This is a genomic window from Streptomyces sp. NPDC007901 (assembly GCF_042959465.1).
Lineage (GTDB): Bacteria > Actinomycetota > Actinomycetes > Streptomycetales > Streptomycetaceae > Streptomyces.
The window spans coordinates 1-54,976 of the sequence record NZ_JBIBKW010000031.1; the positions used below are offsets into that span (position 1 = coordinate 1).

At 68.7% G+C, this 54,976-nt stretch carries 59 protein-coding genes and 5 pseudogenes (1 of these 64 cut by a window edge); 25 read left to right on the forward strand and 39 right to left on the reverse strand.

Annotation, left to right across the window (positions count from 1 at the left end):
- Window positions 1-501: ferredoxin (locus tag ACFZDK_RS50045; protein WP_390984495.1), on the forward strand; the 501-nt coding region annotated here is incomplete at its 5' end.
- A 112-nt stretch (window positions 502-613) separates the two neighbouring features.
- Here ACFZDK_RS50045 and ACFZDK_RS50050 read toward each other — a convergent pair.
- Window positions 614-1,492, reverse strand: a complete 879-nt coding sequence (locus ACFZDK_RS50050) for a MazG nucleotide pyrophosphohydrolase domain-containing protein (RefSeq protein ID WP_390984497.1) — start codon at window positions 1,490-1,492, stop codon at window positions 614-616.
- Between the two features lie 123 nt (window positions 1,493-1,615).
- On the opposite strand from ACFZDK_RS50050, the gene ACFZDK_RS50055 reads away from it, so the two are divergent.
- From ACFZDK_RS50055 to ACFZDK_RS50070, 4 genes are read left to right on the forward strand one after another with little or no spacing between them, the layout of a single operon-like run.
- Complete coding sequence (locus ACFZDK_RS50055; protein ID WP_390984500.1) at window positions 1,616-1,876, forward strand: phosphopantetheine-binding protein; 261 nt, start codon at window positions 1,616-1,618, stop codon at window positions 1,874-1,876.
- Complete coding sequence (locus ACFZDK_RS50060) at window positions 1,873-2,280, forward strand: helix-turn-helix domain-containing protein (protein ID WP_390984502.1); 408 nt, start codon at window positions 1,873-1,875, stop codon at window positions 2,278-2,280. Before ACFZDK_RS50055 ends, ACFZDK_RS50060 begins: the two co-directional genes overlap by 4 nt.
- Window positions 2,277-3,173, forward strand: a complete 897-nt coding sequence (locus tag ACFZDK_RS50065; protein WP_390984505.1) for an ImmA/IrrE family metallo-endopeptidase — start codon at window positions 2,277-2,279, stop codon at window positions 3,171-3,173. Before ACFZDK_RS50060 ends, ACFZDK_RS50065 begins: the two co-directional genes overlap by 4 nt.
- A 42-nt stretch (window positions 3,174-3,215) precedes the next feature.
- The gene (locus ACFZDK_RS50070; protein ID WP_390984508.1) at window positions 3,216-4,016 is read left to right on the forward strand and encodes a hypothetical protein; all 801 of its coding nucleotides are present in this window, start codon (window positions 3,216-3,218) and stop codon (window positions 4,014-4,016) included.
- A gap of 36 nt (window positions 4,017-4,052) precedes the next feature.
- Here the strand turns inward: ACFZDK_RS50070 and ACFZDK_RS50075 are convergent, their stop codons facing one another.
- Window positions 4,053-5,084 (reverse strand): nucleotide kinase domain-containing protein, encoded by a 1,032-nt coding sequence (locus ACFZDK_RS50075; protein WP_390984510.1) that lies wholly within the window; start codon window positions 5,082-5,084, stop codon window positions 4,053-4,055.
- Between the two features lie 47 nt (window positions 5,085-5,131).
- On the opposite strand from ACFZDK_RS50075, the gene ACFZDK_RS50080 reads away from it, so the two are divergent.
- From ACFZDK_RS50080 to ACFZDK_RS50090, 3 genes and pseudogenes are all read left to right on the forward strand, one after another.
- Window positions 5,132-5,419, forward strand: a complete 288-nt coding sequence (locus ACFZDK_RS50080) for a hypothetical protein (protein WP_390984513.1) — start codon at window positions 5,132-5,134, stop codon at window positions 5,417-5,419.
- 182 nt (window positions 5,420-5,601) lie between these two features.
- Window positions 5,602-6,880: pseudogene (locus ACFZDK_RS50085) on the forward strand (IS701 family transposase).
- A gap of 148 nt (window positions 6,881-7,028) precedes the next feature.
- Window positions 7,029-7,904 (forward strand): IS5 family transposase, encoded by an 876-nt coding sequence (locus ACFZDK_RS50090; RefSeq protein WP_390984515.1) that lies wholly within the window; start codon window positions 7,029-7,031, stop codon window positions 7,902-7,904.
- A gap of 49 nt (window positions 7,905-7,953) precedes the next feature.
- Here ACFZDK_RS50090 and ACFZDK_RS50095 read toward each other — a convergent pair whose 3' ends face one another.
- Entirely contained in the window at window positions 7,954-8,718 is a 765-nt protein-coding gene (locus ACFZDK_RS50095) for a GNAT family N-acetyltransferase (protein ID WP_390984681.1), read from the reverse strand.
- Window positions 8,719-9,207: 489 nt separating this feature from the next.
- On the opposite strand from ACFZDK_RS50095, the gene ACFZDK_RS50100 reads away from it, so the two are divergent.
- The 5 genes from ACFZDK_RS50100 (at window position 9,208) to ACFZDK_RS50120 (ending at window position 12,265) form a co-directional block, all read left to right on the forward strand.
- Window positions 9,208-9,807, forward strand: coding sequence for a TetR family transcriptional regulator C-terminal domain-containing protein (locus ACFZDK_RS50100; RefSeq protein WP_390984518.1), 600 nt, complete (start codon window positions 9,208-9,210; stop codon window positions 9,805-9,807).
- The gene (locus tag ACFZDK_RS50105; RefSeq protein WP_390984520.1) at window positions 9,804-10,307 is read left to right on the forward strand and encodes a GNAT family N-acetyltransferase; all 504 of its coding nucleotides are present in this window, start codon (window positions 9,804-9,806) and stop codon (window positions 10,305-10,307) included. Before ACFZDK_RS50100 ends, ACFZDK_RS50105 begins: the two co-directional genes overlap by 4 nt.
- A 262-nt stretch (window positions 10,308-10,569) precedes the next feature.
- On the forward strand, window positions 10,570-11,493 hold the full coding sequence (locus tag ACFZDK_RS50110; protein ID WP_390984523.1) for a nitrilase-related carbon-nitrogen hydrolase: 924 nt from the start codon (window positions 10,570-10,572) through the stop codon (window positions 11,491-11,493).
- Window positions 11,490-12,065, forward strand: a complete 576-nt coding sequence (locus ACFZDK_RS50115; protein WP_390984525.1) for a TIGR00730 family Rossman fold protein — start codon at window positions 11,490-11,492, stop codon at window positions 12,063-12,065. Before ACFZDK_RS50110 ends, ACFZDK_RS50115 begins: the two co-directional genes overlap by 4 nt.
- A gap of 44 nt (window positions 12,066-12,109) precedes the next feature.
- The gene (locus ACFZDK_RS50120; RefSeq protein ID WP_390984527.1) at window positions 12,110-12,265 is read left to right on the forward strand and encodes a Chromate resistance protein ChrB; all 156 of its coding nucleotides are present in this window, start codon (window positions 12,110-12,112) and stop codon (window positions 12,263-12,265) included.
- Between the two features lie 159 nt (window positions 12,266-12,424).
- On the opposite strand, the gene ACFZDK_RS50125 is transcribed toward ACFZDK_RS50120, so the two are convergent.
- Window positions 12,425-12,604 carry a hypothetical protein gene (locus ACFZDK_RS50125; RefSeq protein WP_390984529.1) on the reverse strand — a complete coding sequence of 60 codons (180 nt, stop codon included), beginning with the start codon at window positions 12,602-12,604 and terminating at the stop codon, window positions 12,425-12,427.
- On the opposite strand from ACFZDK_RS50125, the gene ACFZDK_RS50130 reads away from it, so the two are divergent.
- Window positions 12,592-12,990: a hypothetical protein gene (locus ACFZDK_RS50130; protein ID WP_390984531.1), complete on the forward strand. Its 399-nt coding sequence runs from the start codon at window positions 12,592-12,594 to the stop codon at window positions 12,988-12,990. The two genes, ACFZDK_RS50125 and ACFZDK_RS50130, sit on opposite strands and share 13 nt — an antisense overlap.
- A gap of 125 nt (window positions 12,991-13,115) precedes the next feature.
- Here the strand turns inward: ACFZDK_RS50130 and ACFZDK_RS50135 are convergent, their stop codons facing one another.
- The 7 genes and pseudogenes from ACFZDK_RS50135 to ACFZDK_RS50165 form a co-directional block, all read right to left on the reverse strand.
- A complete protein-coding gene (locus ACFZDK_RS50135) occupies window positions 13,116-14,561 on the reverse strand; it encodes an ATP-binding protein (RefSeq protein WP_390984533.1) in 1,446 nt (481 codons plus the stop codon).
- Window positions 14,558-15,292 carry a response regulator gene (locus ACFZDK_RS50140; protein ID WP_390984684.1) on the reverse strand — a complete coding sequence of 245 codons (735 nt, stop codon included), beginning with the start codon at window positions 15,290-15,292 and terminating at the stop codon, window positions 14,558-14,560. Before ACFZDK_RS50140 ends, ACFZDK_RS50135 begins: the two co-directional genes overlap by 4 nt.
- 206 nt (window positions 15,293-15,498) lie before the next feature.
- Window positions 15,499-16,101, reverse strand: coding sequence for a hypothetical protein (locus ACFZDK_RS50145; RefSeq protein WP_390984535.1), 603 nt, complete (start codon window positions 16,099-16,101; stop codon window positions 15,499-15,501).
- A gap of 35 nt (window positions 16,102-16,136) precedes the next feature.
- Window positions 16,137-16,547 carry a peptidase gene (locus ACFZDK_RS50150; RefSeq protein ID WP_390984537.1) on the reverse strand — a complete coding sequence of 137 codons (411 nt, stop codon included), beginning with the start codon at window positions 16,545-16,547 and terminating at the stop codon, window positions 16,137-16,139.
- 313 nt (window positions 16,548-16,860) lie between these two features.
- Window positions 16,861-17,007 carry a Rho termination factor N-terminal domain-containing protein gene (locus ACFZDK_RS50155; RefSeq protein ID WP_390984540.1) on the reverse strand — a complete coding sequence of 49 codons (147 nt, stop codon included), beginning with the start codon at window positions 17,005-17,007 and terminating at the stop codon, window positions 16,861-16,863.
- Entirely contained in the window at window positions 16,986-17,726 is a 741-nt protein-coding gene (locus ACFZDK_RS50160) for a Ku protein (RefSeq protein ID WP_390984687.1), read from the reverse strand. The genes ACFZDK_RS50155 and ACFZDK_RS50160 overlap by 22 nt, the downstream gene beginning before the upstream one ends.
- A gap of 67 nt (window positions 17,727-17,793) precedes the next feature.
- A pseudogene (locus ACFZDK_RS50165) lies at window positions 17,794-17,895 on the reverse strand (Ku protein); the annotation flags it as partial.
- A gap of 202 nt (window positions 17,896-18,097) precedes the next feature.
- Between ACFZDK_RS50165 and ACFZDK_RS50170 the strand changes: the two are divergent.
- Window positions 18,098-19,048 (forward strand): hypothetical protein, encoded by a 951-nt coding sequence (locus ACFZDK_RS50170; RefSeq protein ID WP_390984543.1) that lies wholly within the window; start codon window positions 18,098-18,100, stop codon window positions 19,046-19,048.
- A 101-nt stretch (window positions 19,049-19,149) separates the two neighbouring features.
- On the opposite strand, the gene ACFZDK_RS50175 is transcribed toward ACFZDK_RS50170, so the two are convergent.
- Complete coding sequence (locus tag ACFZDK_RS50175) at window positions 19,150-19,701, reverse strand: DUF6262 family protein (protein ID WP_390984545.1); 552 nt, start codon at window positions 19,699-19,701, stop codon at window positions 19,150-19,152.
- Window positions 19,698-20,357 (reverse strand): hypothetical protein, encoded by a 660-nt coding sequence (locus ACFZDK_RS50180; RefSeq protein WP_390984548.1) that lies wholly within the window; start codon window positions 20,355-20,357, stop codon window positions 19,698-19,700. The genes ACFZDK_RS50175 and ACFZDK_RS50180 overlap by 4 nt, the downstream gene beginning before the upstream one ends.
- A 577-nt stretch (window positions 20,358-20,934) precedes the next feature.
- On the opposite strand from ACFZDK_RS50180, the pseudogene ACFZDK_RS50185 reads away from it, so the two are divergent.
- A pseudogene (locus tag ACFZDK_RS50185) lies at window positions 20,935-21,057 on the forward strand (IS481 family transposase); the annotation flags it as partial.
- A gap of 96 nt (window positions 21,058-21,153) precedes the next feature.
- Here the strand turns inward: ACFZDK_RS50185 and ACFZDK_RS50190 are convergent.
- The 8 genes and pseudogenes from ACFZDK_RS50190 to ACFZDK_RS50225 all read right to left on the reverse strand — a co-directional run bounded on the left by ACFZDK_RS50190 (window position 21,154) and on the right by ACFZDK_RS50225 (window position 29,582).
- Window positions 21,154-21,426 (reverse strand): hypothetical protein, encoded by a 273-nt coding sequence (locus ACFZDK_RS50190; protein WP_390984697.1) that lies wholly within the window; start codon window positions 21,424-21,426, stop codon window positions 21,154-21,156.
- A gap of 369 nt (window positions 21,427-21,795) precedes the next feature.
- A complete protein-coding gene (locus ACFZDK_RS50195) occupies window positions 21,796-23,331 on the reverse strand; it encodes a family 43 glycosylhydrolase (RefSeq protein ID WP_390984551.1) in 1,536 nt (511 codons plus the stop codon).
- Window positions 23,332-23,464: 133 nt separating this feature from the next.
- Entirely contained in the window at window positions 23,465-23,767 is a 303-nt protein-coding gene (locus ACFZDK_RS50200; RefSeq protein ID WP_390984554.1) for an acetylxylan esterase, read from the reverse strand.
- 124 nt (window positions 23,768-23,891) lie between these two features.
- A pseudogene (locus tag ACFZDK_RS50205) lies at window positions 23,892-24,035 on the reverse strand (acetylxylan esterase); the annotation flags it as partial.
- Window positions 24,036-24,133: 98 nt separating this feature from the next.
- On the reverse strand, window positions 24,134-26,494 hold the full coding sequence (locus ACFZDK_RS50210; protein WP_390984557.1) for a glycoside hydrolase family 3 N-terminal domain-containing protein: 2,361 nt from the start codon (window positions 26,492-26,494) through the stop codon (window positions 24,134-24,136).
- A gap of 8 nt (window positions 26,495-26,502) precedes the next feature.
- Entirely contained in the window at window positions 26,503-27,321 is an 819-nt protein-coding gene (locus ACFZDK_RS50215) for an ABC transporter permease subunit (protein ID WP_390984560.1), read from the reverse strand.
- Window positions 27,321-28,253, reverse strand: a complete 933-nt coding sequence (locus ACFZDK_RS50220) for an ABC transporter permease subunit (protein WP_390984563.1) — start codon at window positions 28,251-28,253, stop codon at window positions 27,321-27,323. Before ACFZDK_RS50220 ends, ACFZDK_RS50215 begins: the two co-directional genes overlap by 1 nt.
- Window positions 28,254-28,262: 9 nt before the next feature.
- Window positions 28,263-29,582 (reverse strand): extracellular solute-binding protein, encoded by a 1,320-nt coding sequence (locus ACFZDK_RS50225; RefSeq protein WP_390984566.1) that lies wholly within the window; start codon window positions 29,580-29,582, stop codon window positions 28,263-28,265.
- Window positions 29,583-29,778: 196 nt separating this feature from the next.
- Here ACFZDK_RS50225 and ACFZDK_RS50230 point away from each other — a divergent pair, with 196 nt between their 5' ends.
- Window positions 29,779-30,798 (forward strand): substrate-binding domain-containing protein, encoded by a 1,020-nt coding sequence (locus ACFZDK_RS50230; RefSeq protein ID WP_390984569.1) that lies wholly within the window; start codon window positions 29,779-29,781, stop codon window positions 30,796-30,798.
- A gap of 486 nt (window positions 30,799-31,284) precedes the next feature.
- Here ACFZDK_RS50230 and ACFZDK_RS50235 read toward each other — a convergent pair whose 3' ends face one another.
- The gene (locus tag ACFZDK_RS50235; protein WP_294002283.1) at window positions 31,285-31,716 is read right to left on the reverse strand and encodes a MarR family winged helix-turn-helix transcriptional regulator; all 432 of its coding nucleotides are present in this window, start codon (window positions 31,714-31,716) and stop codon (window positions 31,285-31,287) included.
- A gap of 190 nt (window positions 31,717-31,906) precedes the next feature.
- Here ACFZDK_RS50235 and ACFZDK_RS50240 point away from each other — a divergent pair, with 190 nt between their 5' ends.
- From ACFZDK_RS50240 to ACFZDK_RS50255, 4 genes are all read left to right on the forward strand, one after another.
- Window positions 31,907-33,301: a DHA2 family efflux MFS transporter permease subunit gene (locus ACFZDK_RS50240; RefSeq protein WP_390984690.1), complete on the forward strand. Its 1,395-nt coding sequence runs from the start codon at window positions 31,907-31,909 to the stop codon at window positions 33,299-33,301.
- 268 nt (window positions 33,302-33,569) lie between these two features.
- Window positions 33,570-34,199 (forward strand): NAD(P)H-binding protein, encoded by a 630-nt coding sequence (locus ACFZDK_RS50245; RefSeq protein ID WP_390984573.1) that lies wholly within the window; start codon window positions 33,570-33,572, stop codon window positions 34,197-34,199.
- A gap of 31 nt (window positions 34,200-34,230) precedes the next feature.
- Window positions 34,231-34,911 carry a GNAT family N-acetyltransferase gene (locus tag ACFZDK_RS50250; RefSeq protein WP_390984576.1) on the forward strand — a complete coding sequence of 227 codons (681 nt, stop codon included), beginning with the start codon at window positions 34,231-34,233 and terminating at the stop codon, window positions 34,909-34,911.
- Between the two features lie 332 nt (window positions 34,912-35,243).
- Window positions 35,244-35,786 (forward strand): hypothetical protein, encoded by a 543-nt coding sequence (locus ACFZDK_RS50255; RefSeq protein ID WP_390984699.1) that lies wholly within the window; start codon window positions 35,244-35,246, stop codon window positions 35,784-35,786.
- A 44-nt stretch (window positions 35,787-35,830) separates the two neighbouring features.
- Here ACFZDK_RS50255 and ACFZDK_RS50260 read toward each other — a convergent pair.
- The 14 genes and pseudogenes from ACFZDK_RS50260 to ACFZDK_RS50325 form a co-directional block, all read right to left on the reverse strand.
- Window positions 35,831-36,169, reverse strand: a pseudogene (locus ACFZDK_RS50260) (site-specific integrase); the annotation flags it as partial.
- A gap of 266 nt (window positions 36,170-36,435) precedes the next feature.
- Window positions 36,436-36,972, reverse strand: a complete 537-nt coding sequence (locus ACFZDK_RS50265) for an AAA family ATPase (RefSeq protein WP_390984579.1) — start codon at window positions 36,970-36,972, stop codon at window positions 36,436-36,438.
- Window positions 36,973-37,306: 334 nt separating this feature from the next.
- Window positions 37,307-37,903 carry a hypothetical protein gene (locus ACFZDK_RS50270; RefSeq protein ID WP_390984582.1) on the reverse strand — a complete coding sequence of 199 codons (597 nt, stop codon included), beginning with the start codon at window positions 37,901-37,903 and terminating at the stop codon, window positions 37,307-37,309.
- A complete protein-coding gene (locus ACFZDK_RS50275; protein ID WP_390984585.1) occupies window positions 37,900-39,210 on the reverse strand; it encodes a hypothetical protein in 1,311 nt (436 codons plus the stop codon). Before ACFZDK_RS50275 ends, ACFZDK_RS50270 begins: the two co-directional genes overlap by 4 nt.
- Window positions 39,207-40,001 carry an ATP-binding cassette domain-containing protein gene (locus ACFZDK_RS50280; protein ID WP_390984588.1) on the reverse strand — a complete coding sequence of 265 codons (795 nt, stop codon included), beginning with the start codon at window positions 39,999-40,001 and terminating at the stop codon, window positions 39,207-39,209. The genes ACFZDK_RS50275 and ACFZDK_RS50280 overlap by 4 nt, the downstream gene beginning before the upstream one ends.
- 59 nt (window positions 40,002-40,060) lie before the next feature.
- A complete protein-coding gene (locus ACFZDK_RS50285; protein WP_390984591.1) occupies window positions 40,061-40,861 on the reverse strand; it encodes a hypothetical protein in 801 nt (266 codons plus the stop codon).
- Window positions 40,858-41,397 (reverse strand): sigma-70 family RNA polymerase sigma factor, encoded by a 540-nt coding sequence (locus ACFZDK_RS50290; protein WP_390984594.1) that lies wholly within the window; start codon window positions 41,395-41,397, stop codon window positions 40,858-40,860. Before ACFZDK_RS50290 ends, ACFZDK_RS50285 begins: the two co-directional genes overlap by 4 nt.
- Before the next feature lie 500 nt (window positions 41,398-41,897).
- Window positions 41,898-42,047 (reverse strand): hypothetical protein, encoded by a 150-nt coding sequence (locus ACFZDK_RS50295; protein ID WP_390984597.1) that lies wholly within the window; start codon window positions 42,045-42,047, stop codon window positions 41,898-41,900.
- 54 nt (window positions 42,048-42,101) lie between these two features.
- Window positions 42,102-43,463, reverse strand: a complete 1,362-nt coding sequence (locus ACFZDK_RS50300; protein ID WP_390984600.1) for a protein kinase — start codon at window positions 43,461-43,463, stop codon at window positions 42,102-42,104.
- A gap of 105 nt (window positions 43,464-43,568) precedes the next feature.
- Complete coding sequence (locus ACFZDK_RS50305; protein ID WP_390984603.1) at window positions 43,569-44,576, reverse strand: hypothetical protein; 1,008 nt, start codon at window positions 44,574-44,576, stop codon at window positions 43,569-43,571.
- Between the two features lie 357 nt (window positions 44,577-44,933).
- Window positions 44,934-45,506 carry a hypothetical protein gene (locus ACFZDK_RS50310; RefSeq protein ID WP_390984606.1) on the reverse strand — a complete coding sequence of 191 codons (573 nt, stop codon included), beginning with the start codon at window positions 45,504-45,506 and terminating at the stop codon, window positions 44,934-44,936.
- Window positions 45,506-48,034 (reverse strand): DnaB-like helicase C-terminal domain-containing protein, encoded by a 2,529-nt coding sequence (locus ACFZDK_RS50315; protein WP_390984608.1) that lies wholly within the window; start codon window positions 48,032-48,034, stop codon window positions 45,506-45,508. The genes ACFZDK_RS50310 and ACFZDK_RS50315 overlap by 1 nt, the downstream gene beginning before the upstream one ends.
- Before the next feature lie 108 nt (window positions 48,035-48,142).
- Entirely contained in the window at window positions 48,143-48,520 is a 378-nt protein-coding gene (locus ACFZDK_RS50320) for a hypothetical protein (protein ID WP_390984611.1), read from the reverse strand.
- 95 nt (window positions 48,521-48,615) lie between these two features.
- Complete coding sequence (locus ACFZDK_RS50325; RefSeq protein ID WP_390984614.1) at window positions 48,616-48,801, reverse strand: hypothetical protein; 186 nt, start codon at window positions 48,799-48,801, stop codon at window positions 48,616-48,618.
- A 501-nt stretch (window positions 48,802-49,302) separates the two neighbouring features.
- Between ACFZDK_RS50325 and ACFZDK_RS50330 the strand changes: the two genes are divergently transcribed.
- Window positions 49,303-49,455, forward strand: coding sequence for a hypothetical protein (locus tag ACFZDK_RS50330; protein ID WP_390984616.1), 153 nt, complete (start codon window positions 49,303-49,305; stop codon window positions 49,453-49,455).
- A gap of 883 nt (window positions 49,456-50,338) precedes the next feature.
- Here ACFZDK_RS50330 and ACFZDK_RS50335 read toward each other — a convergent pair.
- The gene (locus tag ACFZDK_RS50335) at window positions 50,339-51,790 is read right to left on the reverse strand and encodes an NF041680 family putative transposase (protein ID WP_390984619.1); all 1,452 of its coding nucleotides are present in this window, start codon (window positions 51,788-51,790) and stop codon (window positions 50,339-50,341) included.
- Window positions 51,791-52,028: 238 nt separating this feature from the next.
- Here ACFZDK_RS50335 and ACFZDK_RS50340 point away from each other — a divergent pair, with 238 nt between their 5' ends.
- Together ACFZDK_RS50340 and ACFZDK_RS50345 are read left to right on the forward strand one after the other, a co-directional pair.
- Window positions 52,029-52,271, forward strand: a complete 243-nt coding sequence (locus ACFZDK_RS50340) for a hypothetical protein (RefSeq protein WP_390984622.1) — start codon at window positions 52,029-52,031, stop codon at window positions 52,269-52,271.
- 48 nt (window positions 52,272-52,319) lie between these two features.
- Complete coding sequence (locus ACFZDK_RS50345; RefSeq protein ID WP_390984624.1) at window positions 52,320-52,523, forward strand: hypothetical protein; 204 nt, start codon at window positions 52,320-52,322, stop codon at window positions 52,521-52,523.
- On the opposite strand, the gene ACFZDK_RS50350 is transcribed toward ACFZDK_RS50345, so the two are convergent.
- Window positions 52,489-53,271: an IS5 family transposase gene (locus ACFZDK_RS50350; RefSeq protein ID WP_390984627.1), complete on the reverse strand. Its 783-nt coding sequence runs from the start codon at window positions 53,269-53,271 to the stop codon at window positions 52,489-52,491. The genes ACFZDK_RS50345 and ACFZDK_RS50350 overlap by 35 nt on opposite strands.
- A gap of 314 nt (window positions 53,272-53,585) precedes the next feature.
- A complete protein-coding gene (locus ACFZDK_RS50355) occupies window positions 53,586-53,927 on the reverse strand; it encodes an ArsR/SmtB family transcription factor (protein ID WP_390984630.1) in 342 nt (113 codons plus the stop codon).
- 115 nt (window positions 53,928-54,042) lie between these two features.
- Here ACFZDK_RS50355 and ACFZDK_RS50360 point away from each other — a divergent pair, with 115 nt between their 5' ends.
- Window positions 54,043-54,976, forward strand: the 5' portion of a protein-coding gene (locus ACFZDK_RS50360; protein WP_390984632.1) for an alkene reductase. Its footprint extends 179 nt past the window's final position; the window shows 934 of its 1,113 coding nt (coding positions 1-934); it begins with the start codon at window positions 54,043-54,045; its stop codon lies off the right edge, out of view.

Sequence of the window (54,976 nt, forward strand, 5' to 3'; positions counted from 1 at the left end):
GAGGCGCTCAAGCAGGTCGCGAAGAACGTGAAGCGGCGCGGCGCCTGCTCGCACCCGGACGGCTCCGCGATGTTCCTGGAGTCGACGATCAAGGCATTCACCGACGACCTGGCCTCGCACGTCCTCGGAAACGGCTGCGGACGGCCCGTGGAGGGCGTTCTGCCACTCTTCGAGGACGGCAAGACCACCGGCGTCCAGGGCAGTGCAGGGCCCGAAGACAGCGATGGCGGCAGCCGTAAGAAGATCTACGTCGACTGGGCTCTGTGCCGGGGCCACGGTCTGTGCGCGGGCATCCTCCCGGAGGTCTTCAAACTCGGCGCGGACGGTTTCCCGACGGTGGCGCAGGCAAAGGTGCCGCGCCATGCGGAGGAGAAGGCGGTGCGTGCGGTGCGCCGCTGCCCGGCGCTCGCCCTGCGTCTCGAGGACGACACACCCCCGCAAGCCTCGCCGCGCGACTTGCCGGTCCTGTCCCAGGGCCGCAAGCCTCGTGGCAAGGTCTGAGAGGGAAAGGGGACCACGGAACACGGATGCGTGCCGTCCTGGAGACGCCGCACTGTCCGAGCGGGCGTTGGGGAACACCCCGGACCAGGAGTGTTCCCCAACGGCACAGCTGTCAGTGCCGGGTGACGGTGAGCGTGCGCTGGTCGAGGTCGAGATGGATCATGCCGCCGTTCTGCCCGCGCAGCTGGCGCCAGGCGGTGTAGCCGGTGAGGATGGCGTGTTCCCAGTCCGCGGCGCGGCAGATGCTGACTTCCAGATGGGCGGTCATGTGGCCGATGGTGGCGAGGAGCTCGTGGTCGATGTGCTTGATATCGGCGAGGTAGCGGTGGCGGGCGGCGTAGGAGAAGACGAGGGCTGAGATGCCTTCTTCAATGGCGATGGCGCGGCCGCCGTCTTCGGCTTCGTCGGTGCGGGGGTCGCTCTTGCGTTTGCGGCCCAGGAGGAAGCGTGTGACGGGGGACCAGCCCAGGACGGTGGCGTGGGCGAGGTGGAAGATGTCGTGGAAGCGGTAGTCGTCTTCGACGTGGGAGGCGCTGGTGAGGGGGTCACCGGCGGGGGTTCCGTCTTCGCGGGTGAGGATGACGACGGAGCGGCCGTCGTCGGTCGTGGTGGGCGTGAAGGTCAGTGTGGTCTGCCGGGGCAGCTGTTCGTGGGCGGGAGAGCCGGCATCAAAGGGGGCGTGCTCGTCGTGAGGTGTGGTGCGCCAGCGGTCCTTGGTCTTCTCGAGGTTGGCTGCGGCGACGTCGTCAAGGTCGAGCCCGAAGCGGTGGGCGAGAGCGGCGACATACCACAGGACGTCGCCGAGTTCTTCGCGTAACTGGTGCTTGCCCTGCTCGAAGGCGGGCCCGTCGCGCAGGAACTTCTTGTAGGCGGTGGTGAGGGATCCGACTTCGCCGGCGAGGCCGAGAAGGGGGACGAGGACGGGATCGGTGCCCTCGGTGGGGGGCTGGAGGGTTTTGACGGCCGCTTCCTGGTAGCGCTTGAAGTCCACACTCACACCTGTCTGATCTTGGGACAACCCCGTTGGCTTTCCCGACAGCTTGTCGTATGCTACGACAGTGTCGTTGGAAATGCAGACGATTGGGGAGAGTTGTCGAACACAGACACACCGAGCATGGACGACATCACCTCGGTCGTCATCGACTTCCTCGCCGAGTACGAGGGCGTATCGCCCGATGAGCTCCGTTCTGAACTGGAGCAGGGTGGTCGGGAGTTGCCCGTGGACTCGCTGCTGGTGGTCGAGATTCTCACGCGCATTGAGGAGCGTTACCACGTCGCCATTCCCGCCGACCGGGAAGCGGCCCAGGCCACCGGCTCGGTGCGGGCATTCGCCGCGGCGGTACTGGACGCCATCGTTGAAAGGCAGCAGTCATGACCCCTCCCCCATCCGACAGCCGTGACCGTGATCCGGAGCTGGTGCGGCTCGGTGAACGGCTGAAGAAGACCCGCGACTATCTGAACATGTCCCAGCAGTTCGTCTCGGACTCCACCGGCATTCCCCGCTCGGCCATCAGTGACATCGAGCGCGGCGAGCGGCGGGTGGACAGCCTGGAGCTGAAGAAGCTGGCGCGTCTGTACCGGCAGCCGGTCGCCTACTTCCTGGCCGAGGAGAAGGACGCCGACGCCGGCGAGTACGCGCTGGCCGGTCTGCCGCGGGCGCTGGCCCAGCTCACCGACGGGGATGCAAAGACTGTGCTGGAGTTCGCCGAGTACCTCACGCTGCGGCGGGCGGCAGAACGTGAGGAGCAGGACGCCGGCGGCGGGAGTCCGACGGCGTGAACTGGGTCTTAGCACACCGGATCGCGTCGATCGCCGCCGTCCAGGCGCACCGAGACCTCGGTATCGACCGCACGCAGTACGTCCACGTGCACCGGGCACTGGGAGCCGCGGACGTGATCGGGATGGCGCAGCCGATGCCCCGTCTGTTCGGCGTGTACTTCTCCCCCGCCGACAAGGGGCCGGCGGTGATGCTGAACGCCTCGCTGAACGCCATCACCCAGCGGCACACGGCCGCGCATGAGCTGGGGCATCACCGGCTGGGCCATCGCACCGCGGCCGATGAGGAGCTTGATCCCGCGCTGCGCTGGGGCAACGGCAGCTGGCCCGAGGAGGAGAAGACGGCGGAGGCGTTCGCGGCGTGGTTCCTGATGCCCCTGCCAGCGGTGCGGGCAGCCCTGGGAAGGATCTGCGGGGGCCGGCCGTCGCGTCCCGAGCACGTCTACCGGGTGGCCCGCGAGCTCGGAACGTCGTACGCCGGAACCGTCCGCCACCTGGTCAACCTCCGGCTGCTGGACGCCGGCCGGGCCGGCCAGTGGTCCAAGATCCCTCCTGCCGGCCTGCGCAGTGCGCTGGCGGGCGGGGCCTCACTGCCCGCGCACGCCCAGGTGCATGTGATCACAGCAGCCTCCGCGGAGCAGACGGTGTACGCCGACGCGGGCGATGTGCTGGTGCTGCACCTGGACGACGCGGTCTTCGACATCCTGCCCAAGGGGCTTGAGCCGTGGACCAGTGACGGCGCGACGCCACTGGCGAGCGCCGTGGTGACCGACGAACTCTCACCGGGCGAGCAGGGCCTGATCGAGGTCGCGGTGCCGACGCACGGTGCCGCGCTGCGGCTGACGGTGGTGCGCGAAGCCCCGCGTGCCGGGGTCGACGAGACCTGGCCCGCCTGAGCCCGACTCCCCGGATCACACCCGTATGTGTCAGGAGGACTGATGCACACCTTCACTGTGACCGAACGCGACGTCACCCAGGCCTGGGTCGCCGCCTGCAACAAGCTGGACCGCAAGGACAACCCGGACCGGACCGGCCTGCACACGGTGGTGCGCATCGCCGACCCGACGAGCGACGACCCGGTGTTCCGCGCCGAACTGGACCGGCTGCGCACCGCTCGCGGGCTGTGGCCGCTGGAGACCGTGGCCAGCACCCTGTTCCCCGCGGCCCTGGCGGCACGGTGCGCCAGCCCGGATGACCTCGCCGAGCGCTATCGGCGGATGTATCCGGTGATCAAGCGGTACCCGGGCAACCATCGCGGCACCTACTTCGGCCGCCTGGTGTCCTACCCGGCGGTGTCCAAGAGCGACGTCGACCAGCTCGGCATTGTCATCAGCCGCCTGCGGGCCCAGGCCGCGGGTACCAAGATAGCCGCCGCGTATGAGATCGACCTGGCCGCAGCCACGGATACGGACATGGACACGGAGGAGGCTGGCGCGGACCTGCTGGTCCACACCGCCGGGAAGGACAACAGCTACATCGGCTTCCCCTGCCTGAGTCACATCTCCCTCCAGCTGGACCGCGACCGGCGGGTGCACGCCGCGGCCCTGTACCGCAGCCACTTCATGTTCGAGCGCGCCTACGGCAACTACCTCGGTCTGGGCCGGCTGCTGGCCTATATCGCCCAGCAGGCGGAACTGGCCTGCGGGACGCTGACCGTGGTGGCCGGCCACGCCCGGCTGGACGGCCCGATCACCCAGTTGCGCCCACTGCTGACCGGCACCAGCCGTCTCGCGGCATGACGGCCAACCGCGCGGCGGGCGGTGGGTGCGGCAACCTCAGTGCCCGGGCGGGGTGTTGAGCTGCCACTTGGGTGGAAACCAGGCGGGCATCGGGTCGGCTTGCTGCCGGTAGGTCTGCTTGATGCGGCTGCGGCCGCTGATCCCGGCGATGTCCGGGTGGGCGACCCGGGCGTACTTATCGACCTCGCAGAACAGGTTCTGGCAGTCGATCAGTTGCAGCGGGCGCCCGCGCAGTCCCGCGAAGGTTAGGCCCAGGCGGGCAAAGTGCTCGTCCTGGGTGTCGGCCATGTAGCGGATGACGTCTGCCTCGATGCCGTCGGCCGCCGCCCCGAAGCACTTGCGGATCCCGTCGCGTGCCCCGGGCCCGGCGACGACGAAGTCCATCTCCGAAAACGGCATCGCGGCCGCGTAGTTGAGGTCGATCACGAACTGGTAGGCGAGGAACGGCCCGATCGCCGGGAAGCCCAGCAGTACCTGGTAGGCGCCCTGTAGCGTCGGCGCGGACAGCACGCGCTGCGGCGCGTCCGCCTTCATCATCATCTCCAGCAGCCGCAGGTGGTTTTGGTGCTTGCGCTCCTCTCCGAGCTGCGGCGGAGGCACGATGTAGGCGGCCGAGTACAACCGCTGCCCTGCGGTGAAGGCCTGTGAGAGCACCCGGTCAAAGGCCCGGTAGTCGTAGGCGTCCCACCGCACCTCTCCCAGTGCGTCGTTCAGCAGCCGCCATGTCGACGTCTTGTTGAAGATCTTGAACAGCAGGGTCCGGAAGAAGACTTCCTCCCACGCCTGCTCGCCCCGGTAGATGACGCCGTCGATCAGGTCCTGGCTGACCCGGTCGGCGGCCCTGAAGCAGTTGGTGAAGCGGTGTCGCTGCAGGATCGGATCATCCGTGAACGGTCCCGCTCCCCCGGCAAGCCGCGCCTCATAGACCTTCTGGCGCGCCGCCGCAAAGCGCCAGTAGGTGTCGAACACCGGCGTCAAGGTCAGCGTGCGGCCTGCCACACGAATCTTCCTCGCCGGATCGCGGTCTAAGACCCTCTGCTCTGAACGCTCTTGCAGCACCGTCACCATGGGCTCAATATATATTCAATATAGATGAGTGTCAGCGAGGGGGACGTGTGGAATTGCTGTGGCAGCGTCCACGACGCAAGACGCTGGTCGACTGGCCGGAGGACGTGGACACGAGGCTGGACGTCCTGGTCCGGGCCGCGGCCGCGGCCGGGGAGCAGACGTCGCGTTCGCAGGTGCTGGCCGCACTCGTGACGGCGGTCGAGGTCCGTCCCGCCGTCATCGCCGAACTCCTCCATTCCTACCGTCAGATGCCCGCCGATGCTCTCGAAGCGGACAACGCGCGCGAGGACCTGCCGTCCGTACGCTCTCCCGGACGCACCCGCACCCGAAGGTGACGCCGGGGCAGTTCCGGTTTCTCGCCCGAGTCCCTTCGGTGACCCGGTCAACGCCACCACACGCCATCAGGTCACGGCTGAATGCGGCCGTCCCTCGACAGGCGGCCGATCGGATGTCCCGCAGACCTAGTAGTGCTCCGTTAGGTCTGTCTCGCGGTCCTGTTTGGGGGCATGGTGAGGGTGTGGACGCACATGAAGTGAACCGTGCTCGGGCGAAGTTGGCGTTATTCGTGGCGGATGTGTTCGCGTCGGTGCCGCGCAGGGATCAGCGGGCGAAGGGTGACTGCTTATCTGCGGGGGCTGATGCTGGACGGGCGGCGGAAGTCGATCCAGCCGATGGCGGAGCGGCTGCCGGACGGCAACGAGCAGAATCTGCAGCAGTTCGTGAACCAGTCGACGTGGGATCCGGTGCCGGTGCGGCGGCGGATCGCGGAGCGGATGGTGCCGCAGATCGGCCCGGATGCCTGGGCGGTCGATGATGTGTCGTTCCCCAAGGACGGCCGGATGTCGGTGGCGGTCGCGCGCCAGTACTGCGGCGCTTTGGGCAAGCAGGCCAACTGCCAGGTCGCGGTGAGCGTGCACGCGGTCTCCGATGTGGCGTCCTGTCCGTTGCAGTGGCGGTTGTTCGTGCCCCAGGAGTGGGCGCACGATCCGGTATGGCGGCAGAAGACCGGGATGCCGCCAGAGGTGGGGCACCGGGAGAAGTGGCGTCTGGCCCTGGACATCTTCGACGAGCTGGCCGGGTGGGGTCTGGTGCCGCCGGTGGTGGTGGCCGACGCCGGCTACGGGCAGAACGCCGATTTCCGCGACGGCCTGAGCGAGCGGGGCATCGGTTATGTCGTGGCCATCCGTTCGGACGTGACCGTCCACCCGCACGACGCGCGTCCCACCGCGCCGGCCTGGTCCGGGAACGGTCGCAGGCCGCAGCCCCGCTACCGGCACAAGCCGTCCTCGGTCGCCGCGCTCGCGTCCGGTCATGGGCGGCAGGCGTTCACCGAGGTGACCTGGCGGGAAGGCTCCCGCGGGCCGATGCGCTCGCATTTCCTGGCGCTGCGGGTGCGGCCGGCCGGGGTCCGGGCCCGCCGTCTGGCCCAGGCCGCCGCCACCGCCGAACGCGGCCACTGGGACGGTGTCCTGCCCGAGGTCACGCTGCTGGTCGAATGGCCAGACGGCGCCGAAGCACCCACCGACTACTGGCTGTCCAGCCTGCCCGCCGACACCCCGCCGGCCGAACTGGTCCGCCTGGCCAAGATCCGCTGGCGCATCGAGCACGACTACCGGGAACTCAAGCACGGCCTGGGCCTGGACCACTTCGAGGGACGTTCCTGGGCCGGGTGGCATCACCACGTCACCCTGGTCACCGCCGCCCACGCGTTCCTCACCGAACAGCGCCTGGCCCCAAAAGCCGATACACCGGACTCACCCTCTACCAGACCCTCGACGCCATCCAGGACCTGCTGAACTGCTGGACCGGCACCTGCACCACCTGCCACCGCCCCCTGCCCAGAACATCCACCACCAGCCCAAACCCAAGAGCCAGAGCAACCTAACGGAGTCCTACTAGGCCGTGTATCGAAAGTAGATCTTGCGCTGTGAATGATCACGGTTCATGGGTCGGGGAGATCTCACGGACAAGCAGTGGGCGGCGCTGAAGCCGCTGTTGCCGAAGGGTGCCAGGGCGGGGCGGCCGCCCGTGTGGCCTCGGCGGCATTTGATCGACGGTATACGGTTCCGGGTTCGTACCGGTGTTCCGTGGCGGGATGTACCTGTCGAGTACGGGCCGTGGGGCCGGGTCTACGATCTGTTCCGCCGGTGGCAGAGGGACGGCACTTGGCACCGGATCCTCACCCGGCTCCAGTCCCTGGCTGACGCGAAAGGCGCGATCACGTGGGACCTGAGCGTCGACTCCACGGTGTGCCGGGCCCATCAGCATGCGGCCGGGGCCCGCAAGCGGGGCGACTTGCAGAAGGAACCGCCGGGCGGTGTCTTCACCGAGCCTCGTGATCACGGGTTGGGTAGGTCGCGCGGCGGGTTCACCACCAAGCTGCACCTGGCCATCGAGCACGGTCAGAAGCTCATGTCGCTCGTGATCACGGCAGGACAGCGCGGGGACTCGCCGCAGTTCGAGCCCGTGCTGGAGAAGGTTCGCGTGCCCCGCATCGGGCCGGGCCGGCCGCGCATCCGTCCCGATCGCGTGCGGGCGGACAAGGCGTATGCCTCCCGCAAGAACCGTGCCTATCTGCGCCGCCGCGGGATCCGCTGCACCATTCCGGACAAGGCCGATCAGGCGCGCAACCGCCAGAAGCTCGGCTCTCGCGGAGGTCGGCCGCCGCGCTTCGACCCGGCCGACTACCGCGAGCGCCATGCGGTCGAGTGCGGGATCAACCGCCTCAAGAGATATCGCGCTGTCGCCTCGCGATACGACAAGCTTGCCGTCCGCTATGAGGCCACTGTCCTCGTAGCGGCGATCAACGAGTGGTTGTGACCGGCACTGTCAGGAAAGGCGGGTGGAGGGCCAGTGGGGCTGAGGTGGTTCAGGGGTTGACGGCGTGTTCGGTGAACTGGCCGCAGGAGCGGAATCCCAGGCGGCGGTAGACGGGCTCGCCGTCGGCTGATGCCTGCAGGACCGCGATGCGGTGGTCCCGGTCGCGGGCCGTACAGAGGGCCGCGAGTGTGATGGCGCCGCCGTAGCCGCGCCGGCGGTGGGCGGCCAGGGTGGAGATGTTGTAGATGCCAGCAACTCCCGCGTGGTGGAACACCTCGGCGGAGCAGACCGGACGGTTCTCGACGTAGCCGACCAGATACCGGGCCGGGCACTGCACGGCCAGTGCCTGCGGGGCGGCCTCGGCGAAGAAGCGGCGGACGGTGTCCGAGGGCGGGTCCCAGTTCGCGGCGAGAACCGTGGCATAGTCGGCGAGCTGTTCGGACGTGGTCACCGTCTGTATGTCCAGTCCCTGGGCGGCAGGCGGTGGCAGGATGTCGTCCAGTTCGGCCCACATCGCCGTCTCGCGTTCGGACGCCGGCATACCGGCCCCCGTCAGGCGGGTGGTGAGGTCCGCCGGTGTCGAGGCGGGCCCCACCCACCAGGAGAAACGGCGACCGGTGCGAACCAGCTTCTCAATGGTCTCGGTGATCCGTGCAGCAGCGTCGGCGGCGGTGAAGCGGGCCGCAGCAACGATGTTGAAAGTGTCGTCGTCCAGGCCGCTGTCCGCAACCAGGAGGTCACCAGCCTCCGCGACGGTCGCACCGCTCATGCTCCGGTGCAGGTGACAGGCATGCTCCGCCAGGTTCCGTTCCATCCTGTCCATCAAGTTGGCTTCATCAGGAAAGTGATCGTTCATAGCGATTGATCCCAGCATGACTGGGTGAAGATTGCATGCGATTTCAGGTCGTCCGTCGACAGCGGCGCGCTGGCGACCAGCACATTCGATACACGGCCTAGTCGTGGGGCGTTGTGGCCGTGTCGGCCCCGGGAGGCGACGGCCGCCGAGCAGGAACAGGAGCGGTTCGCGCTCGCCGGGCTCGAGCAGCATGAATTCCGTTTCGCCGTCAAGTGCCTGCTGCTCGACCGCAGCGGAAACGCCCCCGGGACGCGCCAGGCAAATCAACGGATCGGTCACGGTCACGCCTCCAGCCTGCCAAGACGCACGCCTTCACCCCATGGACTGCCCGGGGCATCCATGCTCAAGGGGGGCGGTGCCTGACCTGCACCCGAGGAGCGGGCCTCCGCCCTCACGCGTGGTAGCGTATCGCCTGTTACGCAACGTCTGTTATGTAAAGGGTGCGGGGTGCCGAGACAGGTCGACCACGACGAGAGGCGGGAGGCGCTCTCCCAGGCCGTATGGCAGGTCGTCTCGGACAGCGGCCTGGAAGGGCTGACACTGCGCGCTGTCGCGGCTGCCGCAGGCTGCACCACGGGCATGGTCACCCACTACTTCCCTGACAAAAAGGCGCTGCTGGCCCATGCCCGCACCGAGATGCATCGTCGGATGGCGGCCCGCATCGATGCCTTCCCCGCCGGTGCCCCTGCCCGCGAGACGCTGTACGCCGTGGCCGAACAGGCCCTGCCCCTCGACGACGAACGACGCCTCGAAGCCGTCGTCTGGTCACAGTTCCTGCTCACCACCCGCAACGACCCCGTGCTGTTCGACGAGCACCGCCGCAGCCACGCCTCCTGGATCCGCCGTCTGACCGTTCTCGTCGATGCCGCCTGTCGGGACCCGCTGGAGACGGCGGACCTCGACGTGCGAGTACGCGGCCTCGTCTCCTGCCTGGACGGTCTCGCCCTGAATGCGGTGACCGATCCGGACGCCTATCCGCCTGCCCTCCAGCGCCACGTCCTGCGGACCCAACTCGACCTGATCATGGAAGGGAACCCCAATCAGTGACCATCGACGAACTGACCATCGCCGCCACGGCGGCCGACGACCCCAGAGTTCTGGGGCTGGTCCGCGACCTTGATGCCGACCTCACTGCCCGCTATCCCGACGAACCCTGTACCGGCGGCTCCCACATCCACCCTGGAATACGCTTCCTGCTCGCCGAGGCCGGTGGCCGGCCGGTCGGCTGCTGCGCAGTGCAGCCCTTTCCGTTGCCGGACACCGCAGCCGAACTCAAGCGCATGTACGTCATTCCCCAGGCACGTGGACGAGGTATTGCCGCCCGCCTCCTGTCCGAGGCGGAACGCACCGCCACCGCACTGGGTCATACCGAGATGCGCCTGGAGACGGCGGTTCACCAGCCAGAGGCCATCGCGCTGTACACCCGCGCCGGTTACCTCTTGATGGCCAACTATCCGCCGTACGAGGACAAGCGGCTCAGCCGCTGCTACGCCAAGCCCCTGCCCGTCCCGACGGCTGACGGCGTCGCCCCGGTGGCCGGCGACTGAGAGCGTTCCGCGGAGCACCGGCACATCGACTTCCGATACGTGTTCACCACGGACCAGGACGTCGTCGCGCTGCCGACCGAAGAGGTCAGCGGCGCGGAGCGGCGGGGAGCCGAGACCCTCGGCGACGCCGGAATGCGCGAACGGGTCCGCGCCTGAGCGGAACGGCCGCAACCCGAGTTGGACCGCAGTCACCGCCCACCTGATACCGACTCGCCTCACACCGACTCGTGGACCCGCAACGCTGAACAAAAGGTGCGACACCATGACCCACACAGTGCCCCTGCCCTCCCGTCCCCTGCGCATCGCCACAGCTCAGGCGTGCCCCGAGCCGGGTGACATCGTCGCCAACACCGCTACCGCCGCCGCCATGGTGCGCGAGGCCGCGGAACACTCGGGCGCCCAGGTGGTCGTCTTCCCGGAGAAGTTCCTCACCGGCTACGAGCCGGACCTCATCCGCGGCGACCCGGAACGCTGCGCCGTGCAGGCAAGGGGAGACGAACGGCTCGACCCCCTGCTGACGGCATGCAATGACACCGGAACCGTTGCCATCGTCGGCACAGCCGTGCACGACTCCGGCGAGCTGAGCGTGTCCGCCCTCGTGCTCGACTCGGACGGCACGTGGGCCACCCGTTACGACAAACAGATGCTCTTCCGCACGGAGCGGGACGTCTACCGTCCCGGGAGCCGCGGGCTCTCGCTGGACGTCGACGGCTGGCGGCTCGGCCTCGGCGTCTGCTACGACTCCGGCTTCCCCGAGCACGCCCGCGCCGCGGCACTCGACGGCTGCCACGCCTACGTGGTGGGTGCGCTGTTCAGCGTCGGCAACGGCTACTACGAGTCCCGGATGTGGTTCCCGTCCCGGGCCTTCGACAACACCATGTACACGGTGCTGGCCAACCACGTCGGCTCCACGGGCGGCTGGGCCGCGTGCGGCAGCAGTGCCGTCTGGGACCCCACCGGCCGCCTCGTCACCGAGGCCGGGCCCGACGGGCGGGAACTGCTCGTCGCCGACCTCGACCCGGACCGCCTGCGCCGCGCCCGCAACGCACACTCCGTGCTCGACGATCTGCGCGACCCGACCCTTGAACCCCGCAAGCGGATCCCGCTGTCCCCGCTTCCGCCACGGAGCCGGACGGAATTCATCCGCCTGCCCGCACCGCGTCTTACCCGTATGGACTACACGTGAACATCTGCGTCTTCCTCTCCGCTGCCGACCTCGATGACCGCTACACCCGCCCTGCCCGGGAGTTTGCCCAACTGATCGGAAAGGGCGGCCACACCTTGGTGTGGGGAGGTTCCGATGTCGGGTTGATGAAGGTCGTCGCCGACGGCGTCCACGAGACGGGCGGGCGACTCGTCGGGGTGACCGTCGACTTTCTGGCCACCGAGGTGCGCGCGGGCACGGACGAGATGGTGATCACCCGTGACCTTGCCGAGCGGAAAGCACTCCTCCTGGAGCGCGCAGACGCATTCGTGATCATGGTCGGCGGGATGGGGACACTGGACGAGGCCACCGAGATCCTGGAGCTCAAGAAGCACGGCCTGCACGACAAGCCGGTGGTTCTGCTCAACACGGCGGGCTTCTACGACGGCTTCGAGGCACAGTTGCGACGGATGCAGGAGGAGGGCTTCCTGCCGCTCCCGCTGACCGAGCTGGTCTCCTTCGTGGAGGAGCCGGAAGACGCCCTGGCCTACCTCGAGGATGGTGTTCTACCACGCCAGTTTTTGGCGCCTGCGGCGCGGCGCTGCCGACCTTGACGCGACCTTCTTCGGGGCCCGGGCGGACCGGCCCACGGCTGACATTGATATCAGCCACCTATGCGGAGGTCGAGGAGTCCGAGGCGGACCTGGAACGCTTCGACAGATGGCTCGCCAAGATCGCCGCCCGCGACTACTTCGACGCCCTTGCCCGCCTCACCGGCCTTCCCGACGCGGCTGACGCCCCCGACGCCGGCTAACGCCTGCCGGAGCACGTTCCCCAGCCGCTGACGCCCAACTCCTAGGTGAAACACCTGCCTTCGGAAAGTCCGGGTCATGGCCAGATCAGGATTGTGCAGGTCACCGGGTGTTCATGCCGTGTGTCTACTCGCATAGACGTCGGTGGTGGTGTGATGCCGTCAGCCGCCCGGGCCCCCACTGCCCGGGCCGAGTTCGGGAAGACCCTGCATGCGTCGCTTCACCGCCACCACCACTGCCCTGGCCATCGCGGCCGCCGGCCTGATCGCGGCTTCGGCCGGTACCGCGCAGGCGTCGGCCTGCTCGACCGCCCGGCTGCCGCTGTCGGATGCCTCGTGCACGCCGGGGCGCCTACAACCCGGACGTCACCCAGTCGAACATCCAGAGCACGATCTGCGTATCCGGCTGGACCGCCACCGTCCGCCCCCCGACGTCGTACACCAACCCCCTCAAGGCCCAGGGCGTCATCGACTACGGCTACGCCGACACCAACCTGGCCGACTACGAAGAGGACCACCTCGTCCCCCTCGAACTCGGTGGCGCGCCCCGTGCCACGGGGAACCTGTGGCCCGAGCCCTACTCCGGCTCCCAGACCGCGCACTCCAAGGACGGCGTGGAGACGAAGCTGAAGAACGCCGTGTGCGCCGGCACCATCACCCTGTCCGCGGCCCGCAGCGCGATCAAGACCAACTGGACCACGGCCTTGCAGGTCACCGGGATCGGCTGACCCCGCCCCGGCGCCGGGACATCCGGGCGATACCCCGGCTGTCTGTCCCGGCCCTCGTGGCGGCAAGCCGCGAACCGAGCCGGCGGCCCCGCACTCGTCTGCACGTCACGGCAGCGGAGCAGCCCTCAGGGCCTGCCCGCTGTCTGGGTGCGCTGGCCGCGGGCACGGCGGGCGCCGAACTCTTCTCCACCCGAGCGCGGCCCGAGCGTCCGCGCGGCAGCAGGGCGGAGCTGGATGCGGGCATCAAGGCCGGTGCCGGGGGCGGGGCGGAGAGTGATGGTGCCGCCGGAGGCGTGGATGAGGTGGCGGACGATGGGCAGGCCGAGGCCGGTGCCGTCGTGGTGGGACTCGGAGGAGCGCCAGAACCGGTCGAAAGCGCGCTCACGGTCGGCCGCGTTCATACCCGGCCCCTGGTCGACGACATGAAGTTCGGCGCCGGGGACGCGCTGCAGAGTGATCGTGGTGCTGGGCGGGGAGACCCGCAGGGCATTGGCCAGCAGGTTGTCGATGATCTGCTCCAAAGCCCCCGGAATCGCCCACACGGAGCCGACGGGCGGGCCGGTGATGTCGAGGGTCACGTATTGCTCGGCCGCCAGCGACTCCCACATCGCCACCCGGTCGGCGAGCACCGTGTCCAGGTCGACAGGCTCGGGGGTGGTGGCGGCGTTCTCCAGGCGGGCCAGAGCGAGCAGGCCCTGCACCATCCGGCCAAGCCGTTCGACCTCACCGACCGCCTCCTCCAGACTGCCGTGCGCCCGCGGGTCAAGGTAAGGCTCGAAGTTCTCCAGCCGCAGCCGCAATCCCGTGAGCGGGGTCTTGAGCTGGTGGGAAGCTTCCGAGGCGAACGCCTGCTGGGCCTTGAGGAGGTGCTGGAGCCGGGTCGCGGTATGCGTGAACGATGTGGCGAGGCGGCGTAGTTCGGGCGGCCCGACGCTGGCATCCGGCGGAGTCGTGAGCTGTCCCTCGGCGAGCTGCGCGGTCGCCGCCTCCAAAGTCCGCAGCGGCCGGGTGATCCACCGGGCCATGCTGAACGCGACCAGGGCGACCGCGGCAAGCACGCAGGCACCGGCCAGCGCGAGAGCGCCCCAGATCTGATGCACCCGGGTGCTGACCTGGTCCAGGGGATAGGTCAAACGCAGAGTGCCGCGGATGGTCGTACCGGATGAGCCGGGCATGGTCGCCGACAGCACATCACGGCCGCCACTGTCGGTGGTGGTCGTGACGGTCGGCTGGTTGGCCAGGGCACGGGCGATGTCCGGCTGCGCAGCCAGGCTGATGCCGGTGCGGGCGACCGGGTCGGAGTCGGCCAGGACAATGCCCTGCTTGTCGGTGACGACGACATGGCCACCGGCGCGGGTGGCGTAGTCGCCGACCACATCCGGCAGCGCATCGAGCTGCCCCTTCTCGATGTTCTCCTCGGTGACCTCGGCAAGCATGGACGCATCGCGCTCCACGTCCTGGGAGGCACGCGCGGTCTCGCCGCGGGCGTAGATGTAGCCGAGCGGGATCTCCAGCCCGGCCAGCACCAGCACGGCCAGGGCGAGATAGCTGAGCAGCAGGCGCCGGGTCATCCAGCGGCCTCCACAGCAGGGTGCTCGCCGGGCACCGTGAGGCGGAAGCCGACGCCACGGGCGGTGGTGATCCAGCCCCGATCGCCCAGCTTGCGGCGCAGCGCGGCCACGTGCGCGTCGAGGGTCTTCGTGGGGCCGAAGAAGTGCGGATCCCACACCGTGTCCATGATCTGCTGACGGGAGCACACCGTCCCGGGATCATCGGCGAGGAACGCGAGCAGGTCGAACTCGCGCGGGGTCAGCGCGACGTGGCGGCCGTCGAGGTGGACCTCGCGGGTGCGGCGGCTGACAACCAGCGGGCCCAACATCTGCGCTTCGGGGGCCGGCTGGTGCGGTCCGGGTGCTTGCGCAGGCTCGGTCGGCAGGTAGGCGGGTGCTCCGGCGCGGCGGGTGACGGCGCGGATGCGGGCGATCAGTTCCCGTACGCCGAAGGGCTTGGCGAGGTAGTCGTCGGCGCCGAGTTCGAGTCCGACGATGCGGTCGGCTTCCTCACCCCGAGCAGTGATCATGATGATGGGGACGACGGAGCGGGCGCGCAGGCTACGGCAGACGTCCAGGCCGTCCATGTCGGGCAGGCCGAGATCGAGCAGGACCAGGTCCGGAGCGGCTTCGGTGCCGGCGAGGCCGGCGGCGCCGGTGCGGACGTGGTCCACGGTGAAGCCGTAGCGTCCCAGGCCCTCGGTGAGGGGGCCGGCGATTCGGTCGTCGTCTTCGATGAGCAGCAGCCGCATGGCGCCAGGCTCGCACAGCTGTGCCAGGTGAGTTGGTGGGTTCAAGGGAAGCCGCCAGGGATCGGAGAAGACGTACCGGACGATGGTGGACACGGTGGACACGGTGGACACGGTGGACGAGCAGGTGCCGTCCGGCCGACGGGATGTTTAGGACGGCGTCGGCCGGACGGCGGTGGAGGGACGGTGGGGCGACGCCGGCTGGGGAGTCAGCCGTGGGCGTCGTCGCCGTCCTCGCGTCCCTGGTCTTCCCGCCCGTGCTCCTCGCCGCGGTCCCGGTCTTCGCCGGCGCCGGGCGGCACGCTGGTCTGCGTGGGCGCAGTGGTCGGGCTCACAGTGTCGCGGGGCGGGTCGCTGGTGACCGGTGGGGTCGGTGAAACCGGCTGCGCGGTCGGCGACTTCGGCGCGGAGACCTCAGCAGTTCCGCCCGGGCCGGTCGGGGAGGTGACCGTGTCACTGACGGTGGACAGCGCGAAACCGAAACCGCCCAGGACCACCAGCGCGGCGGCCGTCGTCAGGAGGGACCGAGGCCGGACGACCGCGTGCCGCCAGCCGTCCGCGCTCCGCACCGCCCTTGTTCTGGCCGCACGGCGAGCGGCAGGCTCCTGCGGCTCAGCGACCGGTTCACCGGCGCCCCTCGGGGCCAGGTCGGCGGACCAGGAGTGCGCGCCTGAGGAGGGGTAGTCGAAGGCGTCCTCCTCGAAACGGTCACCGTAGCCGCCCGCGGACGAGGCGCCGGGCACCGGATCCAGGATCGCCGTCTGTTCGGCGTCCGCGGGCGGGGAAGAGGACTGCTCGGGCACGGGCGGCATCGGGTTTCTCCCTTCTGCGGGGCAGGCCCCGACGATCAGCTGGCGTCGTCGGCCTCTTCGGTGCCTTCCTTCTTGGTGTCGGTGACCTTGTAGGTCTTGTCGAGATAGACCTCGATCGATGTGCCGTCGGCCTGCTTGACCTCGACCGCGTACATGCCGGGCTTCTCCGCGTCCTCCTCGGACTTGACGACCGTGCCCGGGTACGCGGCCAGCGCGGCGGCCTCGGCCTTGGTCTTGATGTCCCCGGTCAGCGGCGGCTCCGGCTTGTCATCGGTGTCACCACCGGCTTCGCCTGCTGCTTGGGCACCACCCGTGCTCTGGGACTGCTGGGTGTCCGCGGCGCTGGAGTTGTCGGAGCCGGAGTCGGAGCCGCCGCAGGCGGTCAGGGCGAACGCGAGCACGGCGACCGGAGCAGCGAGCAGGGCACGGCGGGGCAGGGAACGCATCAGGGTGTCTCCAGAACGGTGGGAATCACTGGCGAGTTCGGAGAACCGTAGGAGCGGATCTCCGGGGGACGACAACGACCCTAGAAACCCGCTGTTGAGAGACAGCCCAGCAGATGGAGAGAGACAGACCAGCAGACCGCCAATGTTTGGCCACAGGATGCTGTCCTACCGAGGCGGACAACGGACAGCACCAAACCCCAGCCATAACTTCGGCTCGGCTGCCCACCCCTGCGGCAGGTCGGGGCTGTTCACGGCTGCGGCGAGCCCCGGCTCGGGCAGTGTCCAGGTCATGGGCGCGGCATTCGGGGGGACGTCAGGCGGCGCTCTTCTTGCGGCGGCGCCCGGCGCGGGTGAGTGCGTCGACGAGCTGCTCGCGGCTCATCTTGGAGCGGCCTTCGATGCCCTGCTCGGTGGCCCGCTGGTACAGCTCCGTCTTGCTCAGCTGTCGCAGGTCGCCCATGCCTGTGCTGCGCCGGCGGGATTTCGACGTGGTGCGTGCCGTCCTCGGCGGCGCCTTGCGGGCGGCCGATCTCTTCGCCGTCTTCGCGGCCGGCTTTCGTGCGGTCTTGCGGGCTGGGTCTTCTTGGCCAGCCGCGGCTCGGCGGCCGTCTTCTGACCGCGAGCCTGGTCGAGACTGCCCTGCAGGACGGACATCAGGTCGATGACGTTGGTGGCCTGCGGCGCCTCCTCCGCCACCGCGATCTCCTGGCCCTCGGCCTTCGCCTGCACCAGCTCACGGACCTTCTCCTCATAGGTGTCGTGATACCGGCCGGGGTCCCAGGACGTACTCAGAGCGTCGACGAGCTGGATGGCCAGCGCCAGTTCCTTGCCCCTGCCCGCACGGCGCGAGGGCAGTTCGGGCAGCTCCTTGCCCGGATCGCGCACCTCGTCCGCCCAGTGCAGCGTCTGCAAAACCAGCAGCCGCTCCTCGGCGCGCAGCGCGGTGAGGTACTGCTTGCCGCGCATGACGAACGTCGCGATCCCGGCCTTGTCCGACTCCTCCAGCGCCGCGCGCAGCAGCTCGTAGACCTTGGTGTACTCCTTGCCGCGGGGCGCGACGTAGTAGGTGCGGTCGAAGTAGACCGGCTCGATGTCGGCCAGGTCGACGAAGTCGGTGATGTCGATGGTCTGGGAGCGGCCCGGCGCGATCTGGTCCAGCTCGTCGGGCTCGACGACGATGTACTCCCCCCTCGGCGAGCTCGTAGCCCTTGACGATGTTCTCGGACGGCACTTCCCTCCCCGTCCGTTCGTTGACGAGCCGGTTGCGGATCCGGTCGGCGGTGCCGCGCTCCAGCTGGTGGAAGTGGACCGTGTGGTCCTCGGTCGCCGTGTACAGGCCCACGGGCACCGTTATCTAGATGTGGCGACCAATTTCCGCAGGCCAGTGACTTGATTGCGAGTGAGCAACGTGAGCTCTGTGCGGTCAACGCCGCGAGTCAACCGTCGGCTGGTGTTGCCAGCCACCGTCTTTGGTCCCCCGTAACCAGCAGGGGCAGGCCCAGCACCTCTACTATCCTCAGATGATGTTGAATGGAGCTGCTGTTGCTGGAGTGAGCCTCGCCCGCGTGATGGCGCACTGTGGGGGTGACACCCGGGCAGCCGTCCACTACGTCGCGAGTGCAATCGCATCGGCGCCCGATGCTCCAGAGCCGTACACCGTGCTCGCCGACATGTGGAACGAGCAGCGGCAAAACCTCGCCGAGACACTTGAGGGGGCCAACTCTCTACCGGCGGTGTTGGCGCAGTCGTATGTCAGCTTCCTTGAGGCAGACATGGACACGGCGGTGATGGCTCTGGGCTCGGTGACTGGTGCACAGCCCAGCGTCGCTTGGGCGAAGGCTCCGTGGTTCAGTGACCCGCGCTTCCTCGACCGGGTAGGAGCAGAGGCGCTGGCTGAGTCGCTCATGAGGACCATGGACTACGGCCGTGCCCTGGACACACCCGAACTTCGAGAGGGGTTGAACCCCTGGTTCGATTTGATCGTCAGAGTCTGCGAACGAGAGCCTGCACCGGAACCGATGGCCAAGATGGCGATCTTCCTGCGGAAATGCGGACTCACTGACGAATCGTTCGCTCTCTGCGACCGCGCTGACTCTGTCGAGCGGATCATGCTCACCGAGGTCGTGCGAGCGGCTACCTGGCGCAAGGTCGGCGAGCCGCACAAAGCTGCGGCGGCGTTCCATCGTGCTCTCGACATGGAGCCTGTCAACTGGTCGCTGTATCTCGACCTGGCCGATTTGCAGGCCGAGCAGGGGGACTTCGCCGCCGCGGTGCGATCTGCGACCGAGGGGCTGAAGCACGGCCCGACGGAGATCACGCTCCGCGCGGCCGAGGCCGCCTACCGTGCTCGGCACATGGGTGATGCTGGGGCCCTGGAGACCATGATGGCCCTTGCACCACAATTGCCGAGCGGCCCTTATCGTGCTCTGCTGATCGATCACGCATGCGCTGGCGAGGGTTTGTCCGCTGAACTCATAGCCCAGGCGCGCCGTCTCCGCTGAGCCGCTATCCCGGCCGTGGTGGGACCGTGACCGTTCTGGTGAGTCGGCCGACAGGGCCCCATCGGACTTCCTCGCCCACGGTCGCACCCCTGATCAAAGGATCAGGGCTGGTTCGTGTCGCGGATCATCTGCCGCAGACCGGTACGGGCCGCGGCCAGGTCTCGTTCAAGTTCGTGAGCTCGGGTGGCCAGGGGCCGGAGCTGGGCCAGCTCACGTTCGAGGTTCCTGTTCGCTTCCGTGAGCTCGGCAATGCGCTCGGTCAGCGGACGATGGCTGATCTGATCGAGCTGTTCTCCAAGCTGCTGCCGCATGGCCTGCCGAAGGCGGTCCCGTTCCCCACGGAGTTCCTTGATCTCCTCCCGTGCCATCGCGAGGTCCGCTTGCAGACTTCCGGGACTTGCCCTCCGGCCCTCGGCTACGTCGGTGACGCGGGCCAACTGTTGCCGCCTGATGGCAGCTTCGACGTGCTCGCGGACGCCTTCGGCGTAGACCAGCCAAGTCGAGACCTGGGCAGCGCGGGCGACGGTTGCGTAGGTGATCCGCTCGCCGTCGTCCACCATTCGCCGGACGGTGTCGAGCACGGCCTGCCGTTTGCGGAGGCTCGTCCGACGCCGGGACTCGGCCAGGACATCGGCGGGGGTACGGGTGCTCATCGTGAATCCCTCTTGGTGACGACGGTCAGAGGCAGCAGCTCGTGGTCTCCGCCAGCACGTAGCCGTCGCATCAGCGCGGCGGCCTCCTCCAGTTCAGCCTGCTCGTGGTCTGGCATGGCGGCCGTCCGCTCGCGGGCCTTTGCCGCGACCCGCTGGTAGGAGTCGATCTGTGCGGTGAGGTCGTCGACGACGAAGTCCGCAGCGTCCATGGCCCTGGCCGTTTCCCGGTCCGCCCGCAGGCTGTTGATGTGGTCTTCGATCGCCGGGAGGGAGGACGGAGCCGGTCGGTAGAAGCCGCAGCCGGAACACTGGAAGCGGATGGGGCACGCGTGCCCGCCGGCCTTCACGTTGGAGGGCTCGGTGCATCCGCCGAACGGGACAGCGACGGACCGCTGTTCGTAGGCAGTAGCTGAGCAGGGCATGGCGGCCCCGCTTCGGTCGGTGACCATGAGGCTGAGGGTCGCGACAGCCTTGCGCTTGCGCTTGAGGGAGACCCGGTGGTACCCCATGGTCGTTTTCGGATCGTGGTCCATCAGCTCACGAAGCACGTCAACCGGGGTTCCAGCGTCGGCATGACGCTGGGCGAAAGAGTGCCGGAAGGCGTAGGGGTAGATCAGCGACCGGTCGAAGCCGGACGCGTTGCCCTGGGAGTCCACGGCGTCGCTGTCGAGGGTGGGGAGGCTGTCTCGTGACCAGCCCGATCCGTTTCCCCCTGGGCCGGGAGATTCCTCGCCTGCGGGACCCGCACGGCTTCGCCGCGCTCGCCGAGCAGGCCACCGCAGCAGGGCTGAGCTTCGACCAGCGCCGCCACGCCATCGAGCAGGTCTCCGTGATTCTTGCTGCCAAGGGCGGCACCCTCGCCGCCATCACGGTCGGGGACTGCCTGGAACTGATCGAACTGCGCGACCGGCGCAAGGCCGAGGGCGCCGGTCATCCGGGGTGGGGCTTCTACCAACTCCTGCACGGGCTCGGACACTTCCCGCCCGACGCGCCGACCACTCTGCGCATGCTCGACCGGCGCTTCGGCCACCAGCTCAGCGTCGAGGAAGTCGTCGACCAGTACGCCCTGGCCTGCCGGCCCGTGCGCGACCTGCTGGTCGCCTACCTTGCCGAGCACCGGCCCCGCCTCGACTACGCCTCACTCAAGCAACTTCGCGCCCCCAACCGCGCCGCGAAACCGGCAGCTGCCTCGAGGGTGCAGTGCGGGTCGTCGGCGCTGCCCACCACCAGCGCCACGGCGACCTCGGCCTACTCGATCGTTCTTCGGCGCAGCATCGGCAGCCGACGACCACGCCTGCCGAAACCCTCGCCCGCATCGAGGAACTCCGACGCGCTCACAAGTGGTCTGCAGCCAGACGTCTCGCAGGAAGTGAAGCCGTCACAAATTCAACCTGCTGCTTCGTGATCAGTGGCTCGTCGGCCCGGTGTGGCGATCAAGCAGGAGATGTTATCTCAACCGGACTGCCTATTTGGGGCGTTTCTACCGCATGTGAACGAGCGGCAGCGGCGTCTGGCGATGGCGGCCGAGGCGAGGCTGCCGGGCCACGGCGGGGTACACGCCGCCCGGGCAGCGGTCGTCAGCGAGACGACCGTGCGCTGGGGGTCGAGGTAGCCCATTTTCCCTTCGTCGGTCCGCCGGATGTACTCGTTGATGGCTTCGGCCAGGTGGGATAGGCCAAGCTTGCCCACCGTGCTGCGGATGCGGGTGCTGACCAGCTCGCTCAAGACCTTTCCCTCGTGCTCGGGTGGACGGTGAAGGGGCGGGGGCCGGTCAGCTCGTCATAGACCGACAGGCGGACGGCGGCCGACCACGACGCGGGTTGTCGCGGCCCGGTCCAGCAGAGCCCGCAGCGACCCGGTCTCCCGTCCCCGGGTCGACTCGCCCCGGGGCTGAGCCACCCGAGCCGCCAGCTCAGGCACCCCGTCATCCAGGCGCCCAGCAGCTCTCGTCCTTCGTCGACCAGGTGCTCGCGCCTGCACCGGCGCGTGCCAGGTCGACATCGTCGACCACTCCATTTGATGGGGCGGTCTTGTGACATGCCGCGTGCGGCGCCCGCACGGACGCAGGTGTCGCACACGGCCGAACGCCAGGCGTCAAGCGGAGGGCGCCGAGGCCGGGGCGTACTCGAACCAGTCGAAGGCGACCGTGCCCTCGGTGGCGTACATGCCGATAACGCGGCCGGTGAAGCCGCAGGCGACCTCGGTGGACAGGTAGCGTCCGTCCAGTTCGACGAGTGGCTGGGTGTCCGAGGCGTCGGGATCACCGACCCAGAAGGCGACGGTGTCAGGGCCGGTGGTCCCGCCATCGGTGAGTTCGGGCGACGCGGGCACAAGGTCGCGCGTCCGGATCGCGACGGTGAGGGTCAGCGGCCCGGACGGGACCGGTCGGCTGGCCACAATCTGGCGCAGCGGACCGATCCGGGCGACGACGCCGGCCTCTCCGTTCCCGACCTCCAGTTCGTAGTGGTGGGCTTCGTCCAGGCGGACGCAGAGGCCTCCGCGTCCCGTACCCGGGTCGATCGCTGCGGTGACGCGGCAGTCGTGGTGTTGCTGGCGGCGTCCGACGAAGGTGTACCCGGGGCGGTCAAGGGTGGCGCCGGTGGCGTTGAGGGCCAGCCAGCCAGGGCGCTCGGTGAGCGACCAGGAGCCCTCCGGGCGGGTGAACGGCGAGACCCACTGCGGCGCGAGAGCGGACTCGTCGAAGTCGTCGCGGGCGGGCAGGGCCGGAACGGGGTGCCAGGCACCGCCCGGGGCCGCGTGACTCTCGGGAACGGGCGCGACGACGGGCCAGCCGTCCTCGTGCCACTCCACGGGGGTCAGGAACGTCTCGCGGCCGAGCACGTGCACGTCGGGCGTGAAGCCGCGGGGCCGGACGCCGAGCAGCACCATCCACCAACTGCCGTCGGGTGCCTCCACCAGGTCGGCGTGGCCGGTGTTCTGGATGGAGCGGGCGGTACCGCTGTGGGACAGCAGGGGGTTGGCGGGTGCGCCTTCCCAGGGGCCGCGCGGCGAGCGGCCGCGGGCGATGGACACGCTGTGGCCGCGTTCGGTGCCGCCTTCCGCGATCAGCAGGTACCACCAGTCGCCGATGCGGTAGAGGTGCGGCGCCTCGGGATACTTGAGGCCGCTGCCCGACCACGTGGCAATGGGACCTTCCAGAACCTCCCCCGTGACCGGGTCGATCCTGGCCATGTTGATGCCGCCTTCGGGCCCGGAGAACGCGCACCAGCAGGTGCCGTCCTCCTCCCACGCCAGATCGGGGTCGATCCCGTGCAGGTCGATCCACACCGGGTCGCTCCACGGCCCCTCGGGCCGCTCGGCCGAGACGACGAAGTTGCCGCCGCCGTCGATATTGGTGTTGATGACCCAGTAACGGCCGTCGTAGTGGCGGATCGTGGGGGCGTAGAGGCCGCCGGACGCCTTGGCGCCGGGGAGAGGCAGCGGCAGTTGTTCGGGCCGGTCGAGCACGTTGCCGATCTGCTCCCAGTGCACGAGGTCCTTGCTGTGGAAGATCGGCAGCCCGGGGAAATATTCGAAGCTGGAGCACACCAGGTAGTAGTCGTCACCGACCCGGCACACGCTCGGATCGGGGTGGAACCCGCTGATCACAGGGTTGTCGTACGTATGCACAGAATGTGTTCCTTTCGGGCAGTCGGGTGTCGTCGAGCGAGTCCACGGGGTGCCGTAACTGCTGGTCACGGGTGGGATGATCGTGTCGTGGCTGGTTGGCTCACGGCGTTTGACCGCTCCTGGACAGTCCTGTTCACCGGGTTGAGTCCGCGTCAGTACGGAAAGCTGATGTCCGCGTGCGGCCGGAGGGGGCGGACCCGGTGCGCAGCGACTCACTCGTCGCCCGGCCGGCAGCTCGGCGTAGGGGTCGTGGCGCCAGGTCGGGGACCAGGGCGGCGACGGCGAGTGCGGTGCCGCCACCCTGGCTTTGTCCGACCACGGCGACCCGGTCGGGGGCGACGCGGTCCAGCCGGCGGACGGCGTCCACGGCCCGGACCGCCTCGGTGAGCAGTCGGCGGTAGTAGTACGTGCGCGGCGAGCTGATGCCTCGGGTCATCACGCCGGGAACCTCCGGCCCGGTCGGGCCGGAGTCGGGGGTCGCGCCCCGGCTCCAGCCCGAGCCCGGGCCCGCGCGTGTCCACCTGGAGGTGGGTGTACCCGGCGGACGCCCAGAGCAGGTTCTCCAGCACATGCCCCCGTCCGCCGCCATGACCGACGTACTGCACGACGGCCGGAAGCGAGCCGGTCGCCGTGCCCGGCAGGCGCAACCACGCCTTGACCAGCTCCCCGCCGAAGCCCGGGAAGGTGACGTCGAAAGTGTCCATGGTGCTCGGTCCGGTGCCGACCGGCGTCAGGCGGACCTCGCCGCCGTACGAGCGGGCCTCCTCGGGCAGGTCGGTGTACACGCGCGGCTCTTGCTGCGTCAGTGGCGCTCGACGGTGACGACGGGGTGCAGCCTGCGGGTGTGGTCGACCTCCCGGACCTGGCCGGTCAGGCGCAACGGGACCGTGATGCGGTGGTCGGTGCTGCTGGCTGAGATCCGCAGTTCCAGCTCGCCGGGTTCGACGATGCGACGGCCCGCGCGGCCGGTGAAGGAGGCCAGGTCCGCGGGAAGTTCCAGGAGGACCCGGCAGGCTTCCCCGGTTTCGAGCGGGAGGCGCCGATAGCCGACGAGGCGCTGCATCGGCTGGACCACCGAGGCCACCGGGTCGTGCAGGTAGAACTGCACGACCTCGCAGCCGGAGCGTTCGCCGGTGTTGCGGACCTCGAAGGCGATCCGGAAGCTGCCGTCGGTGCCGGTCTCCGCGACGCTGACGTCGAGCGCGGACCACTCGAATTCCGTGTAGCCGAGCCCGTGCCCGAACCCGTAGGCCGCGCTGGTGCTGGTGCTGGACACGTCGCTGTCCTGGTCCAGCCGGGCGGCCAGGTAGGTGGAGGGCTGAACACCCTTGTGCCGCGGCACACTCACGGGCAGCCGTCCGGAGGGGTTCACCCGCCCGCTGAGCACGCCGGCGATCGCCTCGGTGCCCGCCTCCCCAGGAAAGAAGGACTGCACGATCGCCGCCGCCTCCGTGTCGGCGCGGCCCAGTGCGTAAGGGCGGCCCGCCAGCATGACGAGCACCACGGGCGTGTCGGCATCCAGCAGGGCGTCGAGCAACTGCTGCTGCACGCCGGGCAGTTGAATCGATTCGGCGTCGCATCCCTCGCCGCTGGTGCCGCGGCCGAACAGGCCGGCGCGGTCCCCGAGAGCGAGCACCACGACGTCGGCGACGCGGGCCGCCGCGACCGCCTCGGCGAAGCCGGCCGTGCTGTCGCCGTCGACCGTCGCACCGGGCGCGGAGAAGATCTCGGCGTCGGGGAACTCGGCCGCCAGGGTCTCGCGCAGCGTGGGCAGCGCGATGCCGGTCGGGACCTCGGGGTGTTGCGAGCCGACGTGCACGGGGAAGGAGTAGCAGCCCAGCACGGCCGTCGGGGTGTCGGCGTTGGGGCCGATCAGCGCGATCCGGCGGGGGCGGCCGAGCGGCAGCGTGCCGTCATTGCGCAGCAGCACGACGGCCTGCTCCGCCAGTTCGCGCGCCAACTCCCGGTTGGCCGGGGGGTCCAGGTCGACGCTGCCGCGCAGCGCCTCGGGAACGGCCAGTTCCGCTCCGGAGAGCGCCTGCGGAACCGGGTTCCAGTCGGGGTCGAGCAGGCCGAGCTGTGCCTTCTGGACGAGGATCCGGCGCAGGGCGCGATCGATCAGCTCCTCAGGGACGGTGCCGGCCTCGACCGCGTTGAGCAGGGGCTGTCCGAATGTCTTAACCGTCGGCAGCTCGACGTCGACGCCACTGGCGAGGGCAAGCCCGGCGGCCTCGTCCCAGCTTCCGGCGACGCCGTGCAGGAGCTTGAGGAAGGCGATGCCGAAGTAGTCCGCCACCACCGTCCCGTCGAAGCCCCAGGTGTCCCGGAGCAGACCGGTGAGCAGTTCCTGGTCGGCGGCCGAGGGGATGCCGTCGGTGTCGGTGTAGGCGTGCATGACCGAGCGCGGTCGGCCCTCGCGCAGCGCCATCTCGAACGGGGGAAGGATGACGTCGGCGCGCTCGCGGACGCCCATGGAGACCGGTGCGAGGTTGCGGCCGGCCCGCGAGGCGGAGTAGCCGGCGAAGTGCTTGAGCGTGGCGACGATCCCGGCGGACTCCAGGCCCTGCACGTAGGCGGTGGCGATGGTGCCGACCAGGTACGGGTCCTCGCCGATGGTCTCCTCGACGCGGCCCCAGCGGGCGTCGCGCACCACGTCGAGCACGGGGGCGAGGCCCTGGTGGACGCCGACGGCGCGCATGTCGGTCCCGATGGCGGTGGCCATGGTGCGCACCAGCTCAGGGTTGAAGGTCGCTCCCCAGGACAGTGGGACCGGGTAGGCGCTCGCCCCCCAGGCCGCGAACCCGGCCAGGCACTCCTCGTGGGCGATCGCGGGTATGCCGAAGCGGTTGGCGGCGGCGATGCGCTGCTGGGAGCGGGCGAGCGAGAGCGCACCGACGGCGGCGTCCACGGGAACGGTGCCGAAGGGCCGGGTCAGCTGGCCCAGACCGTTGGGCAGGAGCTCGTCCAGGTCCGGCGGCTCCTCCATCTCGTGCTGGTGCGGGGCGACCTCGCCGCCCTCGTCGGAGGCGCCCACCCAGACGCCGACCAGCTGCGCTGTCTTCTCCCGCAGGGTCATCGCCGCGATCAGGGCGTCGGCCCTGGTCGCGGGGTCGAGCGAGACGTCCCGCCACACAGGGTTGGCGAGCTCGACGGTGGGGTTCATGTTGCCGGTCACTTTCCTCCGACCCCCATGAGCCCCTGGACCAGGGCGCGGCGGGCGAACAGGTAGACGATGAAGATGGGGAGCATGGACAGCACCACGGCGCTGAGCAGTCCGGGGACGTCGACGCCGTGTTCGGTTTGGAAGTTGTACAGACCGAGGGTGATCACCTTGGTCGAGTCCGACTGGGTGAGGATCAGCGGGAAGAGGAAGCCGTTCCAGGCCTGGAGGGCCGAGAAGACGACGATGGAGGAGAGTCCGCCCTTCGACAGCGGCAGGACAAGTTGCCTGAAGACCCGCCACGGGGAGGCTCCGTCCATCGCCATGGCTTCGTACAGGTCGGGGGTGATGTCGCGCATCGCCCCGGTCAGCACCAGGGTGCACACCGGCAGCGAGAACGCGGCGGTGGGCAGGATGACGCCGATCAGGTGGTCATAGAGTCCGGCCTGGCTGATCACGTAGAACATGGGCACGATCACCGCCTGCGCGGGGACCGCGAGTCCCAGCAGGAAGACCCGGAACACGACGGTGATGGTCCGGCCCTGGGCGCGCACGATGGCGTAGGCGAGCGGCGGCACCACCACCAGCACGATACCGACCACGCTGACGGTGACGATCAGGGTGTTGAGGAAGTCCTGGCCGAAGCCGTTGGAGAACGCGTTGAGGTAGTTGCTCAGGGTCAGCTGCGACGGAAAGCTCAGCGGCCCCTGGGTGGAGTAGTTGGAGGTCGTGCGCAGGGTCGCGATCAGCAGCACGTAGAGCGGCAGGCCGATCAGAGCGAGCCATATCAGGGAGCCCAGTCCGGCAAGGTAGTTGGGGCGCTGCCGCATCAGATCCCCTCCGCCGTGCTGCGCATCTTGTCGTAGCCGGAGAGCCGGACCACGGCCAGGGAGATGAGGGTGGCGACCACGACCAGGACCAGCGCGATGGCCGAGCCGGCGCCGAAGTCGTACTCCTTGAAGCCCTGCTCGTACATGTAGTAGGCGCTGACCGTGGTGTCCGTGCCGGGGCCGCCCTGGGTGAGGATCAGCACCGTGTCGAAGGTGGTCAGCCCGCCGACGACCATGAGGATCATCGAGGTGATCATGGTGTTGCGCAGTTGCGGCAGGGTGATGTGGAAGAACTGCCGCACGGTGCCGGCCCCGTCGATCGCCGCGGCCTGGTAGAGCACCTGCGGAATCGCGCGGGCGCCGCCCTGGTAGAGCAGCGCGTGCAGGGGGGTGAACTGCCACATTCCGACGAAGGTCAGCACCGCGATCGAACCGGCCTGGCTGCCGAGCAGGTTGCCGTTGCCGAACAGCCAGGGAAGCTGGCCCGGGATGCCGAAGTTGGGGTCGAGCAAGGCGCGCCACACCACCGAGACCGCAGTCGCCGAGAGCAGCAGGGGGACGAAGAAGATCGCGGACAGCACGGCCCGGTTGCGCTGGGGTCCGGCCGCCCAGACGCCCAGCAGGATGCTGATGGGCGTCTGCGTCACGACCCCGAGCACGGTGAGCACGAGGGTGAGCCAGACGCTCTGGGCCATCACCGGGTCGTGGATCAGCTTGGTCCAGTTCGCGAGGCCGTTGAAGTGCGGCGAAGTGATGCCGTCCCAGCTGGTGAAGGACAGCACCGCGACCAGCACCAGCGGGAGGATCGCGAAGAGGAGGAAGAAGACGGTCGCGGGCACCGCCCAGACGAAGCCCGGGCGGGTCACCCCGACGCCGGGCCGGCGCGCCTTGAGGCGGCGGCCGGACACGGCTGCGAGAGAAAGGGAGCTCATCGGTCCTACTCAGGAGGTGGACAGCGACTGCATCGCCTGGATGAAGCCGTTGGCGTCGGTCTTGCCGTCGAAGAACTTCTGAACGGCCGTGTGGAGCGGCGTGGCCTCCGTCTGCGGGTAGGCCTGGTCCCAGGACAGCTGGAACGACGGGGCCGCCTTGACCAGGTCGAACTGGAACTTCGAGTAGTCCGGGCTGGCCGAGGTGGACAGGAACTTGGCGGTGTTGGTGGTGGTCGGCAGGTTGCCGATGCCGAGCTGGGCCTTCACGAACTCGTCGGAGTACATGAGCTTGAGGAAGGCCGCCACGGTGTCGGGGTGCTTGGTCTTCTTCAGGACGGAGTAGAAGTTGTTGGTGTTGCCGACGAGGTCCTTCGGGTCGCCCTTGCCGCCACTGACGGTCGGGAAGGCGCTGTAGCCGAGGTCGTTCTTGGCGAAGTCGGGGTTGTTGGACTGCTGGGTGGAGTACTCCCAGGAGCCCATCAGCTCGAAGGCGGCCTTGCCCTTGGCCAGCAGCGCCGGGGACCCGCCGTCGGTGAACTTCACCGAGTCGAAGTTGCTGCCGAATGCGCCGGCGTCGACCAGCTGCTTCAGCATGCCCAGGGCCTTCTGGCTTTCCGGTCTGGCCCACGCGCTCTTGTCACCGGCGAGCGCCTTCTGGAACAGGTCCGGCCCGGCGACCCGGTCGAAGACGTACTCGAACCACATGAGGGTGGGCCACTGGTCGCCGCCGCCGAGCGCGATCGGGGTCAGGCCCTTGCCCTTGAGCACCTTGACGTCGTTGATCAGGTCGTCCCAGGTCTGCGGGACGCTCAGGCCGGCGCTCGCCAGGACCTTCTTGTTGTTGAAGAGCAGCACGGGCTGCGTGCCGCGCATCGGGACACCGTAGGCCTTGCCGTCGACCACCGCGGTGTTGAACACCGAGGGGAGGAAGTTGGCCTTGAGCCCCGGGTCCTTGGCGATCATGTCGTCCAAGGGGAGCAGGAGGTTCTTCTTGGCGAAGGGCGCGATGCTGCCGCCGCCCCAGTTGAAGAAGATGTCCGGGGCCTGCGGGGTGTTGATGATCGTGTTGAGCTTGGACTGGTAGTCGGCGCCGGGGATGGTGTCCAGCACCACCTTGACCTTCGAGGTCTTGTTGAATGTGTCGACGATCTGCTTTTCGACCTTGTTCGCGGAGTCCCCGTAGACGAGGACGTGGATCGCCCCGGAGTTGGAGCCGCCGCTGGACCCGCATGCGGTGGTCAGACCGAGCAGCAGAGCGGTCGTTGCCGCTGCTGCGGCGAGTCTGTTCCGGGTCGCACCGTTGCGAACGGTCACGCGAAGAGAACCCATGGGATTGCCACTCCGTCGATAATTTCGATGAGGTTTCCGAATGCTGCGGGAAACCTAGGCGTAACGTCGATCTCCGTCAAGGGTTTGGAAGATCTCGATTCGGACGTACCGGCTGGGGCCCTGACCAGCTAATATCCGTCTTGTACAGCCGCAGTGACGACGTACTTCGCACACCAGGGCAGCACAGGAGGGGCTCGTGACCAGAGCGGCGACACTCGCCGAAATCGCGCGGAAGGCGGGGGTGTCCACACCGACTGTTTCGAAAGTCGTCAACGGCCGCGCGGACGTCGCCCCCGCCACCCGCGAGCGGGTGGAGGAGCTGCTGCATCAGCACGGCTACCAGCGGCGACGCAGCAACAGCGCCCCGTCCAGCCCGTTGCTGGAGCTGGTGTTCCACGAGCTCGAGAGCGCCTGGGCGATGGAGGTCATCCGCGGGGTCGAGAACGTCGTGCGCGACGAGGGGATGAGCGTCGTCCTGTCGGAATCCTCGGGCCGGCTCAGCGTCGGGCAGTCCTGGATGGACGGGGTGCTCGCCCGCCGTCCCACCGGCGTCGTCCTGGTGCTGTCGGGGCTCGACGAGGCCCAGCAGGCGCAGCTGACCAGCCGTGATATCCCGTTCGTGGTGATGGACCCGGCCGGGGACCCCGGTCAGGACATGCCGGCGGTCGGTACGACCAACTGGAACGGCGGCCTCGCCGCCACCCGCCACCTGCTCGACCTGGGCCACCGGCGCATCGGCATGATCGCCGGACCACGGCGGATGATGTGCAGCCGCGCCCGGATCGACGGCTACCGGGCCGCGCTGGAGACGGGCGGCGTCGCCTTCGATCCCGCACTGATCCGCGAGGGCAACTTCTACCACGAGACCGGCTACTGGGCGGGCCTGGAGCTGCTGCGCCTCGAGGACCGGCCCACCGCGATCTTCACGGGCAACGACCTGCAGGCGCTCGGCGTCTACGAGGCCGCACGTGAGTTGGGCCTACACATCCCGAAGGATCTCAGCGTCGTCGGCTTCGACGACCTGCCCATCGCCCGCTGGGTCGGCCCACCCCTGACCACCGTCCGCCAGCCGCTGACCGAGATGGCCGAGGTCGCCGCGCGCATGGTGATCGACCTCGCCCGCGGCAACCTACCGTCCGCGCTGCGCGTCGACCTGGCCACCAGCCTGGTCGAGCGCAGCAGCACAGCCCGGCCCCCGACCGCCGGCCGACACTGAGTCGTCGGCACCTTCGAAATTTTCGACAGCACGTGACACATCGCTCCGGACGCGTACCGCGGGCACTGGAGCCATTCCCCCTCGAAGCCGCCCCACTGCCGGCTGCCGGCCAGGTGTGCCCCGCGAACATCGACTGCTTCGGGCGCGTCCCGCTTCCCGCAACGGCATCCCCCGGGACGACTCGAGCCCCAACAGAACCCAGGTGAGTCGTGTCAAGAAGCCGTATCTCTATCGATCATGAGGACGGTTCTGATCGAACACGGTCCCCGGCCGGGTGATCTCGGCCGTCACTCCCGCCTCGGACACCGCAGCCCGAACGCCTACGAAACAGCGTCCCGAACAACACCAACTACGCCGGCCCCAGCCGCATGACCCATGTCCAAGACTCGGAGTCAAGGCCCAAGGCCGGGTGGTTAGCGTTTTCGCAGGGGCTGCGAACGCCGATTCCTTCGAATGTTTCGAAGGGGTTCCGGACGGAACCGTCGGTCACTCCGTGGCCCTGCGGATACGGGCCAGCAGGGCGCGCAACCGGTCACGGTCCTCGGCGTCCAAGCCGGCCGTGGCCTCGGCGAGGGCGTCGCGGTCCACCACCTCCGCCTCGCGGTGGCACTCCACGCCTCGGTCCGTGAGGCGGAGCAGGAAGGCACGGCGGTCGTGCGGATGGCGGACGCGCTCAACCAAGCCGTCGCGCTCCAGGCTGTCGACGATGCTGGTCGTGGTCCGGGCGGAGACACCGGTCAGGTCGCTCAGGTCCCGCATCCGCAGCGGCTCCTCGGCATGCGCCAACATCCGCATCGCGCGCAGCCGGGCAACCGACGCGCCCCCGGTGCGCAGCCGTGCCTCCACGAACTGACGCAGTTGGTGTGTCGTCTCGTACAGCTCGTCCACCAGGATGTCGCTGCTGCCCTGTACCGCCATGACCGCTCCCCGTCGAACCGTTCCCCGGCCCGGGAAGGCCGTTGCCCGGTCCGGCTGGAAAACCAGATTCTATGAGCAGCCACATACTGAGTATGCTCAGCATGTGCTGTCGTCCCCTCGCCGCCTCCGGCTGTCACCCCGGCTCCGCCGTCCTGGCCAGCGTCTGGTCGTCCCCGTCATCTGCGCCAGCGTGACGTTCATCGCCATCGTCGACGGCGCGATCACCACCGTCGCGCTGCCCTCGATCGCCCGCCAGTTCGACCTCACGACGGCCGCCCTGGACGGGGTGGTCGTGGTCTATCCGGTCTGCCTCGCCATGACCATCCCCGCCTCCGCCTGGCTCGTCGAGAGGTTCGGAGCAAAACGCGTCCTGCTCTGGGCGCTCGGCGCCTTCCTCACCTCGTCACTGCTGTGCGGCACGGCCCCCGGGCTCGCCGAACTGGTCGGCTACCGCGCCATCCAGGGACTCACCGCCGGGGTGCTCTTCCCGGCGTCCGCCGCGCTGCTCTTCGCCACCTTCGACACCGCCGACCAGGTGCGGATATCCCGGTACATGATCGTTCCCCAGCAGATCGCCCCGGCCGCCGCGCCGATCCTCGGCGGGCTACTCGTGGACCATCTGTCCTGGCGCTGGGTCTTCTACGTCAACCTTCCAGTGGGCATCCCCATCATCGCGTTCGGCATGCTGTTCCTCGCCGAGCAGCGCGGCCGGCCGGGCGGCCGCTTCGACCTGACCGGACTGCTGCTGTGCGCCGCCGGGCTGGGGGCCGCAATGTTCGGGATCTGCGAGGGACCCAACCAGGGCTGGTCCTCCGCTCCCGTGATCGCGGGGCTGGCCCTCGGCGCCGTCGTGCTGACCGCCGCCGTCGTCTTCGAACTGCGCACCACCAAGCCCTTGCTGAAGCTCCGGCTCTTCACGGACCGGCTCTTCCGCGACACCAACCTGATCAACCTCGGCGGTCTGATCCCGATCCTCGGCGCGATGTACCTCGGCCCACTCTTCCTGCAGGAGGCGCAGGGGCGCACCGCCCTGGAGTCCGGCACCAGCACCTTCCCCGAGGCGTTCGGCGTCCTGCTCACCGTGCAGCTCGCCAGTGTGCTCTACGCCCGCGTCGGACCCCGAGTGATCGTCGGATGCGGCATGGCCGGGGTCGCCGTAGTGCTGCTGCTCTTTTCCACCTGCGACGAGAACACCGGGCTATGGACCTTCCGCGCCTACATGCTGTTCCTCGGCATCGCCATGGGCGGCGTCTTCATGCCGACGACGGTGGCGTCGCTGGCCAACATCGCCAAGCCCGACCTGGCCCAGGCCTCCACCCTCAACACCGTCGTACGCCAGACCGGCGGCGCGCTCGCTCCCGCGGCAGTCACCACCGCCCTGGTGCTCGGCACCCCCACGGCGGCCTCCGCCCATCCGCCCATCGGCGCCTACCAGGACGCCTATCTGACCCTCGCCGCGATCGCCGCCGTCACCGCGGTCTTCGCCTTCACCCTGCCGGACGCCGCGGCCCGCGCGGCGGCGCGGACCACGACCACGGTCGGCGGCCCGGCATCGGCGCACGCCGGACAAGAGAACGTCCACTGACCTCCGCGCCATCTCCGCCACGCGCAAGCCAGTTCCCCGCGTGGGCAGGTGGCCTTCCGCTTGTCCCAGTCGTGTCTGCACCGTGGACGCCCGCCTGTGGCATGCGGCGGTCCGAGACGCGGCCCGCGGAAACCAATCGACCAGCACCGACCGCTCGATCGAGGCTGCGCTGAAGTCTGGCTGTCACCTTTGTGCCGTGCGATCCGACTTCTTGTACGAGAGGGCACGGAACGGCCGTGCCGGAACAGGACAGGATGAGGAAGCGGACATGCGGATCGTCATCTTCGGCGCGAGCGGCGGCACCGGCCGCCAGCTCGCCCAGCAGGCACTCAAGGTCGGCCACGAGGTCATTGCGGTGACGCGCAACCCTGACAGCTTCCCCATCGCGGCCACGCGCTTGACGGTTGCCCGAGCGGACGTGCACGACCGGGCAGCGACTGCGCGGGTTGTCGAGGGCAGTGAGGTGGTGCTCTCCACGTTGGGGGTGCAATTCAGCCGGAAGCCGATCACGATCTACAGCGACGGGATCGCGTCCATCGCCGATGCCATGACGACCCACGGGCGCAAGCGGTTGGTAGTGGTGAGCTCGGCGGGCACTGAGCCGACTCGGCACGCCGACGGCGGGTTCCTGTTGAACCGGGTGATGCAGCCCCTGGTCACCCGGACGATCGGCAAGACGACGTACGCCGACATGCGCCGCATGGAGGCCTTCTTGCGCCAGTCCAGCCTGGACTGGACGGTCATGCGTCCTGGCGGCCTGTTCGACGCGGAGCAGCCCAGTGACTACGAGCTGACGGAGAACCGCTCCGAGCGAGTGTTCACCAGCCGCGCCGACCTGGCCGCGTCGACGCTGGCCCCCTGGCCTGGTCCCGGAGCTGGATACCCGGCTGATCCATGACCGGGCGGGGCAGTTGGTCGCTCGGGCCTGGGTGAATCGGCGCTCCGAGGTGGACGTCCACCCCGAGCACCGGGGTCGTGGCCTGGGCAGTGCGCTCCTGGCCTGGGCCGAGGCCCGGGCCAGGCAGGCGGGCAGTGCACGCATCGTCCAGACCATCCCGGACAGCAACACAAACGCTGTCGCGCTGCTGCGCTCGCGCGCATACGAACCGATGGTGACCGAGTGGCTGCTGGAGTTCCTCATGCCGGAGAAGCCGGCCGTGCCCGAGCCGTCTGCGGGCATAACGGTCCGACCGTTCCGGGTCGGTTTCGACGAGCACGACGCACACCAGCTCGTCGAGGACGCCTTCGACGAATGGCAGCAACGGCGTAAGAGCTACCAGGAGTGGGCCCGGCACACTGTCGAACGCCCCACCTTCGCCCCCGCGATGTCAGCGCTGGCGTTCGCCGACGGCCAACTGGTGGGCGCTGTGCTCTCGCTGGACCTCCCGGACACCGACGAGGGTTACATCGAGGAGGTCGCGGTGCGCCGCGACCACCGCAATCGGGGTATCGCCCGCCTCCTGCTCCGGCACGCATTCCGCGCCTTCTATCAACAGGGGCGGCAGGCCTGCACCCTCGGGACGCACTCAGACACTGGCGCGTTGAACCTGTACCTGCACGTCGGGATGGCGGTCCGGCACAGCTCCACGGTCTTCCGAAAAGATCTGTGAGACGGGGTGTCAATTGTCGCCCCAGGATCACGGGCATGCCGAGGTCTGTGGGACCGCTCATGCCGTTGCCGCGAGCTCGTTCCAGACTGCGGTCGAGGGCGGTGAGCTTTCCCTTGGCCTTGGTGAGGCTGACTTGGAGTCCTTGGACTTCGCCGAGCCAGCCGTTCGTCCGCGCTTCCGCGATGCGCTCGGAGAGGTATTCGGATGATCTCGATCAACCGGGGCCGCTGCCTGGGGGAAACCCGTAGCATCGGGCAGCGCAGGCAGGAGTGCTCGTGCTGGCACGGCGTTCCGTAGGGCCGTGCGCAGTCGCCGAGTTCCAGCTTGCGGGTGTGGAAGTGTTCCTGGAACTCGCGCCATTCGTACGTCGTGGTTTCGCGGTATTCCTCTTCGGGCCGTGTCGCTCTCCGCTGGTCGAGGAAGGCCCGGTAGGAGCGGATCAGGTCCTCCTGGAAGATGGCCAGGTACGCCTCCGTGGTGCTCGTACTGGTATGGCCGAGCAAACGAGCGGCGATATGGACGGGCAGCAGCCATCGCGCATCGTCGCTGCCCTTGCGGCTGATTTGCACGAGCTGGTTGCCCCAGTCCAGGTCGATGCCCCGGATGCCGAGCACCTCGCTGGCCCGGGCCGCGTTGCTGATGTCCAAGGAGAGGATCGCGCGGTCCCGGTTGGAGCGAAGGGCGCCGAAGAGGTCGTTCCACCGCTCGTCGGGGATCTCGCGCGGTCTGGCCTTGGGAATCTTGGGGTTGTAGCGGATCCAGCCTTCGGGACCGAAGGGATCCAGTGGATTGTGATGAGCGTGCGGCTGCCCCTCCGATCGAGCGGCACCGGGTTGACCAGCGGGCCGTGCCCGGTCTCGATCCAGAACTCGTAGAAGCTGCGGACGACCGCGTTGCTGTGCCGGATCGTTCGAGGCTGGTACCACGCTGACTTCGTCTGCGGCGAGATGCGGGGTTTGGTCGTCTGTTTCAGCCAGAGCACCAGGTCCCGCACTTCCGCCGACGTGGCCCTGTCCCACTCGACCTGAACAACGTGCAGCCACCGCCACCACCGCAGCAACGCGTACGCGTAACTGCGTACGGAGCCGGGTCGGTTCCGGGCGACAAAGTCCCGTAGGTACCTCCGAACAGGCTCGACCGGCGGCCCATCCGGATCGATCACGAGCCAGGGCACCACGCCTTCCGACGGCACGACCTTGCCCCACCGCGGCAGACGGATCGAGCCGAGATCCCGTTCCACCTCATCCAACGACCTCACGCAGCTCTCCTTCTGTTTGCTGCCTGAGATCTATCGGTCAGCCCGTACCCGCCCCCTCCAATGCCTCGGAGTGTCGTCCGGTAGTCCGGTCAACAGAGATCGCGCCCAACAACATCAACAACACCTGCCTGAAGCTCAAGCGGCTGACCGAGCGCGGAATCCTGGTCGAGACCGAGCAGGGCTTGTTCACCCAGCCACGGCCGTAGCCTGCCGGCGACACCGCGGCCGCCGCTTGCCCCTTCCGAAAGCGCGGAACGGACGTCTACTTACGCACCGCCGCTCAGCTCCTGAACTGCGTCGATCACGCTGTCCACCACCTCGGTCACCGGCTTGGATGCATCGATGATTGTCGCGCCACGGCTTTCGTAGATCGCTCGCATCCGAGGATTCCACTTCAGGGCCGCTGCGAGCTCTTCGGGATGTTGGCCGAATGGGTTCGTAGTGCGGGTCGCGAGCCGGTGGCGGAGCGTGTCCTCGTTGATCACCAGGCACACGGTGACGTCGAAAAGATCGCGGACGTCTGCCTCGTTCTCCGCCGACCCACACAAGAACGCGATTCGGAAACGAGACTCCTCGACGAGCGTCTCAACGCGCTCGCGGACGATCGCCCACCCGTGTTGATCGAGCCAGCCCTCGGGAACGGGATACGGAGGATCCATCACGACCTCGCCCTTGGTTCGGTCGATCCAGCGACTGAAGCCGTCCTCGTCGGCGTCGAGCGCGACGTAGCCACGCGCTCGCAACACCCCGCAGACCGTGGACTTACCAGTTCCTGAATTGCCCGTCACCCACACCACTGTCACGCCGCCAGCGTAGACATCACCACCCTGGGCCAGCGACGCTATCGCCGCGATCAGGCAAGGTGTAGCTTCGACCGAGTGACTGCTCCGGCACGGCCGGTGGATGGCCAAAGCCCCAGCTCAGACACCATGCCACGCGTGTCAAGCACGCCATCGCAACCCGGTCACTCAACCCGAGCTGCACCCAAGCCGAAACGGACATCAACTCACGTTCCGCCCTCTGACCCTGAGTCGTTGGCGGCTCAAGGTCGGATACGGCGCCAGCTCAAAGGTGGATTGGTAGGCAGGCAACGGCCCTTATTTTCCGTGGTGCGGCTGTACGCGACCGAGTACCTGCTCAGACGTGCTCCGACGACGTTCGGCGGCGTGGGCCTCGGCTGGCGTAGGCGGCGGTTCCGGCGGCGGCGAGAAGGGCGGCGACCATGGCCGCGGGTCGGTTGTCGGGGGCCTGTGTCTGCCAGGTCAGCATCTCCCCCGCGGTGCCCGTGCCCGGGAACGCCGCCGCGCCGAGCGTCCATCCGAGGGGCAGAAACCATGACCGAGGCGTACCGGCCGTGGCCGCCCCCAGGGCGGTCAGGCCGAGCAGTCCGGCCGCGTCACGGACGACGCATCCGAGCGGTCCGAACCACGTGCCGGCCAGCAGCGTGGCCAGCAGGAGGACGAGTACGCATCCCAGGGCCGTGGCGAGGTGGGACATCCGCAGCCATCCCCATGGTCTTGCCGCCGTACGGTCCAGGGTGTCGTCGGGGCCGCCGAGCGTGGCGGTGACGACTGCGACCAGGAGCAGGACGGTCAGGACGAGTACGGTCCGACTCACTTCGCCCCCGCCGCTGAAGACCGTCGCCAGCAGCCATGCGACGGCAGTGCCCGCGGTCGCCGCGCCGAGCGCCGCCGGCACCTGGCGTGCGCGGGCGTAGAGCGTCAGCCCGCTCATCGGGCCCCCCGGGTCAGCAGGCCGGTCGTGACCCGGCACTTCTGGGCAGCCCTATAGACGGCGGTCACCCGGGCTGCGGCCTCGGCCCGCGGCAGCGCGCGCAGCCCCTTCCACAGCTTGACGGCGTCCGGGTCGACGTATTCGAGGCCATCGGGACCGGCGGTCGGTTTCCGGTCCAGCAGCCAGAAGGCCGCAGCGACGGCGACCGTGATGTTCGACGCGTCTGCGCAGCTTTCCGGGCCGGTGAACACGCCTGTGAGCATCGTCGGTTCGAGGCGGCCCGGGTGGGCGAGGCGGCCGTGCCGGTCCACCGTGATGCTCATCAGCGCGGTGCCGGCCCGTGGCTTCGGCGAGGTGGGAGGGAAGAGCGTGCTGGTGTCCTCGTGTGCCTCGACGATCGATGTCTTCGCCAGAAGTGCCAGTGCCTGCCGGGCCTTGGGGGCGACCTCGGGCAGCAACGCCTCGTGTGCCCGGCTGACGCAGACCTGTGGGGCGCCGGCGGTGCACACCAGTTCCTGGGCGACCGGGTCGAGCCTGCCGCGCTCGTAGGCGTCGCCGGTCGGCACGATCAAGGCTGTGGCGGTTGCCCCCAGGGCCAGCGGCACCAGCGCGGTGAACGCGAACCTGCGGTTCTTGACGGCGAAGAGCACGACGGCGGCCACCGCGATCGCGGCCATCCACAGCCCCTGGGCAGCGCTGACTCGGCCGTCGACGGTGTCGTAGTCGCTGAATACGCTCATCCCCATGCTCGGGGAGAACGCCGCCGTGAGTCCGCCGTCCGCAAGGGCGTGGGGCGCAAGGATGAGCAGCGCGAAGCCGGTCACGGCCAGCGCGGGTGCGGTGGCGAGCGCAGGCATCAGGCGTCCGACGGACAGTCCGAGCCAGACCGAGGCGATCATCGCGACCAGTCCGACAACCACGACGGCGTACGCGGTCGGCGGCAGGTAGCGTGCCGTGCCGACGATCCGTGGCGCCGCCGCGAGGAGGGTGACCAGGTACGCGACGAGGACCGCCATCCCGGTCGTGACCAGGATCGGCACGATGCGCTGCGGACGCGGGCGGGGCGCGCTGGCGAACAGTTCACCGACGTTCGCCCGGTGCTCACGATAGGACTGCCAGGCACCGGCAGCCATCGCAAGAGGCGAGAGCAGCACGAGGTATTCGCGCTGCGTCATGGCCAGCGCCATCCACCCGGTGGACCACCGCCCTGCGGTGGCCCGGAGCAGGATCGTGCCGGAGACGGCGATCAGGAGCGCGGCACCGAGAGCGGCCGACCGTCGGAACTCGATGCCGATGATGCGGTTCATGCGTTGCTCCGGTGCCGGCGCAAAAGGGCGGAGTAGCCGCGTTCCGCCGGGCTGTCGCCTGCGTCGCTCTGCCCGCCGCGGGCGATCAGGTCGTCTGGGGTGCCCTGGAAGAGGAGTCGGCCCTCGTTCATGAGGATGACGTCGGTGCAGGCGGCAACGACGTCCTCGACAAGGTGGGTGGAGACCAGCACACAGCTGTCGGTGCCCAGATCGCGCAGCAGGTCGCGGAAGTCGAGGCGCTGTTCGGGGTCGAGTCCGACGGTGGGCTCGTCGAGCAGCAGCAGTTCGGGGTCGTTGACGATGGCCTGGGCGACGCCGGCCCGGCGCACCATGCCGCCGGACAGCGTCTTCATCCTGTCGTCGGCCTTGGCCGTCAGACCCACCCGGTCGATCGCGCGTTGCACGGCGTCGGGGACCGCGGCCTTGGGCAGTTCCTTGAGCCAGGCCATGTACGCGACGAACTCGCGGACGGTGAACCGTGGATAGAAGCCGAACTGCTGCGGCAGATACCCGAGTCGGCGACGTACCTCGCGCAGTTCGGCACGACCGTCGACCTGCGCGCCCAGCAGCGTCAACGAGCCGTCGGCGGGCTTGACGACGGTGGACAACGCGCGCATCAGCGTGGTCTTGCCGGCACCGTTCGGGCCGAGCACACCGTGCACACCGGCTCTCAGCGTCAAGTCGAGCCCCTCTACGGCCAGATGCCGGCCGGCCCGGACCCGCAGGTCTTGTGCGTGGACGAACCAGGGATGAAGGGTGGGGGCCGTTTCGGCAGCATTCATCGCCCGCATGGATCTCTCCTCTCGGTTCTGTGGGTCTTGTTAGTCTTGTTGGTCTTGTTGACGGGATGTCAGTTGCCGCTGGCCAGACGGCGGAAGCGGGAGGCGGCAAGCGGGGTGATCGCGACCAGGGCCACGGCCGTCACCGCCCAGACGGCGGTGCTGTCCGTCTCGAGTACCGGGGACGGGGTCCGGGCCGCCACGCTCGGCAGCAGGACCGCCGCGCACCAGATCGCTCCGAGTCCGATCGCCGCCCGCCGTACGCCGATGAGGGCGCCGAGCACGAGCGTGGCCGCGGTGAACACCAGGCACGGCAGCAGAGTGAGGGCCGGCGAGGTTCCGGTGCTCGCCCCCGCCACCAGCAAGGCCGGGAGCACGACGACGAGCACCGCGAGCGTCCGCCGCAGGACCATGCCCAGGCCGGCCGCGGGGGTGGCGGCGATCAGTTCCCACGCCGGATCGATCCGGCGGCTCCAGGCCACCGCGACGCCGGGCAGCGGAGCCACCGGAGACAGCAGCAGCACGATCGACGGCAGGCTCGGCTCGGCGGCGTCGAGGAGCACGCCGCAGCCCAGCACCGCGACGGTCACCGCGAGCCAGGGCAGCAGTGTCCAGGTGAGCCAGCGTCGATGTAGGGCCCCGGCTGGGGTATGTCGGCGGGCCGACTGCGGGCTCGCTTCGAGCGCCCGGTCGAGCGAGAGGGCGACACGGTCGAGCAGATCCGCCGTGGCCGGGGTGGCGTGCGCGGCCATTTGCTCACGGCAGTCGGCACACGCGTCGAGATGGACCTCGATCGACCAGAGCGCGGCGTCGTCGAGCCCCTGCCCGCCGTCCGCGTAGCGGGCCAGAATCATCGTGGTGGGATGAGTCATGACAGCGCCTCCCGCAGCGCGATCCGGGCCCGACGCGCGCGGGTCTTCACCGTGCCCTCGGGCACGCTGAGCAGCACCGCCGTCTGCCGCACCGACAGGTCGTCGAGCACCATGGCCTGCAGCACCTGCCGCAACTCCGGCGGCAGGCGCAGCAGCGCCTGTTCGAAGTGCTGGTCGACGCGGGTCGCCATCACCTCGTCCTCGGCGGCCGGCGCGGTCGTCTCGAGCAGGGCTACGGCCGGCACCCGCTCCTGCCGGGCGCGCCGACGGAACGCGTCGACGAGACGGTTCGCAGCGATCGACCAGAGCCAGCCGACCGCACTCCCCTCGGTCACGGAGCCCACGTAGCTGCCAGCCGCACGCCAGACCGCCAGATAGGTCTCCTGGAGCACGTCGGCGACGACGTCGTCGTCAGTACAGCGGCGGCGGAGCCGCACCGCCAACCAGGGCGAAGTACGCCGATACAACTCGTCAAACGCCGCCCGGTCACGGCCGGCGACGCGGCGCACGAGTTCTGCCTCGTCGAGGTCTGCCATACCTTTCACGATCAGGGAGACGAAACGACCTTCCATTCAGGTTCTCGGACCCCCGGCGCTTACCGAAGGTAATCGCTCTTAACACCGAACGTGAGATTGTCCAGATCGCCGACCGGCCCTAATCGCACCGTGAGCAGCTGCCGAGCGGCCGGACGGAGTTTGCGCTCCCCCGCTGGCAATGTCGCGGGCCCCAAGCGCCAGGACAGCCCGGAGTCGTGCAGCCGACAGGGAGTCATCCCACGGAGCCACCGGCTGCGAACGCCACGACGCTGCCACAGCCTGGCCTGCTGGCTGACTACCGGCGGCGGGTGACGTGGACGCGTGTCGCCGCCCGCCCGGAGTGGGGCCCCTGCGCCAGGACGAGCACCAACCGCAGCGGGTAGACGCTCGGCTTTCGCAGGCCCCGTCCGCGGGAGTCGCCGTCGATACACCACTCCAACTCGCAGCAGCCGCTTGACATAGGAGCAAACGGGCGTGACCGAGCGCCCGCCGTGCCGAGCTCATCGTGCCCCAAGCTCGCCGACGACCATCGACACCAGGTCGATCGCGTGTCCGAACGCGATGGTCAGCATCGTGGCCCCGAGCTTGCGGTCGAGCGTGTAGACCATGTTCGGAGACACCGGAGTGCCCCATTCGGTCGAAGACGCCACGACGGTGGCCGCCCTCGTACTGGCCGTACTGCGCTGTGACCAGCGGCCGGGTGATCACACGGCTCGGTCGGACTCCTGCCAGGTGGGCCCGTCGTCGGCGTCAGCATGCCGAGTGAGGGCCTGGACCACGGCGGCCGTCTGGTCGGGGTTGTCGAGCAAAGCTTTCCTGGCGGTGGTCACCTTCAACTTGGTGAGCACGTCCAGGTACAGCTCGTAGGAGTCGGGCTGGTCGGCGGCGAGCGTGAGCAGCTGGGCGGCCGCGTCGGTGTCGTTCCTCTTGTCCGCGGCCTCCAGCAGGCGCTGGGCGCGCGCGACGGGCAGTTCGCTGCCGGCATCCGTCTCGCGTTCGACGAGGTCGAGGAAGGCAGTCATGTCCTGGGGACGGCGGGCGGGATCGAGTTGGGTGGCCTGGCGTACGACGCCGTACCACGGTCCCGGCTCGGGAAGCAGGGGCCTGTTTGTCTGGGGCCAAGTCCCGGTGAGAATCCAGCCGATGAGCTGGCCGAGACTGTAGATGTCGCTGGCGGGAGTCACGTCGTGGCCGTCGATGAACTGTTCTGGTGCCGCGAACCCTTCGGTGCCGAGGCCTGTGGTGGTCAACAGGCCGGCAGTGCTCGTCTGACCGCGGGGGCGACGCACAATCCCCCAGTCCGCGACCACCCAACGCCCCTCCAGGAGCAGGATGTTGCCAGGCTTGATATCCCGGTGGATCCAGTCGTGCTGATGCGCGTCGGCCAGGCCGGCGGCAACGGCCTCCGCCATGGCTCGCAGCTGGCCCGGCTCCTGCAGCTCGAGACGTCTGTCCTCGACGTTGTCGTCGGCCTTCGGCATGACGAACCATTCGTAGCCGGGATCGAAGTCGAGTACGGGCATGACGTGGGGGTTGGCGCCCAGCCGTTGGGCGATCTCCACTTCGCGGTGCATACGTCGGATTCCGCGCTGCTTGAACAGGCCCTTGCGGCGTTTGAAGGCAACTACCGTGCCCGAGGGTTTGTGGGTGGCCGGGAAGACCTCCCCCTGGCCGCCAGGCGGGGCCAAGGGACGGGGTTCCAGACGGTAGTCGTCGCGATCGCCGCGCGCCGAGCGGCTCACCACGTCGTAGCGGCGAACCGCCGGCGTCGACGCCAGCTCAGGCGTGGAGAGGGGTTCCTCTGGGCGGTGGCCGGTGATCCGTACCAGGACCGGGGCGGGGTTCTCGACATCGTTCGAGGGAAGCGAGGTAAGCAGGTAGGCGGGTCCGCTGCCAGGAGTCTGGGCGAGGCCGAAGACCTCTGCGAGCCGCATATGTACCAGGCGCTCACTCGTACGGCTGAGGACGTCGGTGCGGTGCACGGCGACACCGCCTTCACTTCGGTCGGGCGACGCGCTCAGCACGCTGCCGATGCCAGCGGGCAACACGTGCGCCGGGAAGTGCACGGGAGTCTCGATCCAGTGCTCGCGCTGCCCAGCGTCCGTCGTACGTGCTAGATCCACCACCGCGCTGCTCCCGTCCGCGGCAAGGAAGAACCGCCGGCTGTCCAGTCAGAGAGCCGAGCGCACCGCGGCGTTGAAGGTGATCGGGTAGCGCAGCTGGTCGCCGACAGTTTCCCCGGCACGGGTGAGCGCAAGGGTCCCCTCGCCGACGCCGAAGGCGGCGCCGAATCCGGACAATACCCACGGTTCGTCGTCTGGCCCGGGCAGCAGCACAGCCCCCTCCTCGAACGCTCCGGCGACCACCCGCAGGTGTCCTTCGTGCCAGCGCACCAACGCGGAGCCGCACATCACCAGTACGGCGCCATCCCTGCACACCAGAGCACCGCCGTGGCACCCGGGCAGGAGCAGGCGCCAGCGAGCCTGACCGCTGCCCGTGTCCACCTCCAGCAGCCCGTTGGAGCAGGTGATCAGTACGCGCTCGTCGGGCAGAGAGGTCAGACCTCTGGGCCGTCCGGACTGCGACTGTCCGACGAGCAGTACCTCGGCTGTTACTCCCGCCCACGTCTTGCTCTCCACTGGCAGGGGGGCCATCCGGCGGGCCAGCGGCGTCAACTCCAGTTGCTGCGCCGCCGGAGCGTCGACGCCAAGCAGCTCGGCCAGTGGCACATGCGGCTGCCGTCGGCGCAAGGCTGCGCGTACCAGGTCGGCCAGCGGAGACAGTCCGGCGACCGCCGCTTCCAGATGGGCTCGGTCGAGGACTGTGCCACGGTCACCAATCTTGTGAACGAGCTCCTCGTTCGCCTGCTCCCCAGGCCAGTACAGCACCGCCCACAAGGCGCCACGGGCCGCTCCCACGGCATGCACGAGCACACCACCCCAGGGCGGTTCCTGACGCCCGACAAGGGCGAGGAGGAAGTCTCGGCCCTCGAACTCGTATGCCATTGCCAGCGCACCCGTGTCACCGAGCTCATGCAGATGCATTGAGTCCGCAGGCACGGACCGTGACAACAGCGCCGCCACGATGTCGACCAGCTGCTCCAACCGGTCCTCGGCCGAGGCACTGTCGTTCCTTCGCCACTGGCCGTACGCGACCAACAGCTCGCGCTCCTGCTCCACCGTGCTGATTCCCCCTTGTCTCCCGAGCATGGTTCACGCGTCCGCAGCAATGACCTGCTCCGACCAGTGAGCCTATGGCCCGTGTTGGTTCCGCCGCCCGGGAAAAGTTGGCGAACGCACCGCCTTCCTGTCGAGTGTGCGGTTACTGCCTCCCGTGCCGTTCCGGGAAGTGCGCCTGAGGGCGGAGCGGGTCCAAAGGCCTACTGGAGCACGGACGCGGGCACGGAGGAGGGCCAGGGGTACTTGCTGGTAGCGCAGTACCTGTGAACGTGCTGCCAGAGTGCTCGGCATTCGTGGACAGACCGAATCCGGTGACAAGGGCTGCCCGTCCGGCGGGAGCTGCTGTGGAATGGGGTGTCACCTGAGCTCGACGGAGTACGCGACGCCGGGGAACTCCCACCCGTCGGTGCCTTCGCCGATGTCCGCCACGATGACGTCGTCGATGAAGTGGTCCTCGAACTCGTCGTCGGTGAGCTCACCGGCCAGCCAGAGTTCCTCGATCTCGTCCCAGTTGCCCCTGCTGCCGTCGATACGCAGAGGTGCCGCTCGCCGGTTGCCACGCTCGCGTTCGTCGTCGCCCGTCTTGACGATGCCGCTGATCTCGAACTGGCCCCGCTTGACGTGGTCGGGGATCGGCTCGGCGGGGACGACGGCGGCGTTCTCGTAGGCGGTGTGGATGAGGTCGCGGTAGCTGCGGCGGATGTTGTACTCGGGGTCCGACAGCCAGTTGATCAGGGTTTTGGTGGTCACGTGGAGGCCGGCATCCTCCATGGCTTGGTAGCCGCGGTGGGTCGCGGTGAGCTGGCTGAGCTGGGCGTGCCAGTGCTTGGCGGTGTACGAGGACAGCCTGTGGCGAGGGGTGACCTGGGAGCGCAGGAGGTCGTTGAGGGCGGCGCCCAGGGATCCTCCGTGGCCGGTGGGCCCGGCCATCAGTCGTCACCTTCGGGGATGATCTCGCCGCGCTGGACGAACTTGGCCTTCACTTCACCGAAGCCGGTCCCGATCCGGTACGTGTCTGGGGGCGTGCCGGGCGGCGTCCAAAAGACGGCCGCGTCGACGTTGCGCAGGGCGATGAGCGTGTGGCCTTCCTGGACGGCCTTGAAGGCGACGGTCCAGTGGCGGACGGAGGCCTCTGCGACCATGCTCATGCGCCAGTCCGGCCGCCAGAACGGGGACTTCTGTTCCTTGCGCTTGGGCCACAGCAGCCGCAGCGCGATCGACAGGCGGGTCTTGTACGCCTTGTATGGGTCGCCGCCGGCCTGGACGAGGTCGATACGCGCTTTCCGGGCCGCTTCGTAGAAGGGCTTGAACAGGGACTCGTTGGCCTTCCCTGTCCAGGAGTCGTGGATGGTCGGCATCGCGGCGAGGTGGTCTTCGCGGACGAGTTTCATCAACTGCTTGATGTGCGGGGTGGTGACCCACACGCGGCCCTGCTCGTCGGGCCGGTCGATGATCCGCCCGAGCGGGTGCGGCATGTCCGTGCGGTTCCACTCCGGGATGTCGATGAGGTAGATACCGGCGCTGGCCTTGTCGAACGCCTCAAGGGGCCCGGTGTGCAGCAGCTTGTTCGGGGCCAGGGGGACGGCTGAACACGCGGACGGGTAGCTGCCGTTGCGGTCGATCAGGCACAGCACCCCCTCGCCGAAGGCGTCCGGCACATCGAGCCGGTCACGCCGGACCCGCTTGCCGTTCTCCCGGATGTAGGGCACCCGCGTGCCGGTGACGTCGGGGTGGACCCATCGCGGTTCGCCGTCCATGTGCTCACTGATCAGCGGCCACGGACCACTCTCCCGCTCCTCGAGGCGGATGACCCTGATCGGGTGCATCTTCGAGCGGCCGACCGCGTCCTTGAGGAGCTTCAGCGCGGGGAAGGGCGCGCCTTCCGGCTCGTCCTCCTCGTCCCCCGGCTGCAGTTCCACTTCTGCTTCTGCGTCGTCTTCGTCGTCCGGGACGTGTCCGCTGCCCGCGGCGGACCCGGTAGCGGCGGGCTGCCCGGGGGTGCCGACGGACACGGCGGTGCTGTAGGCGTTCAGCGCGGCGGCGAGGCGACGTCCCTCGGCGTCGTTCGGCAGTTGCTGCGGCGCCGCAGCCGTCTCGGCCAGGGACGGCCCGAGTTCGACAAGGGCTTCCTCGTCACCGCCTGCCAGCGCGGTGCGCAGCGCGGCCAGCACGTGGGTGACGGAGGCCGGCAGCCCTTGCCGGGCACCGGACGTGTAGGGAAGCGCCGCGTCGGACAACTCCTGCTCCACGGCACTGCCCACACTGCCCTGCGCGGGTCCTTCGCCGCCTGTACGGGCGGCGGGGGCGGCTGTGGCGTCGAGGAAACGGGCGTGCAGCAGATCGGAGCTCAGGTACGCCGAGCCGATCGTGCCGAAGTCCCGCTCAGCGACCGTCACGTGGACCTTGGAAGGGTCCTCGGTCAGTGTGAGCGTCACCATGACGTCGGCATCCAGGAGGCCCAGAAGCGTGGGATCGGCGCTGTCCACGATGGCGAGCACTGGCACATGCAGGGTTCGTGCGAGAGAGGCCAGGACCTGGGAGGCGGCCGGGAGACGGTCACCCGACAGGGGAAGCCGGGCGTTGTGGGCGGCCTGCAGCCGGTCCACGACCACCAGGGCCAGGTCCTGAACGTACGGGGCGGTTTCCGCGATCGCCTCGGCGGTCAGATCACTGCCGTCGTCGATCAGCAGTGGCGCCTGGACCAGTTGCTGGGCGACCTTCTGCTCGTGGTCGGTGAGGCGCCCCTGCTTCAAGCGCGGGTAATCGCCACCGGTCTCCGCGGAGATGATGCGGCGCATGATGTCGGCCTGATTCGGCCCGGACGCCGCGTACAGCACCTTGTGGTTGTCCACGAGCGCGGTCTGTCGTGCGGCAGCCAGACCCAGCAGGCTGCCGCCGACGTTCGGGGCGGCCGCCACCAGCGTCAGCCGGCCTGACTGCAGACCGCCTGTCGCCGCGTCCAGGCCGGGCAGCCCGAACGTGGTGCTGCCGACCGGGCCCGAGGTGAGTGAGGCGCCGATGGCGTCGCCCAACGTGGCGAGCCTGCGCGGCGCCCTCTCGCGTTCCGAATGGCCTTGGCTGTTCACCGCACCTCCTGCGGGCGCGGCGCCCATCGCCGCGGCCGGATCGGATGAAGGGGAGACGACGTCGGCGGGCAGCAGTACCGCGACCGGTGTGGTGTTGCGCAGGAGCACCTGCGGCTGGCCCTGCGCCGCTCGCGTGATGAGGTCGCCGAAGTCCTTCTGCGCCGCACTGAGAACGTGGGACGGCAGGACCTCGGTCTTCCGCGCTGCGGGTAGCCGGTCGAGCGGGGCCAGCAGAACGCGATCCTGACGCCTCTGCCCCTTGTAGATCAGGGTCGTGCGCCCGTCTTCCTCGGCACGCTTCACCAGAGCGTAGAGGGCGTTGCGTGCCTCGGTCGCGTTCATCGCGTCCTGTTCGTGTGCCGACTGACTCACCCTCCCGAACCTATCAACTCACCCTCATAATAGCAGGAGTCACACACTTAAGGATTCAAAGTCACACTGTTTCTTGTGAATCTCACTCATCAATGAGGGTCTTCGGCGTCAGTTGACTGCCGCGAGTGCAGCACTGCCGGGGCAGGCCGCCGCAGAGCGAAGGCCGGGATCTCGACAGCCGGCCCCGGCCTTCCACTCACGTCGCCCGCGGGCGATCACACCCCGCCTGGCATGGCCCCAGCTCCGCGCCTTCGGCTCCTGGTCCGGCACTTCGGATGCCTCGTTGTACGCAAGGTGTCCGACGGTGGAGTGCGCCGTGCTCAGGTTGCCGTGCAGGCCGCCCGCGAGGTCGCGCGCCCGGCCGGACGACTCGGTGAGGCGCTCCATTACTTCGTCCAGCAGCTCGCCCCGGTAGTCGGACATCAGCAGTCCCCTGTCGTGGAGGCCCTGCACGGAGGTTTCCAGGAGGCCGAGAGCGGTCCTCATCTCTCCGGCCGCACGGGTCAGGTAGCTGAGGATGCGGTACGCCTCCAGCGGGTACTTGATCCCGCCGTCCTGAAGGGCGTATCCGATGTCCGGCCCTACGGCCGGACCCCGCGCAGGCCCCCCAGCTGCGCGAGATCATCGCCAACCTTCATGCCCGTGTCGACGAGGCCAAGCAACAGGGCTGGCTCGGCGAGATCGCGGGCCTGGAGGTGAGCCTCGCCGCGGCGAACGACAAACTCACCGCGATGAACCGCCTCACCGAACGGCACGGCGTCGTCCACCTCGGCATGCCCGACTTCCGTCCCGCCACTGGGCGGCATCGATGACGACGAGAGTCAGCGATCCTCCCCGAAGTGGCCACGATCTGTGAGCAGTCAGATTCACACGGATAAGCGCTCATCACGCGTTCTCAGACAACTTTGAGTGACCTGCCGGATGCGGCACAGCCCGAAAGGCCGAAAAACTGCCGTGCTTTCGGGCCGGGCGCTTCGAGGAATCCGCCATCGACCCCTCGGCCAGAAGAATCTTCAGATGGGCTCTGCCAGATGTTGGGGGTTGCCGGATAAGCTCCCACTGCGATGCTCATCGCTACAACAGAAAACGGACGGGCCGCCCGCGTCTTGGCGGGCATGGGCGGCCGCGTCCTTCGAGTCGAGCCCTCCGCTACCAGAGAAAGGATGCACGTACGTGCACGTATATGCATGCAGGCACATGCGAACTACTCGCTGTTTCAACAGGGAAGGACCCGTTCAATGCGTCAACATAACACTGGTTCTTCGGGCGTGACTAGCCAAGGCTCCGGGACCAAAGTTCCCACCGTCCTGGCCGTCACCTCGGCACTCGGCCTGTTCGCCTTCTTCACCGGACCGCTCCACCAAGCGGCGGCGATATCCCTGGCACTGGTCATCGCCGAGATGTCGACCCTGGTCATGTGAACTTCTCGCCGCGGACACCTTGGCTGGGGGGCGATGCTGATCTTCATCGCATTGCAGGGTGTGACAGGCTATCTCGCCTTCGCCTACGGCATCGAAGTTGCCGCCCTGGAGATTCTGGCCGTCGTCCTTGGACCTCCGGTGAAACGCTTGCTCGCTGGAGGTGATCGTCCGCCCGTCCAGGGTGGAGCAAGAACGCCGGAACCGAACGAAGCCAATACTCCCGCAGTGACGCAAGAAACTACACATAGACGGAGCCGCCTAAGCCTCCTGTTTTCAGCCTTGGTTTGTATCTTCTTCTATCTGACTCTGCGTAAGAAGCGACCTAGCACGGCAATCTGGGCTCGACTCAAGGTGCCTACCTCTTCGAGAGGTAGGCACCTCCCCTATGTTCAAGCCGTATTCGTCCAACACCACTGTCGCGGCCGGCCCTGTCCCGGTTTCCTCGATCTGACGGCAGTCGAGGTTGACGGCCTCGTGTCCTTCTAACGAGTGGGCTCGAAGGTCGATCCCTTGCCGTTTGCCATCTCCCGAAGTCGTTCAAGTAACGCGCGGCCGTCCCCCAGCGCCCGGTGATCGCCACCGGGCAGCGGCTGCCACACGTAGTCACCCCAGTAGTCCGACCACTCCCCTCCGACAGCGACATCTGGCACGGCTTGCAGGCCGCACGGCAGGCGGCGACCAGTCGCGCGGCGAGGCCGATGTCGAGGTCCCGCCCCGGCGCGTACGGCAGTTGCCCGAGCGCGGACATGTCCGGCACCGGCTCGTGGACGTGCACCTTCCCCGTGGCGGCGGACGCCCGGGACGCGCCGGTCGTCGCGGCGCGCTTCTTGTCCCTGCTCTTCTTCCGCTGGTTCCTGACCATTGGCAGTCCTCAGCTTGATCATTAACCTCGCTGCTGTTTCAGGCGGATGTGTTCGGTGAGGGTTTCGATTCGTTTCACGGTCTTCCCGGGCTCGTGACGTGGGGCTGACCTGCGATTCTTCGAGCCGGGTGGGCGTCCGGGTCCGGGCTTGGAGGGTTGGGGCACGTCGGCGGGACGGGCGGTCTTCACACGGAGGTGGCGGAACCCCCGGCGGACCCGGGCAGGGGTGAGCCGACGAGGCTGCACCGGCCGCTCCCAGGGCCGACGAAGGTCCTCGGCGAGGGGCCGGGCAAGGCGGAGTTGGGTGTGCGCGGCGATGATCAGCCACGTCCACAGGTCGGCCGTGTGCGGATCGCGGACCTTGGGGACGGTCCAGCCCAGGGTCTGCTTGAACAGCCGGAAGGTATGTTCAAGATCGAATCTGCGGAGGAACGCCTGCCAGCACGCATCGACGTCTGCGCCGGTCATCCCGGTGCGCGAGGACCACAGCCACACCGGCTTCGGGTCGCGGTCACCGGGCAGGTGCTCGACTCTCAGTCGGATCAACGTGCCGTGGATCAAAGGGAGTTCACCGCAGTGGTCGAGCCAGGGGCCACGGGCCTGCAATCGGGGGTGCATCCGGTCCCAGGCGAGGGCTTCGGCCCGGCCGTAGCGGCTGGTGTCGCACGTCGTGACCTGGTCGGGGGTGTGCCAGGACTCCCGCTTGGAGAAGGTGAGGACGCCGCCGTGCTTGCGGGGCTGTCCACCGCGCGGAGTGGAGCGGCGTGGGCCGGCGTCCCGGAGCATGACGCGGTCCGAGCGCAGCCGTCCGACCAGCTCGACGGGCAGGTCGGCCAGGACGTAGGCGAGGCGGGTGACGTCGTAGCCGGTGTCCATGACGACGAGGATGTCCGCGTCGCCCGGCCGCCATTGCCCGGCATGCACAAGCCGGGTGACCACCTCCCGCAGCTGGGTGGCGGTCACCGCGGTGGCATCGTCACACGGCCCCAGCCGGATCGCGTCCAGCACAGCCGTCCAGGACGTGCGTCCCGTCTCCAGCGCGGCGACGAAGGAGTAGGGCCAGCCGGGGATGAACTGATCCGCGCTGCGGCCCCGTCCGTAGACGTGGCAGAACAGCAACTCCGGGCTGGTGGGGGCATCGGGGCGCAACCAGTTGCTCACGTCCACCGCGAGTACGATCCGCCCGTCGGCGGCACGCGGCAGCGGCGTTGAGGCCAGCAGCCTGCGCAGGCGGCGCGGTTCCAGCCAGCCGTGGTTGACCGCGTCGTACATCGCTCCGTGCCCACGCCGGTGCTCGGCCGTGAGCGTCAACTCGACCAGCGACGTCACCGGGCCGTCCGAGCACAGCACCGCGTCGGTGAGCTCGAAGAGCGCATCTGTCCGGGTGTAGAGGCAGTCGTAGAACTGGACACGAAAGTGGGACAGGACACCCAACGCGGCGTCAGCGGACTGTTCAGCAGCGAGACTCTTCACCAGCGGCCGTTCCTTCACGCGACGTTGCTCGACACCTCGAAGCGTGAAGAACGGCCGCCCTGCTGTCCCGGCAACGAACCAAGATCAGCGGGTCAGGTGAACGGCCGAGGTTAAACACCAAGTTTAGAAGCCGTTGTCTTTCCGAGAGTGGCGGGTGTGTTTCTGCTGTTCAGGCATAGGGGTGGTGGTCTGGCGGCAGAGACGAGGTGTCGTGTTGTCTCTTCGGTGGAGGTCCGAGATGCCGTCGGTGATGGGGTTGTTGGAGGAGCGTGAACGTGCCGCCCGGCAGCGGGTGGACGCCCTTCAGGCCGAGCTGCGGGAGGCGGAGGCAGCATGTGAGCGGTTCGTGATCGCCCGCGAGACGGTGGCCGAGGTCCTGGCGGAACCTCGCGAAGGAGAGAAAGCTCCGTCAACTGAGGTAGCCGACGAGCGGCCGGCACGGGTCGCGGCCGCGGCACCCGGTTCGGTTGTGCCGACGTAGCGGGAAGGGCTCGCCCCGACGGTGCTGGCGCCGGATTACCTACAGCTCATGAACGCCCTGGCCGTCGGCAGCGGGTCGGGCGGCGAGCCGATGGATTGCCGGCAACTCGCCGTGGCGGTCGGTTTGGATTCGGTTCCGGCGAAGGTGGAGGGGGTTCGGTCGAAGGCGAAGCGTTTGGTCGCGCGAGGTTGGCTCGCCGAGGAGCGCCCGGGAATGTTCAGCCTGCTCGTCGGGCGAGACGGCGGCTCATGACCATGCTCATCGACCAGCGGACCATCGCCTCCGAGGTGTCGGTGCGGGCCTCGTAGTCGCGGGCGAAGCGGCGTGAGCGCATCAGCCACGCGAACGTGCGCTCGACCAGCCACCTCTTGGGCAGCACGGTAAAGCCCATGGTGTCGTCGCTGCGTTTGATCACGGTCAGCGCGATGCTCAGGACATCGCGCGCGAGGTCGACCAGGCGTCCGGTGTAGCCGCCGTCCGCCCAGACCAGGGTGATGTGCCAGTGCCGCTCGCGGATCCGGGCCAGTAGCGTCCGGGCCGCGTCGCAGTCGGTGACAGAAGCCGCGGTGACCATCACGGTCAGCAGCAGGCCGAGGGTGTCGACCACGATGTGCCGCTTACGGCCGTTCACCTTCTTTCCGCCGTCGAAGCCCCGGCTCGTGGCCGGCACCGACGCGGCTGCCTTCACCGACTGCGCGTCGATGATCCCCGCCGTCGGCTCCCGGTCCCGGCCTGCCGCCTCGCGGACCCGGTCGCGCAGCCGGTCGTGGAACTCGCCGACCAGGCCCTTGTTCCGCCAGCGCCGGAAGAAGGCGTAGACGCGGTCCCATGCGGGGAAGTCCGCGGGCATCGACTGCCAGGTGATGCCGCCCGCGACCACGTAGCGCACCGCGTCCACCATCTGCCGGTGGCAGTAGCCCTCCGGCTGCCCGCCCCGGCCCTCCAGCCAGCCCGGCATCGGCAACGCATCGCGGACCACGGCCCATTCGGCATCCGTCATGTCCGACGGGTACTTCGGCTGCCTGTGCGGGTGGTTCGCCGCGTTCCCGAACCGGTGAGCGAGGCAATCACACTCACGAGCAGCCGAGTTGGAGCCTGCGGGCGCGAGGGCGCACAACTGCGGTAACAGGGCCTCCTGGCATGCTTGAGGTCTCGACAACCTCGAGCTGCACCAGGGGTCCTGTATTCATGCGCGACAGGCCGCAAGATCACCCAGCCGAGTACCTGCAATCGCACTCGTGCTCACCAAGATCGATACGACAACGGTCACCGAACCGGGCCGGGGGCACCGTGCGGCCCCTCCGGTGCGGCTGTTCACTGCGAAGACTGGATTGGCGTCCGGTCGGCTTCCTTCACGATGAGGTCGATCAGGCCGGGGAATCGCTGGTCGAGCTCGTCCTTGCGCAGCACGTTCTCTCGGCGGATGCCGCTGTCGCTCTGGCGGATGATCCCGGCCTCGCGCAGGGCCCGGAAGTGGCGGGTCAGCACGGACGCGGTGAGGTGGGGGAAGAAGCCGCCACAGCTCAGGCCGGGGCTGTTGATCAGCCGGACGACCATTTCCAGGCGGAGCGGGTCGGAAAGCGCGCTGAGCACCGTGCGCAGGTCGACGTCGTCCAGGTCGGGGTGTGCGAGGGGGGCTGGGGTGCGGCTGGCCATGGTTCGAGAGTACCGCCGATCCCCCCTGTACGCGTTTGCGCGTACATGCGTTATGGTTGTGGAGCGTGCGCGAGATCCCCGCCCGCACTCTTTCGACTTTGCCAAAGGAACCACCATGTCGGACACCCTTCCAGTGGACATTTCGACCTCTCGCCTGTTCGAGCCGACCACCTTCGGCAAGATCGAACTGGCGAACCGGGTCGTGATGGCTCCGCTGACGCGGATGCGCGCCGGCGAGCGCGGCACCCCCGGCGACCTGCTCGTCGAGTACTACCGGCAGCGCGCGAGCGTCGGCATGATCACCACTGAGGGCACCTACCCCAGCTTCGACTCGCAGTCCTACGTCGGGCAGCCCGGCATCGCCAGCGACGAGCAGGCCGCCGGCTGGGCCCGGGTCGCCGAGGCGGTGCACGCCGAGGGCGGCAAGATCGTCATGCAGCTCATGCACGGCGGCCGCACCAGCCACCCGCAGCTCAACGGCGGACGCCGAGTCCTCGCGCCGAGCGCGATCGCGGTCAACGGTGAGTTGCACGTCGGTGCGGAGAAGCTGCCGTACGCGGTGCCGGAGGCGATGACCGCCGAGGAGATCAAGGCTTCTGTGGCTGATCACGTCGCCGCGGCCCGCCGTGCGATCGACGCCGGCCTCGACGGTGTGGAGATCCATTCCGCGAACGGCTACCTGCTGCACCAGTTCCTCGCGCCCGGCTCGAACGAGCGCACCGACGAGTACGGCGGCACCCCCGAGGACCGCGCCCGGTACGTGATCGAGGTCGTCACCGCGGTCGCCGAGGCCGTCGGCGCCGACCGGGTCGGCCTGCGGATCTCTCCGGCGCACAACATTCAGGACGCCCACGAGCCCGACCACGACGACGTCCTGGCCACCTACGGCCACCTGCTCGAGCAGTTGCGCCCGCTCGGCCTGGCCTACCTGTCGGTGCTCTATGCCGAGCCCGCCGGCGACCTCGTGAAGGAACTCCAGCAGCACTTCGGCGGCAAGCTGGTCGTCAACGGCGGTTTCATGGCCCCCGCCATCACCGCCGAGAGCGCGG

Bases quoted from the DNA above. Each gene is read 5' to 3' on its own strand.
- ACFZDK_RS50200 (WP_390984554.1), bottom strand. From the start codon at position 23,767: ATGACCCGAGGCATCAGCTCGCCGCGCACGTACTACTACCGCCGACTG.
- ACFZDK_RS50075 (WP_390984510.1), bottom strand. From the start codon at position 5,084: ATGGTGACGGTGCTGCAAGAGCGTTCAGAGCAGAGGGTCTTAGACCGC.
- ACFZDK_RS50090 (WP_390984515.1), top strand. From the start codon at position 7,029: ATGGGTCGGGGAGATCTCACGGACAAGCAGTGGGCGGCGCTGAAGCCG.
- ACFZDK_RS50110 (WP_390984523.1), top strand. From the start codon at position 10,570: ATGACCCACACAGTGCCCCTGCCCTCCCGTCCCCTGCGCATCGCCACA.
- ACFZDK_RS50340 (WP_390984622.1), top strand. From the start codon at position 52,029: ATGCCGTCGGTGATGGGGTTGTTGGAGGAGCGTGAACGTGCCGCCCGG.
- ACFZDK_RS50320 (WP_390984611.1), bottom strand. From the start codon at position 48,520: ATGAGGACCGCTCTCGGCCTCCTGGAAACCTCCGTGCAGGGCCTCCAC.
- ACFZDK_RS50150 (WP_390984537.1), bottom strand. From the start codon at position 16,547: ATGCGTTCCCTGCCCCGCCGTGCCCTGCTCGCTGCTCCGGTCGCCGTG.
- ACFZDK_RS50275 (WP_390984585.1), bottom strand. From the start codon at position 39,210: ATGAACCGCATCATCGGCATCGAGTTCCGACGGTCGGCCGCTCTCGGT.
- ACFZDK_RS50235 (WP_294002283.1), bottom strand. From the start codon at position 31,716: ATGGCGGTACAGGGCAGCAGCGACATCCTGGTGGACGAGCTGTACGAG.
- ACFZDK_RS50095 (WP_390984681.1), bottom strand. From the start codon at position 8,718: ATGGAACGGAACCTGGCGGAGCATGCCTGTCACCTGCACCGGAGCATG.
- ACFZDK_RS50210 (WP_390984557.1), bottom strand. From the start codon at position 26,494: ATGAACCCCACCGTCGAGCTCGCCAACCCTGTGTGGCGGGACGTCTCG.
- ACFZDK_RS50310 (WP_390984606.1), bottom strand. From the start codon at position 45,506: ATGGCCGGGCCCACCGGCCACGGAGGATCCCTGGGCGCCGCCCTCAAC.
- ACFZDK_RS50155 (WP_390984540.1), bottom strand. From the start codon at position 17,007: ATGGGCGACCTGCGACAGCTGAGCAAGACGGAGCTGTACCAGCGGGCC.
- ACFZDK_RS50345 (WP_390984624.1), top strand. From the start codon at position 52,320: ATGAACGCCCTGGCCGTCGGCAGCGGGTCGGGCGGCGAGCCGATGGAT.
- ACFZDK_RS50175 (WP_390984545.1), bottom strand. From the start codon at position 19,701: ATGAGCACCCGTACCCCCGCCGATGTCCTGGCCGAGTCCCGGCGTCGG.
- ACFZDK_RS50285 (WP_390984591.1), bottom strand. From the start codon at position 40,861: ATGACTCATCCCACCACGATGATTCTGGCCCGCTACGCGGACGGCGGG.
- ACFZDK_RS50135 (WP_390984533.1), bottom strand. From the start codon at position 14,561: ATGACCCGGCGCCTGCTGCTCAGCTATCTCGCCCTGGCCGTGCTGGTG.
- ACFZDK_RS50280 (WP_390984588.1), bottom strand. From the start codon at position 40,001: ATGCGGGCGATGAATGCTGCCGAAACGGCCCCCACCCTTCATCCCTGG.
- ACFZDK_RS50215 (WP_390984560.1), bottom strand. From the start codon at position 27,321: ATGCGGCAGCGCCCCAACTACCTTGCCGGACTGGGCTCCCTGATATGG.
- ACFZDK_RS50220 (WP_390984563.1), bottom strand. From the start codon at position 28,253: ATGAGCTCCCTTTCTCTCGCAGCCGTGTCCGGCCGCCGCCTCAAGGCG.
- ACFZDK_RS50350 (WP_390984627.1), bottom strand. From the start codon at position 53,271: ATGACGGATGCCGAATGGGCCGTGGTCCGCGATGCGTTGCCGATGCCG.
- ACFZDK_RS50145 (WP_390984535.1), bottom strand. From the start codon at position 16,101: ATGCCGCCCGTGCCCGAGCAGTCCTCTTCCCCGCCCGCGGACGCCGAA.
- ACFZDK_RS50270 (WP_390984582.1), bottom strand. From the start codon at position 37,903: ATGAGCGGGCTGACGCTCTACGCCCGCGCACGCCAGGTGCCGGCGGCG.
- ACFZDK_RS50140 (WP_390984684.1), bottom strand. From the start codon at position 15,292: ATGCGGCTGCTGCTCATCGAAGACGACGACCGAATCGCCGGCCCCCTC.
- ACFZDK_RS50355 (WP_390984630.1), bottom strand. From the start codon at position 53,927: ATGGCCAGCCGCACCCCAGCCCCCCTCGCACACCCCGACCTGGACGAC.
- ACFZDK_RS50130 (WP_390984531.1), top strand. From the start codon at position 12,592: ATGCCTCGTGCACGCCGGGGCGCCTACAACCCGGACGTCACCCAGTCG.
- ACFZDK_RS50070 (WP_390984508.1), top strand. From the start codon at position 3,216: ATGCACACCTTCACTGTGACCGAACGCGACGTCACCCAGGCCTGGGTC.
- ACFZDK_RS50060 (WP_390984502.1), top strand. From the start codon at position 1,873: ATGACCCCTCCCCCATCCGACAGCCGTGACCGTGATCCGGAGCTGGTG.
- ACFZDK_RS50290 (WP_390984594.1), bottom strand. From the start codon at position 41,397: ATGGCAGACCTCGACGAGGCAGAACTCGTGCGCCGCGTCGCCGGCCGT.
- ACFZDK_RS50245 (WP_390984573.1), top strand. From the start codon at position 33,570: ATGCGGATCGTCATCTTCGGCGCGAGCGGCGGCACCGGCCGCCAGCTC.
- ACFZDK_RS50055 (WP_390984500.1), top strand. From the start codon at position 1,616: ATGGACGACATCACCTCGGTCGTCATCGACTTCCTCGCCGAGTACGAG.
- ACFZDK_RS50225 (WP_390984566.1), bottom strand. From the start codon at position 29,582: ATGGGTTCTCTTCGCGTGACCGTTCGCAACGGTGCGACCCGGAACAGA.